The sequence below is a fragment of the Desulfarculaceae bacterium genome (assembly GCA_020444545.1).
In the GTDB taxonomy this organism is placed as follows: Bacteria; Desulfobacterota; Desulfarculia; order Desulfarculales; family Desulfarculaceae; genus Desulfoferula.
In genome coordinates this window covers 903,688-961,358 of the sequence record JAHLKT010000001.1, presented here as the reverse complement: position 1 = coordinate 961,358, position 57,671 = coordinate 903,688, and the positions used below count along the sequence as shown (strand labels likewise).

The window sequence follows — 57,671 nt, the reverse complement described above, 5'->3', positions numbered from 1 at the left end:
CAACGAGGCCCCGGAAGATGCCTCGGCCCCGGCCCAACTCCCCGCCGGGCCCGAGCCGGCCAGCTCCCTGCAGAGCGAGGGCGGGCTGAGCCTGCTGCCCGGCTGGCCCAAGGGGCGGGAATCGGTGGACATAGGCGCCTGCTCGGTGGTGGTCAACGACGACGCGGCCCGTTTAACGCGGCTTTTGGTGTGCGACTCCGAAGGGAGGCCCTGCACGGAGTTCGAGCAGGGCCAGGTGGCCCATTTCTTCTGGGAGGCCGAGCTCCGGCGCGAGGTGGGAGTGCTAATTGGGTCGCTGACCCTGCTGACCGCCAACAACATCCCGCTCTATTGCCGCAACACCGCCCAGGCCGAAACCGACCTCCAGGTCCGCCCCGAGGCCGGGACGCGGGTATTGTTCCAGGCCGCCGTGCGTCTGGATGTGGCCATCGGGCGTTATGTGTTCCAGGTCAACCTGGGAAGCTGGGCCCCGGACGCCTTTGAGAGGCGGCGGGAGCTTTCGGCGGCGGCCTTTGCCAGCGCCTCGACTCCCCTGCTGCACGCCATCGGGAGCGCCAACCTGTCGGTTCGGGAGCGCTCCGTGGGCATCCCCAACCACACTTTCGGCTTCTGCGCCCTGCCCGACAAATTTTCCATCCACCTGGGCGGGGAGTGAGCCCCCGTGGCGGCCCCATGGGCGCTGACGCCGACCGCATCACGGCGTTGCCGAACTCACTTCGCCCGGCCCGGGCGCCATGTTGATTAGGAAGGTCATAACGTGACACGCATCATGAACAAGGACCGATTGGCCGCGCTGAGCAAGGACGAGCTGGCGGACCTGCGTAAATCCGGCGACCTGCTGGTGGTTCCCCTGGAGGAGGCCCCGGACGACTTTCTGGCCTATGTGGCCGACCATGCCGCCGCCTGGCTGGGAGAGGAGAGGGGCAAGACCCTGGACGCCCGCCGCCTGGTGGATGGCAACAAGTGGAAAGTGCCGGTCATCACCTCCGAGGTTTTGCCCAAGGCGCTGCTCCTGGCTACTTCCCGGTGGGGGGCGGAGGAGTTTGCCGCCCAAGCCCCCCATCTGGGCCTGGACCAGTTTTATCAATGGCCTGCGGTGAACCTGGACTATCACGCCACCTTTGAGCTGGTGTTCAGCTTCTCCGGGCACTACCACGGGACCATGGTCAGCGTCACCGACCACTGCAACTTGCGCTGCCGGGGTTGCTCCTACCATGGCGACGACCCCCGCTACAGTTTCGCGGCCACCCGCAACCAGAGGCCCCGCCAGGAGATTTCCGACGAGCATTACTACAAGTTCTTGAATGAGCTTCCCGAGGGCACGGACCTGCTCTTTTGCGGCTCGGGAGAGCTTTTCGTCTCGCGCAAGGCAATGCCCTACATCCGCGAGGCGGCCGCGCGCAAGCTTTACCTGCGCATCCTGACCAACGGCATGCTCCTGACCCCGGAGATGTCCGACGAGCTTTTGGATTTGGACGTCGGGGCCATCATCTTCAGCATCGACGGCCACACCAAGGAGATGGTGGAGGCCATCCGCATAGGCATCGACTTCGACCTGGTGCGCCAGAACCTGCGCTACCTCATAGAGCGGCGCGACCAGCGGGACTCGGGCATGAGCATCGGCATCCACTGCGGCCTGTTCGAGGAGGTTATCCCCCACCAGGACGAGGTGCTGAACTACTGGAAAGAGTTCGGGGTGGATTTCGTGGCCTTTTTCAAGGAAAAGACCGACTGGCACACCAGTGTGCTGCCCAGCGAGCGGGAAGGCCTGCCCGCTTCCAATCTGCCCTGCTTCAACGCGCTGACCTCGCCGATCCTGCTGACCAACGGCCTGGTCGCCCCTTGCCCCCCCACCTTCCAGGCGGAGTGGTCCTCCGAGCCCATGGATTGGCTCAAGTCCATAGCCGACGAGTCCTTGGATGACATCGTGCGCTATTACCGCAAACTGCGCATGGACCCCAAAAGCCCCTACCGCAAGCGCTGCGCCATCTGCACCGGCAAATACGGCAACTACACCACCGACTCCTATGACAACGTGTCGGTGGAGGCGGTGCGTTTCACCGACCGCCGGACCAAGTGCGAGGCCGCCTACATCAGGCCCGCCGAGGACACCGTCCGGCCGGCCCCCAAGGAGACGGCGGCCGCCGCGGCCGAAGCAACGCCCAAGACAGGTCCTTTGCAGAGGCTTATGCGCAAGGTGTTCGGTTCCTGAGGATGGAGGCAAACCGCTTTTAGGCTTGACTCACCGATGGGGAGACCGAACAATGGCTCAAGATGAATGATTCCGAAGTAGAAATTATTTCCGCCTACCAAAAGAATCCATGACAACAGGCGCTCGACAGAATTTATCCCGGATTCGATTCCAATATGAGGGGGCCACTTTCTCGCCATGACATCTGCGATAAAAATCCTGCATCTGTCCACCTCGGACCGTGAAGGCGGGGCGGCAATAGCGGCTTATAGGCTGCACCAAAAGCTTCTGGGCATGGGCCATGAGTCTTCCATGGGCCTGCTCTACCGCACCATAGACGACCAAACCACCTCCACCCTGGGCGGCAAGCTTCCCCTGTTCATCCACCCGCTAAAAATTAAGCTGGACGCTTTTCCCCTGCGACTTTACCGGCGCCGTTTGGGGCAGTCCCTTTTCAGCCCCATGTGGATTCCCTCCAGCAAGCACAAAAGCGCGGCGGCCATGCGGCCGGACATAACCCATCTGCACTGGGTTGGGCACACCTTTTTGCCAGTTTACGCTCTGCGGCGCCTGGCCGGTCCCATGGTTTGGACCCTGCATGATGCCTGGCCCTTCACCGGCGGGTGCCACCTCACCGGTGATTGCCAGAACTACCTCACCGGCTGCGGCCATTGCGAGCAGCTCAACAGCCGGAGCAATTGGGACCTTTCCCGCTACTGCTTCAGGCGCAAACAAAAGTTTTTGGACTCCAAGGACATAGTTTTCGTCTCTCCCAGCGAAAAGCACCGGCAAAAGGCTGAGCGCAGCCGCCTGATGCAAGGCAAGCGCATAGAGGTCATTGAGCACGGAGTGGACACTTCAATGTTCCGGCCCCTGGACAAGGGCTTTGCGCGTGACCTGCTGGGCCTGCCTCAGGAAAGCCGGGTTTTGCTTTTCGGCGCCTTCTCGGCCACCACGGATAAAAACAAGGGCTATGATGTTCTCCGCGCCGCCCTGGCCCGCCTGCCCCAGGTCCAGGTGCCCACCATCTGCCTGGTCTTCGGCGCGCCCAACGGCGACACCGAGGATGTTTCCTTTCCGGTAAGGTTTTTGGGCCGCCTGCACGAAGACATGAGCATGGCCGTGGCCTATTCCGCCTCGGACGTGTTCATCTCGGCCTCCCGCGAGGAGAGCTTCTCCCTGACCGCGCTGGAAGCCACGGCCTGCGGTACGCCGGTGGTGTCGTTTCCCACCGGGGCCATCCCGCAGATGGTGGCCCACCGCGAGAGCGGCTACATCGCCGAGCCCAACAACGCCCGCGATCTAGCCGAAGGAATCGCCTGGGTCTCCGAGGACCCGGAGCGGCACCGGCGCCTGAGCGCGGCCGCCCGCCAAAGGGCGGTGGAGCGCTTCGACCAGGAGGCCGCCACCGCCAAGTACGTTGAGCTCTACCGCGAGTTGCTGCAAGCCAAACGCGTTTGAGCTCCCGCCGGGCAGGCGGGGCGCGGTAATTCCCGGGAAATAAATTATTAAAGAGAGCCCTGGGGGCTGGGGTCACTTGGCCTGGGAATGGAACAGCACGGCGGCCCGGTGGGAAACCTCGGCCAGTCCCCGGTTTATGTGGTCCAGCCTTTCCCTGAGCTGGCTTGCTTTCCCCCCGAGCTGGTCCAGGTTCGCGTGTTGCATTCCCACTTGGGCGGCTTTGCGCGCCGCCAGGCACAGGCTGTCCATTTGGTTGTGGCACAGCAGGGTTCCCAGCTTCTCGGTGACTTCGGGCCGAAACTCGCGAGGTGGCGATTGGCTTTCCGCCACCGCGAGATACTGGGGAATGACCGCTTGGTCGGCAAACCTTTCCGCCGCGAACTTGTGCGCTTTCTTGCGCATTCGTTTCAGCCGGCCGCGACGCTTAATGGCCTGCATCATGGCCAGCATCAAAGCCTGGGGAGACTTTTCCGCCACCAGGAAGCCGGAGGAGTCCGGCAGGAAGGCCTCCCGATTGCCTCCCACGTCAAAAGCGACGACTGGAGTGCCGCAACATTGCGCCTCGCACAAAGTGTTGGGGAGGTTGTCCAGCAGGGAAGGGTGCACGAAAAGATCGGCCATGGCGTACCAGTCGGCCAGCTTTTCCTGCGAGGTGATGTAGCCCAGGTGACGGTGAGAGAGCCCCTTTATGCTCACCTCTCCCTGTCCGAAGGTAATTACGGTGGGCATGGTCTTGGGCCTGGCCTCGGCCAGCAGTTCCAAGGCCTTGACCAGTCCTTGGCTGTTTTTGGTTTTGTTCTGGAAGTGCTCCATCCCCGCTAGGATCACTAAGTCAGCGGGTAAAATCCCGTGCTCCTGGCGCAGGGCCTTGCGCTCCATGGGATGGAAGATTTCCAAATCGTGGATATTGGGAACCACGGATATGGGGAAGTCCTTGAGCAGGGCGCTGGCCGCCGCATTGTCGGCCAGCCATTGGCTGGGGGTTACGATGCGAAGATCGAGTTGGTTATAAAGCTCCCGCTTGAACTCGACCGCTTTTCGGGTCAAATCGTCCGCGCCGGGTTGGGCCAGCAGGGGGCAGTTGCCGCAGCCGGTTTCGAAGTTGCGGCAAGTCAGGTGATAGTGGCACCCTCCGGTGAAGGCGTTCATGTCGTGCAGAGTCCAAATCACCTTCTTATCGCGCAGCAGGTCGAAAAACCCAGGCGCGAACAGGGTGCCCGGCATCCAATGCACGTGAATCAGATCCGCCGTTTTTATCTCTTCGGCCCGGGGCGATAGGCAAGCGATACCGCTCAGGGTGTCGGAAAACAAGGGGCAGCCCCCCAGACTCATCTTGTCTTGGTCGGCCAGGTTGCCCCAGTGCTCGAAAAGCCAGGGCGTCCAGAAAAGCTGAGTGGTGTCAAAGCTGGATGGCAAGGCCAGAGGCAAATACGCACTGTCCTGCCCAGGTTCCAGCACGTAAAAGCTGCTCTGGTAACCGGCCCGCAAATAGCCCTGGTGCACCCGCAAGGCGGCAATGCCGGCCCCGCCTGTGGCGATAGTGCTTATCACGGCTATTTTGGTCGCCTTGTCCATAGCTCGCTTCCGGTAGATGTGAACCAAGATGGTCCTGAAAGTGTACGTCGTCAAAGCGTTTGGGACAAGATTCGGTTTTTGCTAATGGACACATTCCCTGTAGACCTCGGGCCTGATCACCTCTAGGGGCCTCAGCCCCTGTTGAGATGGAGGTGCTTGGGAAAAATTAAAGGTGCTTAGCACACAGTTGACCAATTTATTCAGACTTAGCCTTGAACCCTGCACAATCAATCGTTAATCAGGTTCTTATCCTCTTTGACCAACAACAACTTGGCGCCGTTTCTGGATGTAGTGCAACGGCGGCGCCCCGAAACGGGGCGGTACTCGCGGCTGAACTGAGGAAGGCTTTCAAAGCCCACCTCGAACGCTGCCGCCGTGGCGTTTTAGATCGGCATAAAAAGACCTGCCCTGATCCATTGGTCACTTTTTGTTTTCCGACAGAAAAAGGAGGGAAGGCCAAAACGCCATGCAGGAAATACCCGGCCGGGACGAAAGGGGTAGGCCGTATGGTTTCGTCCCAGCCGGGGAAAGCAGTTTAGTAGAGTCCGCCCAAGTTGGTGGCGGTGTGCACCACGCTGTTCAGGAACATGATGCGGCCCGCCGCCTCGCCCAAAAGAAGCAGGATGGGCAGCCAGGCCGGTATTTTTTTCCAGGCGCCCAGCACGGCCAGGGGCACCACGAACTCGCCGGCGATGCGCAGCCAGTAGAGCCAGGAGCCGTAGAAGTTGGCCCCGGTCATGCGGGCCACGGTGCCGCCGGATAGCCAGATGGAGGGCAGGATCAGATTGACCACTAGCCCCACCACCAGGCTGGTGGCGAGCACCTTGACCAACAGCCCCTGCCGCTCGGCGCCCACGAAGTAGGCCCCAAAGGCCGAGCCCAGGATAAAGGCGGTGAGCAGGAAGAACAGCACGGGCACGCCGTTGTTCAGCGCCGGGAAGCTGGGAGGCGCGTAAACCATGCCCGAGACCAGCAGGGCGGCCAAACCCACCGCCGCGGTGAGCCTGATCAACAGCGAACTGCCCCCGCTGTTTTTCCAGAGGGTTAAAAAGGCCAGCACCAGCACCCCGCCGAAGCAACCAAAGGCCAGTATTTCCCGTGACAGCCAGGAGGTGCTCAGGTGCACCAGGGCCCTGGGGCTGCCCGAGGGGTGCCCCAGGTGGAACATGCTGGCCATTAAGGCGGCGGCCAGGATCAAACCGGCGGTCACCCATTCCACCTTCAGTTTGACTTCGCCGCTCTCACCGGCGGCTCGCGGTTGCAGGGCGGCCATTACCGTGAGCCCCACGGCCAACTGGGCCAGGGTGGAGAACACTACCAGGGAAAAATCCGTGAACACCATCTGGCTTATCTCCTTACCTCGCGCGGCTCTCGGGGAGGCCGGAAGCGGACCGAAGGGTTGAGTTCGGGGAAGCGCGGGAACCCGGCGAGGTATTGCACCTTGCCCGACTGGTCGAACGAGGCCATGTCCTCAATGAACTGCAAGGCGTAGGTGGGGCAGCCCTGCACGCAGGCCGGCTTGAGGCCCGCATCCAGCCGCTGGTAGCACATGCTGCATTTCTCCGCCTGGTGTCGGGCCGGGTTGAAGCGGGGCGCGCCGTAGGGGCAGGAGCGGATGCAGTTTTGGCAACCGATGCACTTTTCCTGCTCGTGGACCACCACCCCGTCCTTTTCCCGCTTGTAATAGGCCTCCACCGGGCAGACCTCTAGGCAGGTTGGATGCTCGCAGTGGTTGCAGGCCAGGGACATCCAGGCCCGCTCGCGGTGGGGATATATCTCCTCCTTGAGGGGATAGACATAGCGCCAATGCACCCCCGGCTCCTGGTGGTACTGGTTTTTACAGGCCATGGCGCAGGAGTAGCATCCGATGCAGCGTTGCGCGTCGATATAAAAACCGGCTTGTTTCTTACTCATCAGGCCACCTCCCTACGCCGGGTTGACGTCGCAAAATTGGTCATGAATAGCCACCCCCGGTGCGCCGGTTTTCCACTTGCCCATGTCGGCGGAGGTGTCGTCCACCATGTTTTGCACGTTATAAGGGTTTTTGTTGAACCAACCCTCGTACATCAGCAGGGTGTCCGGGGCCACGTTGTCGGTGAGCTTTGCCTTGATCTGCATCTCACCCACCTTGCTGGAGAGCTTGACCAACGATCCATCGGCGATGCCCTTTTTCGCCGCCAGCTTGGGGTTGATGTAAACAAAGGGCTCGGGGTTGAACTCGGCCATCCAGTCCAGGTTCTGGAACTGGGAGTGGATGTTGAACTTGGAATGGGGGGTCAGCAGCCGGTAGGGCGCATAGGGTTTGCGGTTGGCCAGGTACTCGGGCAGGGCCTGGTGGCCATGCTCCTTGCACAGATCGCTCTTGAACTCGTACTTGCCCGAAGGGGTCTTGAACTTGTAGTCGTGCCAGGCGGCCGAGCTGGCCAGCTTGGCCTTGACCGGGCCCTTGCGTAGATCCTGCCAGCTCTTGATGCCGAACAGGTCGTAGATGCCCTTGTTGAACTCCATCTCCATCCACTTCTTGCTGTTCAGCTTGGGGGAGAAGGTGCAGGAGCCGGGCGAGAGCTGATTCATCTTGGCCGAGAGCAGGGCCGCTATCTCGATGTTGCTCTTGGACTCGAACATGGGCTTGATGGCCTGTTCGTTCAAGGACATCCAGTAGTGCCAGTAGCTGACGTTTTGGGTCCATTCCTCGAGCAAGGTGGTCACCGGCAGCACGATGTCGGCCTGCTCCACGGTTTGGTTGTAGAACTGGTCCACCACCACCACCATCTCCAGCTTTTTGAAGGCCTTCTTGAGCATGGTCAGGTCAAAGTCTTGGCTGAAGGGGTTCTTGCAGGAGACCCAGAGCATGCGCACCGGCGGGTCATTGGTTTCCAAAATCATGCGGGCGGTTTGGTTGATGTTCACCGCGCGGTCGCTGTACTTGGCCGCCTTGGCTCCCTGGCCGGTGTCGAACTCGCCCATGGGGCCGGTGGCTCCCACGTAGCCCTTGGAGCCCTCCGGTTGCTTTTGGATCAGGGCGTGGTAGTTGAAGCCCCAAGTGTACAGATGGCCGTAGCGGGCTCCGCCGCCCACCTTGCCCACGTTGCCGGTCATGGCCACCAGGGCGTCGATGGCCCGCACCATGGCCCCGCCGTTGACGTGGCGTTGCAGGCCGTAGCCGATCCAGATGGTGGCCGGTTTGGCGGTGGCGAACTCTTCGGCCACCTTGGCAATGTCCTGGGCCGGGATGCCGCTCTTTTGGGCGGCCCACTCAACCGTGACTTCGCGGCGCAGATACTCGGCGAACTCCTCGAAACCCACCGCGTGTTGGGTGACGAACTCTTTGTCGTACATCCCCTTGTCCAGGATGTGACGGCACATGCCCAAGGCCAGGGCGCCGTCCTGGCCGGTATTGGGCCGCCAATACTCGTCCGCCTTGGCCGCGGTTTGGCTGAAGACCGGGTCGACCACCACCAGCTTGGCGCCGCGCTCCTGGGCCTCGTAGATGAACTTCATGGTGTGCACCGAGCACCAGGCCGGGTTGGCCCCCCAGAGGATGGCGTAGCGGGCGTGGACAAAATCCTCGGGGTCGTTGCACCACATGTTGCCCAGGTCGTAGTTTTGGGCGTCGATGCCCGCCGGCCAGCAGGGAGTGCCCACGAAACGGGTAGTGTAGCCCAGGGAGGACATCATGCCCTCCACCCCGTAGTTGGTTATGCCGAAGTTGCCCGAGTACTTGGTGAGCCCCAGGCCCAAGAGGGAGTCGTCCTTCTTTTTGATCTCCAGGATCTTCTTGGCGATCCTGGTCATGGCCTCGTCCCAGCTCACCCGCTTCCAGTTGCCGCTGCCCCTTCCCTGCTGCACCATGGGGTACTTAATGCGGTCCGGGCTGTAGGCGCGGCGCCAATAGGAGAAGCCCTTTACGCACAGGGCGCCCGCGGTGAAGGTGGATTCCGGAGCCCCCTCGATGAACTGCACCACCCCGTCCTTGACATAGGTCTTGATGCTGCAGGTGTCGTAGCAGTTGCGGGGGCAGGCGTTGCGGAAAACCTGATATTTACCCTCGTAGGTTATGCCCGCCTCGCTGGTCACCGCCTTGAGCAACCCGCCGGGCATGGAAGCCAATGCGCCGCTCACCAGGAGCCCTTGCAGGAATTTGCGGCGGGTTACCGGCGAGGCCAGGGCCCGTTCGATAAATTTGCGATCAATGGGGGCCATGGTTCATGAACCTCCTGTCCAATGGTTGCAATCAATTCGAAGAAGCCGCCTGCGAAGACCAGCCGGGGCTCAACCAAGCCATTTCCGCTTGCAGCCAGTTGTTAAGCTCATCCACCGCCCAGACCATGATCGGGGCCACGCCCGGTGCTTCCCGCACTCGGCGGCTGAACAAGGGCAGCCAGCCAGCCATATGCTGGGTCAGGAAGTAGGCGTAGATTTCGGTCAAATCCGAAGACGCCCCTGCCAGGGCGGCCTGGCGTATGCGCAAACAGGCGTCCAACTCCAGACTCAGGTGGTCGTCGGGCAGGGTGTCCTGCCAAGGGCTGACCAGGCCCACCATCTGGTAGAGGTGGCGGGCCTGCAAGGTGCTGGTCCCCATGAGCCTGGGCTCTGTCTCCAGATAAACCGAAGCAAAGGGAGGCGCTTGGGGAGCCATGGGGCCCACGAACAGGCGATTGAAGGCGTACTCCGCTTCATCCCAATCGGCCACGGGGCAAGAACTCCCCCCGGCCTGGGCCAGCCGCTCGGCCGCGCTTTGTAAGGCGGCCGCCTCCGGCCCCAAGAAGAAGTCCCGCAGGGCGGCCAATAGTTCGGTGGATCGGTCCAAGCCGGGCATGGATCACCTCGCCTTCGTGGGCCGCCTGCCCCTTCATGGCGGGCACGGCCCGGAAAATACCATCTGTTTTATTATTCAGGGGCGCAGGTTATCGGCAAAGGTGAGCTAGCGGGGATTTATTGGGTAGGTTCGGCTAACCATTAGTCCCTGTCGAGGGGCTTGGCCGAGAGATAACTGAAAAGACTGACCTCGTGACCGCGCAGATCCAGCTTGCGCCTGATGTTCTTGCGGTGGGAATGCACCGTGTCCAGGGCCAGATTAAGGCTCTCGGCGATCTCCTTGGAGGAGCTGCCGGCCTGGATGAGCTGGCAAACCAACATTTCGGTGCGGGTGAGGGTGAGCAAGCGGGGGTCGAGCTCCCGGGAAAATCCCTTGGTCAGGCCGACCAGCTGATCGCGGATCAGGTTCAAGTAGGAGGCCCTGATGTCCCGGGAAGGCTCATCCTTGATCTTGTCCAGAGCGGTAAGTAGAAAATTTTCAATGTTTTGAGTGATGGCCTGTTCCAACTCCTGCTTTTCTTTGCCTATGTTTTTCATGACGTTGCGCAGGGTGACGTTCATCTCCTCCAACTGGACCTTATCCCGGCGCAGGCTTTCCTCCAAGGCCTTGCGGGGAGTGATGTCGCGCACCACCACATGGAACAGGGTGCGCTCGGCCAGGTCCACCCGGTTGACCGTCACCTCCATGGGAAACTCTTCGCCGGTGTTGCCCACCCCCGCCATCTCGCCCACCCATATCTCCTCCTCGTCCAGCCCCCGAATCACCCGGTTGAGGGTTTCCCGGGCGTTGGGAGCGGTGAGCAACAGGACATCCTGCCTGAAGAATTGTTCCGGAGGCATGCCGAAGATGTCGCAGGCCCGGTGGTTCACCTCCACGATACGGAAGTTGGTGTCCACCAGGAGGATGCCCTCGCCGGCGGCCTTGAACAGCGAACGGAAGAGCTTGCCCGATTCCTCCAGATCCCTGGTGCGTTGCTGGACGCGTTTTTCCAACTGCTCCCGTTGATCCACCACGCAGCTCACATTATTGAGCAACACCATGTAACCATCAGAGGCCAGGGACACCTCGGAAAGGGGGATGATCTTGAGCACGAAGTAAGCCGCCTCACCGAACAGGGAGATTTCATGCGCGTGTCCGGCGGGATAGTAGCGCGTTACCTCGGCCAGTTTGCGTCCCTCCAGGCCCAGCAGCTGCCAGAACGGCTCCCCCAGCACCTCGTCTTGCTCATAATAGGCGCGCGCCGCGGCGTTTATCTCCTGGATAAGGCCCTCGCCATCGGTCAGCAACACCAGGTCGCGGGTGGACTCCAGGATGTTTTGATACTTGTTTTTCTCCAGGGTGAGGCGGCGGTTGGTTTCATCCAGGTGATTATCCGCCTCCCTTTGGCTCATGGTGGTCCAGTCGCCTATGAAGACCGTTTCCACCGCGTCCAGATAGTTGCGCAGCAGCCTCAGGGCGTCCGCCTTGTCCCGCCAGGGGTAGTCCATCTCGTGGATGAGCCCTTCCAGGCAATGGACCAGGGTCTTGAAACAACCCAGGTACATCTCGGCGGTTATGCCCCGGAAACGGTGACGGCGGGCCTCGGTGACCGCGAATAGGGCGTAGGCGCGCTCGTTCAGGATCAGTTGTGAAAAATCAGGAGATTGCGACTCTTCCAAAAAGACGAACAACGGATCCAGCACCCCCCAAAAGGCCTGGGCGCAGTCTTCGCGTTTGGCCGTGGTGTGCTCCAGGTATCCGGCCGCCTTCATGTGCACCGGCCACATGGCCAAAAACATTTCTTCCCGCTCACGCAGGGCGAGAATCACCGCATGGGCCGCGGCTCGGCTGAAAAACCCGACTGCCGGCTTGGTGTATTCGCTCATACGGGCATGCTACCGTAAAGTGGTTAGCCTGACCAATGACGCTGTTCCACTACATGGTATTATAGCAATGAGTCCCAGTAAAAATTTGGTATATCTTAAATTCATCAACCGGGATTGATGATCGTGAAGCAAGGTAAATTAATACTGTTTTTCAGCTTTATTCTTCTGGCTTTGGCCGGTTTCTCCTCCAATGCGGCGCCGCCTCCTTCGAGCGAAGTCTGTCCTCTCGCCTCCAACGACATCAAGGCCCGCGTAGCCACCAACCAGGTGGGGGGAATAGTGGGCCTGCCGGTTTTGCTCAAGGTGCTCATGAACCCCACGGAGCCGCCGTCCGGATTCTACTATTCCGCCCTGGTGGATGTGCTCCAGGCCCCCCGCGGGCCGGAGCCCGAGGTGCTTACCGGAGTGCCGGAGACGTCGATCAGGTGCTTCACCCCCGGCAAGTACCTGCTGCAAGTGCGGGTGAACCTGATCGCCAAAAGCAGTTGCGGAGGGGCCAAGGCCACGATTTTAATTGATGAAAAAGTTACACTGAATATAAAAGCCAAAGCCGGTTCTTAGGTTCCTACGCAGGCCATAAGATACTTAGCAAGCATTCTCGATTTATCAAACCGAGATACTTGCCGCCAGAATGCCCAACCTTGACGCTTGTAAGCCCTATTTAAAATAATCGCAGAGCGACATCATAAAACTGAATCGGCTAAACCTGTCACCTAACCTATGCCCGCAACGGGTGAAGGCAGGTTTTGTAAGGTGAGGTCAGTTTGGGCGGACCCGTTGATCACCCTGCTTAGCACAAGTGTTGCCTGGCTTTAGATTTTGCCCAATGTATCTTGCTTGACCTCTCTTTTATTCACCGCCGATTTATCGCCCTGGCCATCAATCACCCGGCAAATGCCGAGTTTCTAAATCCGATCCTGCTCGGCTTCCATTTGAACTCAAGGTGTCCTGTCTGCGGATGGATTGATTAATCCTTCCGGTTCTCATCATTTTCTCATCAGAGACTCTTTATCCTTGCCCTTAGCCTTGGGAGACGCTCCCCAGGTATTGGTGTTAACGTAAAAAAGGAGAGAATCATGAAAAAGGTCATGATTGCTTGTTTGGCGGCCCTGATAGCCCTCGGCGGTTCGGCCATCCTGGCCCGGGCCGGCAGAGACCAAGAGGCCCATAACCTGCGGATGAGCCAGGTGCCGCCCGCGGTGCAAAAGGTCATCAAGCAGGAGTCGGCCAAGCATCCCCTGGTGTCCCTGACCATGGGAGATGACGACGGTGCCAAGGTGTACGAGGGCAAATTCCGTGGCGGGCTCCAGCAGGTCGAGCTGAAAATCGCCGCCGACGGGCGGGTGGTTTCGCGGGAGCTGGAGTACAAACACCGGGAGGATCGGGAAGAAAAGGACGATTAGGCGTAATGCGCGCCCATTGCAGTTATAACCCTGGGGGCCCGGCACCTAAAGCAGGCAAGGCCTCGGCGCCGGGCCCCCTTTTGGCAAGCTGAAGGACAAAGATGCGTTTGTTGGTTATCGAGGACTATGCTCCCTTGCGCAAGGCCGTGGTGCGCGCCCTGCGGGAAGCGGGCTACGCGGTGGATGCCACCGACGAGGGCCAAGAGGGCCTTTGGTACGCCAAATCCAACGATTATGACCTGATCGTGCTGGATCTCATGCTGCCCGGCCTGGACGGCTGGAGCATCCTGCGCAGCCTGCGCGAGGAGGGCCTACAGACCCACGTCATTATCCTGACCGCCCGCGACGCGGTGGAGGACCGGGTGGAGGGTCTCGACCTGGGGGCGGACGACTACATGGTCAAGCCCTTTGCCCTGGATGAGCTGCTGGCCAGAGTCCGCGCCCTCCTGCGGCGCCAATACCAAAGCAAAAGCCCGCTGATCAAGGTGGCTGACCTGGAATTGGACCAGGCCACCCGACAGGTGCGGCGGGCCGGCCGGGAAATAAACCTGACCAAGCGCGAGTACGCCCTGCTGGATTATTTGGCCTTGCGGGCTGGCGAGGTGGTGAGTCGAAGCGATCTCTGGGAGCATCTTTATGAATTCAACTCAGACGCCCAAAGCAATGTGGTGGACGTGTACATCGGTTATCTGCGCAAAAAACTGGACCGTCCGGGGATGGTGCCCCTGATCCACACCAAACGTGGCCAAGGCTACTGGCTGGGGGAGGAAGATTCATGACCGCCGGCCGCTCCTTGCGCTTTCGTTTGCTGACAGCGGTCATCACGGCCAGCGCCGTGGTGCTTTTGGCGGCCGGGGTGGCGCTCTATCTCCTGGTGCGAAGCAGTCTGTTGCAGGAGCTGGATTCCGCCTTGGCGCAGCAGGCCCAGGTCATGACCTCGGTGTTCGAATACAAGGACGGCCGGGTGGACCTGGAGCTGGGGAAAATGGCCGAACCGCGGCAAACCGCGCCGGGCGATCACCGCTACTTTGAGGTCTGGCAGGAGGGGCTGGGCCTGCTGGTCAGATCGTCCAGCCTGGCCGGGCAGCCCATGCCCCGACCCGAGGGCGTATCTTCCTCGCCGCGCCTCGGCTTCGCAAAACTGCCCGATGGACGCCTGGTGCGGCTGTTGGCCGTAACCGTGCGCCCCCGCCGGGAAGGCGCTGACGGGCACTCGGCGCGGGTGGACAAAGGCGTCGTGCCCCGAGTGACCCTGCTCTTGGCCGGCGACCTGGGCAGATTCGAGACATCCCTGACTCAGTTGGCTTACCTGCTGGCCGCGGTGGGCCTGGCCGCCATTTTGGCCACCGCCGGGGGGGCCTGGTGGGCGGTTGGCTTTGGACTGAGGCCCATGCGGGCCTTGGCCCGGCGCATAGAAGATCTGGGCGGGGAGGATCTCGGCCAGCGGGTGGAGTTGCCCGCCGCCCCCACCGAGTTGCTGTCGGTGGTGGAGCGCCTCAACCAACTTTTGGCGCGGCTTGAAGCGGCTTTTGAGCGCGAGAAGTCCCTGTTGGCCAACCTGGCCCACGAGCTGCGCACTCCCCTGGCCGGCCTGAGCTTCACACTGGAAGTGTCGCTCTCGCGGCCGCGCAGCTCCCGGGAATACGTGGAGGATATGAGCCAGTGCCTGGCCATAAGCCGTCAGATGCAGGGCATGGTGGATAACCTGCTGACCCTGGCCCGCCTGGATGCCGGCCAGAAGCAGTCGCAAGGCGCCGGCTACGTGGACTTGGTCGCGGCCCTGGAGCATGTCTGGCCCCCACTTGCGGATGAGGCCTTGCGGAAAGGCCTTTCAGTCCAATGGGAGCCCACCCCGGGCATGAGTGCCTGGGCCGACCCCAGTGGCTTGCGGGTCATCATGCGCAATCTGTTGGCTAATGCCGTGGATTACTCCGACCAGGGCGGCAGCCTGGCGGTACGCACCCGCTCGGCCGGAGGACAAGTCGCAATCAGCATTGCCAACACCGCCAGCCGTCTGTCCTCTCAAGACACGGACCGGATATTCGAGCGATTCTGGCGCGGTGACCAATCCCGGAGTGGCGACCAGGCCCATGCCGGGTTGGGCCTGTCACTATCTCGCCAGTTGGCCGAGACCATGCATGGCAGCCTGGAAGCCGGCCGCGATGCTCAAGGCCGCTTTTTGATAACCCTCAGCCTGCCGAGTGCCCCAGCCACGGAGAGCTTGGAAGAATGAAGCATGATCAGCGGTGCGGCTGTCGCGCGATTACTGGTGGGCCAACGGCTATGAGCCCCACTGATTCCACGAGTGGTGACGGCCATCCGTACCGTGCGCGGCGCTTGCAAAGCTTATGGAGGCCACGGTGAATAAGACAATTTCCCTAAGGGAATCCGTTAGCAAGGTTCCGGAAGTCACTCTACTGTTCTGGATGATAAAGATTGCGGCAACCACCCTGGGTGAAACGGGCGGGGACGCGGTGTCCATGTCCATGCATCTGGGCTATCTGGCAGGGACCGGCATCTTCGCGGTCATTTTCCTGGCCGCGGTGATAGCCCAAATCAAGGCCAAGCGTTTTTCCCCGGTGCTGTATTGGACCACAATCATTGCCACCACCACCGTTGGGACTACCCTGGCCGACTTCGCCGACCGCTCATTGGGCATCGGTTACGCGGGGGGCACCACCCTGCTGGCAGCCCTGCTGTTGGCCTCCTTGGCGGCCTGGTATTTCACCCTGGGCTCGGTGTCGGTCGATAGCATCAGCTCACCCAAGGCGGAACTGTTCTATTGGGTCACCATCATGTTTTCCCAGACGCTGGGGACCGCCCTGGGAGACTGGAGCGCGGACACCGCCGGCCTGGGCTATGCCGGAGGCGCCTTGGTCTTCTCGGGGCTGCTCGCCTTGGTGGCGGGTGCGTATTACTGGACCAAGATTTCCAGGACCATGCTGTTTTGGGCGGCCTTCGTCCTGACCAGGCCCCTGGGCGCGGTGGTGGGCGATTTCCTCGACAAGCCGCTCAGCGCTGGTGGCCTGGATTTGAGCAGGTTCGCGGCTTCCGCGGTTCTTCTCGCCTTTATCGCGGCTTGCATTTACATATTTCCCCAGAAGGCCAGCCAAAGGGCGCATTGATCACGAACTATGACCACTTGGGGCCCCATATAGATGGGGCTCCAAGGGCACTGAACCGCAATCCACCATCACGTGACAAGTAACATATTTTAGAAAATATTGAGACCTAGCTCACGAGCCACGGGTGAGCCAGAGTATAAATCCTACCTTGGATTTTGGTTGGTAATATCCGTTTATCTTTTCGGCTATACCTGTCACCGAATCCATCCCGCTATAGATGAAGGTAGGTTTTGTAAGTTAAAGGCTGCCTGGGCGGGCCCGTAGCTTACGTTGCTTAGCACACTATACAAGGTCTGTGTTTAGGGCAATTGAGCAACCCGTACCACCTACTTACAGCCTTTATTCGCGCCCGTGGACCGAGGGGGGCTCCGGGGTCGGCGGTTGCAGGGCGCGGCTCTCAACCAGGCGGCCTTGCTCCATGACCGCTAAATGGGTGCACAGGCGGCGCACCAGGGCCGGGTCGTGGGAGATGAACAGCAGGCTGAGTTCCAGGTCGCTGCGCAAGCGGCTCAGCAGCTCCAGGATGCGCACCTGCTGCACCAGGTCCAGGTTAACCAGGGCCTCGTCGCAGATGAGCAGGGATGGCTCCAGGCTCAGGGCCCGGGCCAGGGACACCCGCTGGCACTGGCCGCCGCTGAGCTCGCCGGGCCGGCGGTAGGCCAAGCCGGGGGAAAGGCCCACCATGGCCATCAACTCCCGGGCCCGTTGCCGGGCCTGCCGCCGCGAGCAAAGGCCAAAGGCCTCCAGGGGCTCGGCGATGGCAACCAGGGCAGTGGTGAAGGGGTTCAAATAGACGGTAGGGTCCTGCCAAACCATCTGCAGGGAGATGAGCAGGCGGCGCTTCTCCCGGCGGCCCATGGCCGCCAGGTCGCGGCCCTGGAAGAGCACCCGACCCTGGTCGCAGCTTTCCAAACCCAGGGCCAAGCGGGCCAGGGTGCTCTTGCCCGCGCCGCTGGGACCCACCAGGCCCCAGGCCTCGCCAGCTTGGATGCACAGGTTCACATCCATCACCGCCGGGGCCGGGCGCTGGCCACCGCGGGCATAGGCCTTGCCCACCTGGCTCAGCTCCAGCAGAGGCGCGCTCACGGTCTCGCCTCCAGATACTCTTTGGCCCGCACCAACTCCTGGGTGTGCCAATGCTGGGGCGCGGCCAGCACCCGGTCCAGGGGACCGCTCTCCACCAGACGGCCCCGATGCAGCACGGCTAGGTCCTGGGCCATGGCGGCCAGCACCCTGAGGTCGTGGGAGATGAGGCACAGGGCGGTGCCTTGGGAAACCCGCAGCTCGCGCAGCAGGGCCAGGATTTGCTCTTGCTTGGCCTGGTCCAGGCCGGTGGTGGGCTCGTCGGCGATGAGCAGGCGGGGCCGCAGACCAAAGGCGATGGCCAGGAGCACCCGCTGGCGCTGTCCCCCGCTGAGCTCAAAGGGATAGGCCCTGGCGCGCTCCGGCTCCAGGCCCACCCTGGCCAGAAGCTCCCGCACCGCCTGTTTGGCCTGCCGCCGATCCAGGCCCCGCACCTGGCGCAGGGCCTCTGCTATCTGGGGCCCGATGCGGGCGCTGGGGTCCAGGGAGCCGGCCGGGCTCTGGAACATCAGAAAGACCTCGCGCCCCCGCCGTCCCCGCAGGGCCTTGGCGTCGCCCAGGTCCAAGGGCTGGCCCATCAGTCGCACCTCTCCGGCCAGCACGGCCAAGGGCGGGGGCAGCAGGCCGCTCAGGGCGCAGCCGGTCAGGCTTTTGCCCGAGCCGCTCTGGCCGGTCAGTCCCAGGCAGCCGCCCGCCGCGATGGCCAGCGAGATGTCGCTGACCAACACCGTAGGCTCCGGCCGGCGCAGGCCGATGTGCAATCCTCGCACCTCCAGCACGCTCATTTAGTACTCCCTCAGCCGGGGGCCGCCCGTCTGCTGCAGGCCCTCGCCCAGCAGGGTGCAGGCGGCCACGGTCAGGGTGATGGCCGCGCCCGGGGCCAGCATGAGCCAGGGGGCCTGGGTGAGGTACAAGCGCGACTCCTGCAGCATGCCGCCCCACTCCGGGGCCGGGGGCTGGGCGCCCAGGCCCAGATAGCTCAGGCCGGAGATGGCCAGGATGATCCATCCGGTCTTCAGGGCCGCGGCGGCGAGCACCGGCTCGCGCAGCTGGGGGAAGATGTAGCGAGTGAGTAGGCGCGTCCCGCGCACCCCCACTGCGCGGCCGGCCAGCACGTACTCCTTGTGGGCGGCGCCAAGGGCCAGGCTCCGGACCAGGCGGGCCCACCAGGCCCAGGAGGCCCCGGCGAGCCCCAGCACCAGGCTGGGCAGGGAAGGCCCCAGCATGCCGGTGAGCACCAGGGCCAGCATCAGGCCGGGCAGGGCCAAGGCCGCGTCGATGAACAGGTTGAGGCAGGCGTCGGCCCGGCGTCCCCCCAGGCCGGCGGCCAAACCCAGGCAGGCCCCCCAGGCCAGGGCCAGGAGCGAGGCGGCCAGGGCCGCGCCCAGGGATAGGCGGCCTCCCCACAGTAGGCGGGAGAACACGCAGCGCCCCAACTGGTCGGTGCCCAGGGGATAGTGCCAGGAAGGCTCCTGCAGCCGCCGGACCAGGTCCGTGGCCAGGGGGTCGTGGGGGGCCAGCCAGGGGGCCAGCATGGCCGCGGCCAACATGGTCAGCAGCAGGGCTCCGCCCCAGCCCACGGCCCAGCGCCCCTGGGCCGGCCCGGCCCTAAACATGGGCGCCCATCCTGGGGTCCAGGCGGCGGTTGATCCAATCCACCGCCTGGTTAATCACCACAAAGGCCGCGGCAACCAGCAGGATGATGCCCTGAACCACCGGCACGTCGCGGCCCAGCACGGCCTGCACGGTGAGCTGGCCCAGGCCGGGCCAAGCGAAGATGGTCTCCACGATCATGGCCCCGCCCAGAAGCTGGCCCAGGGACACCCCCCACATGGTCACCAGGGGCGGCAGGGCGTTTTTGAACATGTGCCGCCAAAAGACCTCGCTCGGTCGCAGGCCTTTGGCATGGGCGAAGCGGATGTAGTCCATGCCCATGATCTGCAGCAGGGTGGCCCGGAGCACCCTGCCTTGCAGCATGGCCACCGAGGCGCCCAGGGTCAGGCAGGGCAGCACCAGGTGCTCCAGCCCTCCCCGGCCCATCACCGGCAGCCAGTGGGCCTTGAGGGACAAAAAATAGATCAAGAGCAGGCCCAGCCAGTAGTTGGGCAAGGAGATCAAGAGCACGGTCCAGGCCCGGATGCCCCGGTCCAGGGCGCGCCCCTGTTTTAGGGCGGCCAAACTGCCGCTGAGGCTGGAGAGCAGCAGCACCACCACCAGGGAGGCCAGGGCCAGCTCCAGGGTGGCGGGCAGGCGGCGGGCGATCTCCATGGCCACCGTCTCGCCGCTGCGCCAGGAGCGGCCCAGGTCGCCTTGCAGCACCCGGCCCATCCACAGGCCGTAGCGCACCGGCCAAGAGCGGTCCAAGCCCATCTGGGAGCGCAGGGCCTGTATCTGTTCCTGGCTGGGGGCCTCGTGGCGGTCGCGCAGGATTATCTCGGCCGGATCGCCCGGGGCCATGGCGAACAGGGCGAAGCTGCCCAGGGAGATGAGCCAGAGCACCAGCAACAGGTGCAGGGGCCGGGCCAGGGCGAAGCGGCGGGACATGCTCAGTCCCGGCCCGGCCCGGCGGGCGAGGGCGAAGGCCACCACAGGGCGGCCAGGCTGAACTCTCCCTCCAGGCGCACCCGGCCCTGGCTGAGGTGAGGCTCCAGCACCGAGGCCAAGGCCCGTTCCACCCGGGTCCCCTCCTGGCCGAAAATGGCGAAGTAGCGGGTGAAGTAAAAGCGCACCTGCTCTTCGGACAGGTCCAGGCGGGTGGGCCAGGCCAGGCGCTTCAGGCGGGGGGCACGGCCCGCGGCCAGCAGGTAGTTGAAGGCGCAGGTGAGATGGAAGCTCTGGTCCTGGGGAGGGTGGTCCATTACCTGGAGCCAGATCTGGCGGCGCAGGGGAAAGGTCTCGCGGCCGTCGCCCAGCAGCAGCAGGCACCCTCCCCGGCTGAAGCTCTCCAAACGGCGCAGACCGTCGGGCTTGAAGGCCTGGGGAAAAAAGCAGGCCAGGGCCAGGCTGTAGCGGGAGCGCGGCTGGAACTGGCCCCAATCCGCATGCACCGCTGTGAGTTGATCCTTGAGCTCCGGTCCCGCCTTGTCTTGCAAACGGGCCAGCATGGCCCGCGAGGAGTCCAGGGCGGTAACCTTTATTCCCTGGGCGGCCAGGGCCCGGGCCAGGGCCCCGGTGCCGCAGCCCACCTCCAAGACCTGCTGCCCCGGGGCGGCCCAGCCCTGCTGCACGACCGCATGGGCCATGCGGCGATGGTTTTCCTCTCCCTGGCCGGACATGGCGTCCCAGACCGGGGCCACCTGATCGTAGAACTGAGTCCAGCGTCCGGGATGGCTGCGCTGGCTGTCCTTGAGAAACGAGCCCTGCCGGGAGCGCTGCCATACCTCCTCCCAGAAGGCCACGCTGGTCGGGTCTGATGGGGGACCGGGGCTCATGGGGCTGCCTTGGGCCGCGCCTGGATCAGCAGCGGCCGGAAGTTGTGGTCCATGATGAAAGAGGCCACCGAGGGCCCGTGGGCGTAGAGGCTCACGTCGTGGTACAGGGGCAAGAGGGGGAGCTGATGGTTGAATTGGCGGGCCAGCTCCTGGTAAATCTCTCGCCGCCGCGCGGGGTCCATGGCCTCGCGACCCTCGGCTATGAGCCGGTCCATGGCCGGGCTGCCGCAGCCGCAGTCGCGGGGGCCGCCGGTGGCCACGTAATAGGCATAGAAAAAATCGGGCTCCCCGGTCATCAGGGTGTTGGGCTGCAAGGCCAGGTCAAAGCGCCCCTGCTTGAGGTCCTCATAGTAAGCGCCCGGCTCGCGCACCACGATGCGGGCGCTGAAGCCCTGACCCCGCAGGCGCTGCTGGATGACCTGGGCCATGTCCCGGTAAGGCCAGCGTTCCAGGGTGGCCGCGTGCAGCAGGATGACCAGAGGCCTGCCAGGCGGGCCGGGCCGCGCCCCGGGGCCGGGATGCAAAAGGCCGAAGGCCCAGCGCCGGGCCAGGGGCGAAAAGGGGTCCTGGGCCAAATTGCCGGCCCCCTTGGCCAAGACCGCCACCATCTCCCCCCGGTCCAGCAGGCCGGCCAGCCAGTGGCGGGCCGAGCGGGCGGCAAAGGGCGACCGCCGGCAATTGAAAATCAGGTAATGGGTGGTGGCCACCTCCACCTTCTTGAGCACCATGCCCGGGGCGGCCTGAATCTCCCCGGCCTGCTGGGGCAGGATGGCCCCCACGTCGGCCACCGCGTCCACTTCCCCGGCCAGCAGGGCCATGGCCCGGGTCTGGGCGTCCAGGATGGTGCGGAAGATCACTCTCTGATAAGCGGGCTTGGGCCCCCAGTACTCTGGAAAGGCCTCCAAAGTGATGCTCTGGCCCGGCTCCACCTCCTTCAGGCGAAAAGGCCCCGTGGCCACCAGGGTGTGCAGACGGCCCCGCTCCCCGAAGACCGAAGGCTTGATTATGGGGCTGGAATAATAGGCCACCAGGTTGGGCAGGTGGGGACAGGGCCGCTTAAGGCGCAGCACCACCTGGCGCTCCCCCTGGGTCTCGATGGCTTCCAAGTTGCGGTACACCCCGGCCGGATCGTATTTGGGCCGCGCGGCGATGCGCTCCACCGCGGCCTTGACGTCTTGGGCTCTCAGAGGCGTGCCGTCATGGAAGCGCACCCCCGGGCGCAGCTTGAACACCCAGGTGCGGCCGCCGTCCAGGCACTGCCAGGACTCGGCCAGCCAGGGCCGGGCCTGGAGGTCCGGGCCCAGATAGGTCAGAGCCTCCCAGGTGTTGGTGGAACCGTGCAGATAGGCCCGGCTGTCCGGACCGTCGTACAGGTCGCGCCCCACCCCGATGGTCAGGGTGGAGACCTGTGCCCGGACCGCGCCCGCGCCAGAAAACAGCAGCAAAACGCAGAGCGCCAGGCAAAGGACCGGGAGGGGCAGGCGCCCCTCCCGGACGTGTATGAGTTTGATCTTTTTCATCAGAACAGGTAGCGCACTCCCACCATGCCCTCTACGTAGAGGCCAGGGTTAACATACACGATCTCGGTGGCGTACTTCTCGTCGAAGAGGTTAACCGCCGAGAGCGAGGTGGTCAGCACCCAGTCCTTGGCCAGCTTCCAGTCGCGCCATACCTTGGCGTCCACGGTCTGGTAGGACTCCATGTGGAAATAGGGCAGCTCCACGTTGTCGTCGTCGTAGTAGCGGTCGTCCGAGAAACGGAAGAGCACCTCCCAGTTGACGATCCGGGGGTTCATGTAGCGCAGGCCCAGGCTGCCGAAGTAGTCGGGCGAGTTGCGCAACTGGTTGCCCACGTTGCCCGGATTGGTCTGGTCCTCGGTGATGCGCGAGCGGTTCAGGGTCAGCGAACCGGTGAAGGCCAGGTGCTCGGTGATGGGCTGGCGCAGGTAGAGCTCCAGGCCGTAGATCTCGGCCTTGCCGATGTTGCGGGTCTTGATCAGGGTGGTGTTGGGCACCGTGGGGTGCTCCTCGTAGGTGTAGGCCATGATGTTCTTGATCTCGCCGTAGTACACCGTGGCTTTCAAGAGGGTGCCCCAGGCGGCGATGGTCACGTCGCCGCCGAAATCGGCCATCCAGGTCTCCTCGGGCTCCAGGTCCGGGTTGGCTTCGCGCCAGGTGGCCCCGGTGTTGAGGTTCTGGAAGAACCACTTGGGGTTGCCCGGCCAATAGGCGGTGCCGATGTTGCCCCGCAGGCTGAGCGTGTCGTTGAACTTGAACTTGGCCCCGCCGCGATAGGTGACGTGGTCCTTGGTCACCGCGTCGGGCTCCTTGTTGCTCGATCCCGAGTCGTAGATGTCGTGATAGCGCCAGTAGTCGTAGCGGATGCCGCCCAGGAGGCTCAGGCGCTCGTTGAAGAAGAAGGCCTGGTCCTGCAGATAAAAAGCGGCCATGTCCGTGGTCAGCTTGTACTTGTAGGTCTGGAGGCTGGTGGTGCCCTTATAGGTGTCGTCGGTCTCCTTCTCCTGGGCCAGGGAGATGCCCGCGGTCAGCACGTTGGAATCGCCCAAATAGAAGTCGCCCTGCATCTCCAGGGGCACCCGGTGGCGGTCCCATTTGGAGTGCGAGGTGATGGTGTCATTGACGATCACCTTGCCGTTGACGTAGCTGGCCCCGGTGGTTTCCTGGTCCGGAATGGACTGGTATTGGTAGCCGGTGGTGGCGCTGAAGCGCCCGATGCTGCCCAGGTTGGTGGCGAAGCGTAGGCTGGAGACCACGGTGTTGCCGCCGTCGTTGATGATGTAGTTGGGCTGGCCGCCGGAGAGGTAGCGGTACTGATAGTTCATGGCCAGAGTAAGGCTGGTGCCGTTTTGGTTGTCCCAGCCGAACTTGCCGGTGAGCCATTGGAAGTTGTAGTCATTGTCATTCACGCTGGCCTGGCGCACGTACTGGGTCTTGCCCTTCTTGTAAAGGTCCACCATGCCGTCGATGGGCTTCATCTGATAGCCGTCGGAAATGTCGCCGCTGTAGGACATGTAGTAATTGAAGTTGTTGTCCACCCCGCCCACCGAGGCATAGGGCCGGAAGGTGTTGTTGGAGCCATAGGCCAGGCGGGCGGTGGCCCCCTCGCCGGGCTTGCCGCTACGGGTGATGATGTTCACCGCGCCGCCGGCCGCGCTGGCCCCGTACAGGGCCGAGGAGGGCCCCAACACCACGTCCACCCGCTCGATGTCATTGGGGTTGATGGCCGGGGACAGGAAGGCGTGAGCCGGCACGCCGTCGATCAGATACACGGTGCGCTGCAAAAAATGGCCCGTGCCGCGCAAATGCACCCAGGGCGGGCCCCAGGGGTAATACTGGGCCACGTGCACGCCCGGGATGTCCCGGATGAACTCGCCGAAGTTGTTCATGTAGTAGTTGGGCTGGGCCTCTATGTCCTGGCGGTCCACCACGTAGGCGTCCACCGGCGACAGGGCTGGGTCCACCTCGGTGCGGGTGGCGGTGACGGTTATTTTCTCCAGGACGGCCTTTTCTTTCTTGGCCTCCTCGGCCGCCTGGCTGGTTGCCGTGCCGGCGCTTTTGGCGTCGGCGCTGGAGGTGGCCTCGGCCGCCCCGGCCGGCGTCCCGGCACAGGCCCAGATTACAAAAATCAGGCAGAAAAACAGTTTGGCATTTACGAGCCGCAACATGAATGGACCTCCCCAAATGAAAATACCCAGGTGAAACCGCTTCCGCGATTCCCCAGGTTTTCTTCACCTAGGATTGCCCTGGATTGATTGGCAGTTACGCGAGGTTGGGGGCAGGCATCATCGTTAAGCCCACTTCTTGAGGGCCTTTTCGTGAAGTACTGTTAGATGATTTGTAAAAAGTTGTCAAGCTTGCATCGTCATCGCGGAACCAAGCTCCCCGTGGTTATAAATCGCGGAGCCCATGGGAGTTGATACCAGCGCCGCGAAGGCTACGTTAGAAGCATAAGCCGGTCTGGTTTGCCGGGGCGGGGTGGGCAATGGCCTCGCCGCTTCCCCGCGCACCGCATCAGAGGCCATCAAGGCTTGACTAGGGTGGGTTTTGATATAAATTAATAATCGAGCGTGGGTGGCATACTCATTCTAGGAAAGGATGGCCGCCGCCCCACTGCCCATAAAATCAGGTAGGTGTAGGAAGAGACCGTCAACGGTCCCTGGTCGCCAGAAGGCGCGGGACGTGGGCGGTTTTTGTTTTGGGGCGTGGGGAAAGGCGAAGAGGTTGCCATGGTCGTGGCGGTGGTGGACGGACAAGGTGGCGGAATCGGCAGCGCGATCATCCAGGTCATGCGCCGGCGCTTGGGCCCTGACATCGAAGTTTGGGCCCTGGGCACCAATGCCGTGGCCACTGCCCAGATGATGCGGGCGGGAGCCAACAAGGGCGCCACTGGCGAGCAGGCGGTCATTCGCGGCGTGGCCAGGGCCCAGGTGATCCTGGGGCCTATCAGCATCGTGCTGGCCCGCTCCTTCATGGGAGAGGTCACCCCAGCCACGGCCGCGGCGGTGGCCGGTTCGTTCGCCCGCAAGCTGCTGCTGCCTCTGACCCAGGAGAACGTGGAGGTGGTGGGAGTGCAAAAGCAGCCGCTGCCCCACCACGTTGAGGCATTGATGGATAAATTACAGGAGGTGCAGGCCAATGTGTGAAGCGGACGCTTACATGGTGAGCAACGGCCAAGAGGACATGATCATGCCAGCCGTGGACTTGGTTAAGCCCGAGGGCGAGGACCAGTGGCATCTGGTGAGCATCTACGGCGAGCAAAAGACCCTGCGGGCTCGTTTGCATAGTTTGCCCCTGGGCCAGCATAAGCTGCTGTTCGCCCCGATTGACTGAGAGCGGCCCTGGGTCCCGGCCTCGTTGGGCCTAGTCCACGGCATGGGGCTGAGGAACTCGCCCTTTGGCGGGTGCGGCCAGATGTGCCCGAAATTGGATTCAGGAGCACCAGCGGACCCATGGCAGACGACCAAATTGTATTAATGGTGCGGGGTTTCCATTAAAAGCCTGACAAAGGCTTCGGTGAAAATTGTCGGCTAAAAGTTGAACTTGGGCCGCCCACCAAGGATTTGCTCTTGCAAGTCCTCTCATAACTCTTCCGACACCGGTGTACCGTCTGAGTAAGGCGGTAGGTGGGTTCGATTCCCATGCACTTCCGCCACAATGATTTCAGCATGTTACGCGAGTAGCATCGATAAGGCCCGCTCCCGAAAGGGGGCGGGCTTTGTTATGGGGCGGGTCGTACCCCACGTGTACCCCACAGCCGGGAGGATGGAAGGGCCTTGGCGGTCGGGGGATCTACCCTCCCAGGATTGATCAGGTCGGGTTGCCGTCAAATCATCCCAAGATGACAGGTGAATAGGAAACAGCCTGATATCGCCAAGTAAAACATGGATATTTAATAAAAATGCTTGGTTGATCGACGAGGTTTAAATAAGAGGGTATGTTTACTATAACGAGGATATTAAGATGCTTAGCGCGTTTTCAATGAATACGCCCATTATAATTAGGTTATTACGCTCTGCGAACGTCTTCGGGCTGGCGATAGGACAAACGGCTTTAGGCCACCTGGTTGGCCCCCTGTCTTTCCGGGTCGGATCAAGTCTGAACCGGTAAATGATTCAAAATTCATTACTACAAATATTGGAAGCAGTGCCCGAAGGCATAACGGTGGTTAACCGTGACGGCAAGATATTGTATTACAACCAGGCGGCACGGAAGGTCACGGGGATGCTGGAAGAGGATTTGATCGGCCGCCAAATTGCCGACATCGATCCCGAGGCCTGGAAAGGCACCCGCCAGATAATTAATTCCGGCCGGGCCCTTTTGAATCAAAAGGTGTTGTTTGGCGAGAACACCTTCATTGTCAGTAGATCGCCTGTTTGCCAAGACGGGGAGGTGGCAAGCGTTGTCAGTGTGTTCCGGGACATGTCGGAATATGAAAATATGGCCCGGGAACTGACTGCCTACAAAGAGCTCTCCGAACAGCTCGACGTGATCATCGAGTCCTCGCACGATGGCCTGTGGATCACCGATGCCAACGGCATAGTGGTCAAGGTCAACGCCGCCTCGGCCAAACGGCTTGGCCTGCCGGCCGAGTCCCTGGTGGGCTGCGATGTGCAACGGCTGGTGGATGAGGGGTATTTTGACCGCTCCGCCACCTTGGAGGTGCTAAAAAACCATTCGTCCATCACCTTCACCCAGAACATGCGCGACGGGGGGCAATGTCTGGTCACCGGTAATCCGGTTTTCAATGAAAAAGGCGAGCTGCGGTTAGTGGTGATAAACGACCGGGATCTGACCGCGATCAAAAAGCTTCAGGATGAGTTGGAGGAAAGCCGGGCCTACACCCAACACTACCGCTACGAACTGGTCCGCTCGCAGATCACCCGGGAGTTGGATTCTCAGCTGGTGGTGCGCAGCGCCCCCATGCGGCGGGTCCTGGAAACAGCCATGCGGGTAGCCCGCACTGAATCCAGCGTGCTAATCCAGGGCGAATCCGGGGTGGGCAAGGGGTTGGTAGCCAAGGTGATCCATGAGGCGTCCGCGCGGCGCAAGGAGCCCATGGTCCGGGTGGATTGCGGCGCCATCCCCCCCTCGCTAATCGAGGCCGAGCTCTTTGGTTATGAGGGGGGCGCTTTCACCGGGGCCTTGGATGCGGGTAAGCCCGGCTACTTTGAAATAGCACGGGGTGGGACCCTGTTTCTGGACGAAGTGGGGGAGCTGCCCCTGAATGTCCAGGCCAAACTGCTGCGTTTTTTGGATGATAAAGAGGTGGTGCGGGTGGGCTCCACCAAGCCCCTCATCGTGGACGTGCGCGTACTGGCCGCCACCCACCGCAACCTCCAGGAAATGGTGGCCGAGGGATCCTTCCGTAAAGACCTTTTTTTCCGCCTGAGCGTGGTGCCTCTTTCAATTCCTCCCCTGCGGGAAAGGGCGGACGACGTCCCTCCGCTGGTCACCTTTTTCTTGCGCCGTCTGGAAAAACAAAACGCCACCCCCAAAACCATGGCCCCGGCTGTGCTGGAACGCCTGCGGCACTACAGTTTCCCCGGCAATATACGTGAGCTGGCCAATCTGGTGGAGCAGTTGGTGGTTCTGAATCCGGACCCCGTGATCGAGCTGCATCATTTGCCCGAGGCCATCCGCGACTCTGAGTTCATCCCCACGGATTCCGGGCCGCTTGAGGACAACTTGAACCTGGCTCAGGCTGTGAAAAATGTTGAAATGCAGCTTATCAAAAGGGCCCTAAAGGTCTATGGCAGCCAGCGCAGGGCCGCCAAGCATCTGGGGGTCAGCCATGCGACCATAAGCCGTAAAATCTCTCAATTTAATATGATCGTTACAGAACGGTAACTGCGTTACACTATTTGACCACATACATATCGTCCCTGTATTTTTGCAATTTATCCGCTATGTTACAAATTTGTTTGCCCTGTGTTGCGTATGTGTAACGCTCGCTTCCCCGCCCGCTTATTTTGTCCAGTCATTTCCATACGTTAATCTTGGCACCGAATTTGCTTAGTTTGCGGTAAAAGTTTGGCTGGAATCTATCCTCCAAGACTTAGCAACGGGCAAGCGCGTTGCAGAGGGCTAAAACCCCAACGCGTGCCATGCCGCATTTGGAGCGGGTTGCCCGGCGTGCCGTGTCGGCGGCGAACCATTTGTCGTTCTGGGATAGGTTAACTGTCTAATTTACATAAAGAAATGCATGAATTGCATACTAGGCAGTCATAAAAAACGTGTGGACAACTAAACCTTGCATTAAGGAGTGAGCTAAGCAATGAAGCTGCGAAAATCGATGTGTCTGTTGGTATTGGTGGGCCTGGTTGCGATGGGCCTGAGTATTGCCCCGCCCGCCCTCGCGAAAACCAGGATGATGTTCGCCACCGGGCCCTCCACCGGTGGCTGGTATCCCACCGGCGCCAGGATCGCCGAAGTGATCATGAAGGGAAACCCCAACCTGGACGTCACCGTGGTGGAAGGTGGCGCCACGGGCAACCTGCGTGATGTGAACAGCAACCAAGCCCAGATTGGCTATACCTTCTCAAGCAGCTTTGAGCAGGCCCTTCGAGGCATGAAGCCCTTCAGAGGCAAATTGACGAAAGTTGCCGGCTTCCTCACTCTGTACAAGAGCCATTATCAGGCTTTCACCAAAGCCTCCTCCTCGATTAAATCCTTCGCCGGCCTCGACGGTAAAAGCATCGCTCCCGGCGTCAGAAACTGGGGGGGCGAGTTGCTCACCAGAGCCGTGCTGGCCGCCTATGGCTTGAACTACGACAAAATCAAGGACGATGGCGGCAAGGTCAATTTCGTGGGCTATTCCGACATGGCCATGCTCATGCGCGACAACCACGTTGCCGCCTGCATGATTTTGAGCGCCGCGCCCTCGGCCATGCTCATGGACCTCATGGCCACCCACGAAATCCGCTTCCTGCAGATCGACAAGAAGCACGCCGAAGAGATCATGGCCAAGAATCCCGGCTTCACCTACGACCAGATTCCGGCCAATACCTACAAGCAGCAGGACAAACCGGTTGATACCCTGGCCGTGTACACCATCACCATGGTCAACAAGGACCTGCCGGTGGAAACGGTTTACGGCATGACCAAGGCGGTCATGGAAAACCTGGACGAGGTGCACAAGGCTCACCCGGTGGTGCGTTACCTGACCAAGGAAACCGCCTTGGAGGGCTTTGACCTTAAAAACGTGCACCCCGGAGTCATTAAATACTTTAAAGAAATCGGCGTGATCAAATAATCCATGATCCAAGCTTGGAGGCCGGTCCCGCCGGCCTCCAAGCTTCTTCGCTCAGTATCATGCGGCACGGAATAACCACGTAGCACCACCATCTACCTTAAGAAAGTAACCGAAGTGGACGCCGACATTAAACCCCAGGATGCAAAACCGAAGCTTCCAAGCAGCATTGAAAAAGTCATCTTAGACAAGGACCTGTCCATCAAGGACAGGCTACGCCTTGGGCTTCCCGCCATTGTGGCGATCGCCTGGGCGTTTTTCCATGTTTACACATCCTATTTCGGGATCCTTGAGGCTTGGCTCCACCGGGCGATCACTTTCACTTTCTGCGCCACCCTGGCCTTTCTGTATTTTCCGACCAAGGGAAGAAATTCAAACTCCCCCAAAAAATGGATTCTGCTCGTCTACGACAATATTTGGCTGGTGGCCACCCTGGCCCTGGGCGGCTACATGTACTTCGCTTATGAAGGCATTATCGACCGCCTGGGCATTCCCGACCTAAACGACCAGATCTTCGGTTGGATAGCCATAATCGTCACCCTTGAGATAACCCGGCGCACCGTGGGCAACGGGATGGCGATTCTGGCTTTGTGCTTTTTGCTATATGTGATATTCGGCCATTACATCCCGGGCCCCATGGGCATCCCCAAGATCAGTGAGATCAAGATCATCGACACCATGTTCAACTCCACCTTCGGAGTGTTCAGCATCATCCTGGGGGTGATGTCCACTTTCATCATGATTTTCGTAATCTTCGGCGCGTTCCTGATGCGTTCCGAGGCGGGCAAATTTTTCATCAACATTTCCTACGCGCTCACCGGCCACCGCATCGGCGGCCCCGCCAAGGTGTCGGTGGTGGCCAGCGGCTTCATGGGCATGGTCTCCGGCGCCGCTGCCTCCAACGTGGTGACCACCGGAACCTTCACCATCCCCCTGATGAAAAAGGTGGGCTACAGCCCGGAGTTCGCGGGGGCCGTGGAATCCGGCGCGTCCATGGGGGGGCAGTTCATGCCTCCCATCATGGGCACCGCCGCCTTTCTGATCGCCGAACACCTGCGTATGCCCTACATTGACCTGTGTCTTTACGCCCTCACCCCGGCTCTGCTGCACTTTTTGGCCATCGGAGTCATGGTCCACTTTGAGGCCCAGCGCCATCACATGGCGGTCATTCCCCGGGATCAGTTGGAAAACCCCTGGGACATTGTCAAAAGGCAAGGCCATTTGATCTTGCCGGTGTTCGTGATCATCTTCTTCCTGGTTTCCGGTTACACGCCTCAAAAAGCCGGTTTCTGGGCCATCCTCTCGGTGTTGGTGCTGACCGCGACAAAAAAACAAACCAGGATGAAGTGGACCACCATCCTCGCGGCCTTGGAGACCGGTGCCCGCAACGCCATCGGGATCACCGCGGTGTGCGCCTGCTCGGGCATAATCGTGGGCTCGGTGGTCATGACCGGCCTGGGCCTCAAACTCTCGCGCCTGGTGCTGGAGGCCTCGGCGGGCAATATCATGCTGGGGCTGTTCTTCATCATGATCGCCTCCATGATCCTGGGCATGGGCATGACTACCATTTCGGCCTATGTCATTTTGGGCGTGCTCGGGGTGCCGGCCCTGGAGCAGATGGGGGTGCATCCCCTGGCCGCCCACTTGTTCGTGTTCTACTTCGCCATCTTCTCCAACGTCACTCCTCCGGTTGCGGTGACCGCCTATGCCGCGGCCAGCGTATCGGGAGGCGATCCCTTAAAAACCGCATTGACCGGCTTCAAAGTGTGCATGGCCACGTTGTTGATACCCTACATGTTCGTCTTTTCCACCGGCATCTTGTTACAGGGCTCGCTGTGGGAAATAACCACCTCCATTTCCTTTGCCGTTGTGAGCGTCATCGCCCTTGCCTCCACCCTGCAGGGCTGGATCGTAGTGCGCCTGAACTTGATGACGCGCCTGATGGCCGGCGCCAGCGCGGTTATGTTGGTGGTGCCGTATTTCGCGGTGCAAGTGATCGGCTTGCTCCTGTTCGGATGCGTTTTGTTCATACAGCGCGCCAAAGGCCGCACCCCGCAACCCGGCAACCCGGCTCCGCAGGCCGGTTAATCGCAACTCACGAGGTTTGAAGCCATGCAATTCAACTACGACTTTATGCGCCGGCGCGAAGCTTTCGCCCAACGTTCGGTGACCATGGCCCCCAAGGCCATGGTGGCCTCCTCCCAGCAGCTCGCGACCCTGGCCGGCTACAAGATATTGGCCAAGGGGGGCAACGCGGTCGACGCTGCCGTGGCCATGGTGGCCACCCTCAACGTGGTGGAGCCCCACTCGGTGGGTATTGGGGGCGATGCCTTCGCCCTGATCAAACTGGCCGGGGAAGACAAGGTGATCGGCATGAACGCCAGCGGCCGGGCTCCGGCCAAGGCGGACATCGCCTGGTTCCGCAAGCAGGGCATGACCGAGATGCCCGGCAACGGCATCCTCACGGTGACCGTGCCGGGAGCCCTCATGGGCTGGGCCGAGGCCGTGGAGAAATACGGCCGCCTGAGCCTGGGAGAGGTGTTCGCCGACGCCATTCATTACGCCCGCGACGGCTTCCCGGTCACCGAGGTGATCTCAGGGGAGTGGCGCAACGCCCAGGCCAAGCTGGAGACCCAGCCCTCGGCGGCGGCCTACCTGGTGGACGGCAAGGCGCCCATGCCGGGCGAGGTTTTCAAAAATCCCGGCCTGGCCCGCACCTTTGAGACCATCGCCGAGCAGGGGGTGGGCGCCTTTTACGGCGGCAGCATCGGTCAGGCCATCGCGTCCTTCGCCAAAGACAACGGCGGCCTGTTGACCGTGGAAGACCTGGAGCGGCACACCACCTCGTGGGTTGAGCCCATTGCCAGCGATTACCGCGGATACACCGTGGTGGAGCTGCCCCCCAACGGCCAGGGCCTGGTGGCCCTGGAGATGCTCAACATCATGGAAGGCTACGATGTGAGGGGCATGGGGCACAACAGCCCGGAGTACATCCACCGGCTCATGGAGGCCAAGAAGATCGCCTTCAGGGACCGGGCCCGCTATATCACCGACCCCCAGTTCTCCGACATACCGGTTGAGCACCTGCTGTCCCCGGAATACGCCGAGGAGTGCCGCGGCCTGATCGATCCGGAGCGGGCCAAGCCCTTGAGCGCGCAGCCCCCGCTGCCCCAGGGCTCGGAAACGGTTTATGTGTGCGCCGTGGATCAGGACCGCAACGCCGTCTCCTTCATCAGCAGCATCTACGAGCATTTCGGCTCGGTGATGGTGGTGCCGGAAACGGGCATCGTCCTGCAAAACCGGGGATGCTCCTTCTCCCTGGACCCCAGCCATCCCAACCGCATCGAGCCGGGCAAGCGCACCATGCACACCATCATCCCGGCCATGCTGTTCAAGGAAGACCGCTTCCTGATGAGCTTCGGGGTCATGGGCGGCGACATGCAGCCCCAAGGCCACACCCAATTCCTGGTGAACCTGATCGACTTTGATATGAATCTCCAGGAAGCCGTGGACGCTCCGCGGGCCAGGCACATGAAGGATATGGAGATCTACTTGGAAGACGGCATCACCCAGGAAACCGCCGAGGTCCTGAGCGGCATGGGCCATCAGGTGACCCGGCAGGCCGCGGTCAACGCCGTGGGCGGGGGCCAGGCCATATTCCTGGACCGGGAGCAAGATACCTTGCTGGGGGCCTCGGACCGCAGAAAAGACGGCATGGCCCTGGGCTACTGATAAGCCTTTCCCATTGCTCGCGCCTCGGCCCCATGGGGCCGAGGCGTTTTTGTTGCGGGCGCGATTTGGCGGGGGCCCAAAGAACCGGGCGGGGGAGTCAGGCTCCTATCTGGTCGCTGATCAGCTTTTCGATGAACCGCAGGTGATCGGTCATGGCCTGAACGGCCTCCGAGGGGGAATGGCCTTTTATGGCCTTGACCAGGGCGGCGTGCCCCTTGGCCGAATGGCGCAGGCGGTCACGGCTTAGATAAACATCTTCCCGGCATACCTCCAAAATATCGTCGAACGCCGCCACCACCTTGATCAGCACGCTGTTGCCCGTGGCCTGGGCCACGAGCCGGTGGAAGCGCGCGTCCAGCTCTCCCCAACGGCTTGCGTCGTTCTTGAGGGCTCGTGCCCTTTGCTCGGCGACGATGCTCTCCAGCGCCTCTATGTCCTCCGCCGTGGCGTTTTGGGCGGCCAGGGAGGCGATCTGCGGCTCCACCAGGCGGCGGAATTCGAATATCTCGGCCAGCTTGCCCCGTTCTCCAGCGATGAAGCCGGCCAGCACCTCGCTTAGGGCCTGCTCCTCCCCCAGGACAACGTAAGTGCCGCTGCCCACCCGGCTGCGCAGTATTTTCTTCTCTTCCAGGGTCCGGATGGCCTCGCGCACCGTGTGGCGGGAGACCTTGAACACCTCGGCCAGCTCCCGCTCGGTGGGCAGGCGGTCTCCGGCCTTGAGCTTGCCCCCGTCGATCAGCCCTTGGATCTGCTGGACGATCAACTCATGCAGGCTCTTTTTCTTGACCGCCTTCAGTTCGTTGATGGCGTCGCGTCCCTGGACCATGGCGCCGACCTCCCAGGCTTTAGTCCGAAAACAATATGGCGGCCATTCCCAGGCAAAGCACCCCCAGCATCGCGTACATGGCCGGGTTCCAGGCGTGTTGGGCGGCCAGGTAGGCGCCAAAGGGAGCGGCCAGGATGGCCAGCAGGGACCATCCCTGCACCGTGCTTTTATGCTGCTTCAAGAAGCTCATAGCCCAATCTCTTTCGCTTAAGATACTAGCTGAACAGAGCACAAGCCAAGACGGTGAGCAAACCGAATATGGCGGTGATGATCAATCCATACATGATGGTGGCCTTCAGAACCGGGGCCTCTTTTCCGGCCAGGCCCACGGTGGAGCAGCCCACCAGTATCTTGGCCGGGGCGATCATGCTGCCCAAGGCGCCGCCGGTGGTCTGGGCGGCCAGGATGACCGCCACGTTGAGCCCGGCCAAGACGGCGGTCTGCTGTTGCAGCACCGCGAACACCACGTTGGAGTTGGTGTTGCTGCCGGTCATGAAGGCCCCCAGCAGCCCTATCCAAGGGGCGAAGAAGGGGAAAGCCCCGCCGAATACCAGGCTGATGCCTTCGGCCAGCAGGTAGATCATGCCGCATTGGTCCATGATGATGGCGAAACCCACCATGGATACGATGCCCAGACTGGTGGGCACCCCGCTCTTTACGGTTTGCTTGATGATTCGTTTAAAGGCGCCGTCGGTGTAGAACCCCCGCGAGCTGGAAAGCAGGAAGCTGATTATGGAGGCGTAAACCAACAGCGCCCCCCCATGGCCGAAGAGGCTTATCTTTTTACCGAAGCCCGCTTCCACCACCCAGCCGGCCGCGCTCTGCAGCTCGGGGAAGCTCATGACCAGCTTTACCTGATTGGCCAGGGAATGCAGCGGGCCGACCAGCTGCACCGCCAACACCACCACGATGAGGATGAAATAGGCCGACAAGGCCCAGCCCAGCCCCATCCCGGCCGCTTGCTCCGCCCCGCTATCGCCGTTGGAGCGGTAAAAAGGCAGGCGGGCCACCAGCAGGCAGGCCCCCAGGCCGGCGAGGCTGCCCCCAAAACCGCCCATGGTCCACATGTCGTTGGTGGCCAGGAGATACTGCACCCCGGCCATTACGGTGCCGATGATCAGCACCGCGGTCAGGCCGCGCAGGAGCGAGCGCCATCCTCCGTACACGTGGATGGAGGCCAGGCCGCAGAGATAGGCGGCCACGCCCAGGTACAGCGCGGACCAGGGAGCCAGGGCATCGACCCCCAGGCCGGTGACCGAGACCAGGGCCTGGAAGGAGGCGCCCATGGAGCCGAAGGTGACCGACCAACTGTGGGCAATGGCCGGCACCGCCACCGCCACCACCGGGGTGAAGCCCATGCCCGCCAGCAAGGGGGCCACCACGGCTATGGGTATGCCATAACCGGCCACCCCCTGAAGAAAGGAGCCGAAGACCCAACCGAATAAAAGCAGTTGCAGCACCTTGTCGCTGCTGAAGCGATGAATGCTGTTGCCTATCGCGCTGATGGCCCCGGTTTCCTTGACCACGTTGTAGAGCAGCAAAGCGGCCCAGATTATGTAGAGGACGTTTAGAGAGAGCAAAACGCTCTTCATCTGGGCATAGGCGATGATGCGCGGGCTGGCCCCAAAGGCCAGCAAGGAGACGACGAGCGCGGTGAACCAGCCGGCCACGCCGGCCTTTCCGCCGCCCCAATTGCGCCAGATCATCAGCACCAAAACCACCCCAATGGGTGAGAAAGCCAAGAGCCAAGTGATTAGTGTCGGTTTCATGTTGCCTGCGTTTTTTGATGAAAGGCCGCCAGGCCAATTATGATTGGTTGGACCAATTGTAATTGGGCGGGGGGGCCGTGTCAATCCTCGAGGTGCACGACGGCAGGGTGTCGCCTGCCCGGTGTGATCCGGCCCAGGTTTGCTTGGCACCCGGCCAAATCAGTAAATTGCTAAGGCGAATCCTCTCCGGCCTCAGCAACTTAGGTTTTGCCAAATCCTAGCCCCACGGGTAGACCTTGATTCAGGAAGGACGTCACTGCTGCTGCGACCCCCGGGGAGGGTGCTGTTGTGATTGATGAAGAGCTGATGCCGCCCGACTTTAGGGAGGTCTACCATCGGTATTACCAGCCGGTGCGTTCCTTCATCGCGGCCATGGTCCGCGACCAGTGGGCCGCCGACGACCTGGCCCAGGAGACCTTTCTCAGTGCCGAGCAGAACCTGGCCTCCCTCAAGGAGCCGGGCAAGCTGAAGCCCTGGCTCTACCGCATCGCCCGCAACAAGAGCCTGGATCACTTCCGCCGGGTGGCGGCCTCCCGCGAGCAGGCCGACGAGCGGGCCGGGGAGGGGGCCGACCCCGAGCAGCACCTGGTCCAGCTCCAGCTGGAGCGCGGCGAGATGAGCTCCTGCGTGCGGGAGAAGATCGACAAGCTGCCCGAGGCCTACCGCACGGTGCTGATCCTATTCGACCTGGCCGGCATGAGCCACCAGGAGGTGGCCGAGGTGCTGGAGGAAAAGGAGGGCACGGTCAAGGTGCGCCTGCACCGCGCCCGCAAGGCGCTCAAGGAAATCCTGGCGCGGGAGTGCGCCTTTGAGATGGACGAAAGGAACGTCCTGGTGTGCCTTCCCGTGGAGGACGACGCCTAGCCCAGCCCCAAAGCCGCTTCCCGCGCCTAACCTAATATGAGCAGCGATCATCGGCCTTCCGTGGGAATCGGCATGCAAAAATGCCCCAAGGCTCATAGCAGGTCGACAGGGCGATGGGCAGTACAGCGCAGATCGGCACGACCCCGTGAGCCTGGCACTGGGCGTATACGAAAGACACCATCATTTCGGTCGGCGGTGGAGCTCCGCCTGGGCGAAATATGCCGATGACTTGCGTAGTGTCTCGCTGGCCCGCCGAAGCTTCCAGTTTTCCCGCTCCAGCGGTTTGAGGCGCTCCCATGCACTTCAGACCCAATGATTACAAGTGGTTAGGCAAGATGTCTGGGCCCTTATGCTTTGGGGAAAGGCTGGGATAAACCCGGTTGAATGGGCCAGGACGCATTTGTAAAGAGTCCCGAAACGCAGGTATCAAGGGACCGTGTCTTGGAGGTACGGTCCCTAGGGGGTTGGGGTAGGATCAAATGAAGGCGTGAGCACTGATCGCTTTGTGCGGGGATGGCGTTATGACACAGCGGCTACGCCTTTGCGTAGGGAGCCGTTTAACACCAAAGCGTATCTTGGAAATGAATTTCTCATGCTGAAAAATGGGCAGATTGGTTCTAAGCTTATAAATTAACTTGGTAATTATGCTGTTGCGTGCTATGTTAAAAGCTTATAAGCACATTATCGTTCAGTGGCGGAGATATCCCGATGAATAAAGGGTCTTTTGTACCGTTGCATTTTCAACTGTTTAAGGAAATCAAGGACCAGATTGTTTCCGGCAAATTTGAGGCGGGAGATTTTTTAGGCACTGAAAAGTCGCTGATGGAGGAATATGGAGTCAGCTGCACGACTTTGAGGCGAGCCATGCAAAGCTTGGTGCAGTCTGGATACGTCTATCGAAAAGCGGGAAAAGGAACTTTTATACGGCGGGTAAATGCAGATGAAAACAGCAGCCCGCTGTACAGCTTTATAGAGGAAATGGAACTGCTTGGATTGAAGCCGAAGACCCACGTCCTGGCTATCAACACCATGAAGGCCAACGAACTGATCGCCCAGAAGCTGGAAGTATCCAAGTCAAGCACCGTCTATACTGTCAAAAAACTTTTGGAGACAAATTCAAGACCAATAGGCGTATGGGAAAGTTATTGGCAATACGATATTGGCGAGCGTTTGGCTAAGTATGATTTGAATCACAATTTATTTGATACGGTGGAAAATAAATTAAGAATTAGCTTGGGCGAAGCCGAGGCTGATTTCAAAGCAGCGCTTGCGACCCAAGAAGAAGCAAAATTGATTGGGATTGAAGAAAACAGCCCCATGCTAATAATGCTCAGAACCAACTATTCGGTCAGCGGACGTCCCATCCTTTTTGGCCGCACCGCCTACCGGGGAGACATATATAGTTTCCGCCTCAGAATGGTTCGCAGTGGCGGGATGTGGACCACCGGTATCAGAGAGTCTGGAAGCTAGGGTAGATCTGCTTCGATTGGTGTGGCGCCTATACACTGCTCTGCTGCTTAGGCCAGCCAAAGGCCTCCGACCGGACTCCCGGGACGAATCCATCTGGAGCGTGCCCACCAACCCCGGTGGACGTGTACGCTCGTGTCTCCCGGGACGCCTTGGAGATAAGTCCGTGCCCTTCCCAAGGCAGGAGAAACCCAATAGTGGCAGCGATCCCTGGAGCGGCCTCTTCAGTATTCACCATGGTAACCCGCTAAAACTGCTCCCCTAATCCCGAGAGAGTTGCAAATCAGGAGCAAAATATCTTGAGCCGTCAATGTGCTCCGGCAAGGCACTGGTTCAACCGGCTCCCGTTGGTTCTACATGTGGGCAAGGGGAAGCCGACAACTGATCCGCCATAATCTCGACAGGGTGTTTTCCAAACGCCTTCCGGTGCTCCCGCCAGGCAGCGTGCACCACCGATAACCCATTGTAATTTAATTTTAATTATAAACGACCGTATTGATTCAATTGGCTGGCTGCAAGCTTACTTCCTCTCGGCCTTCCGCTGGTGGGACGGGGGGCACGCGAGCCCATGCTGCTTGGGCCAAGCTGCCCCTTGCTTTGGGTCTCAGTGCGTAATTTATATGCATTGACATAAAAGCGCCGTGCGTGCTACTAGTGCCAAAAGTGCTTAAGTGCACTTAAACAAAACAGGGCGATTCCGGCGGGCGAAAGCTGTCTGTCTGAAAACCGCGTCTTTCTCTTGGCATCGTTTGGCTGAATTGCCGGGGGTCGGCGGAAGAGGGTCCGCGGAGCGGTGAGCCTGAAATAGCAACTGGAGGGTTAGGGATGAAAAAGACTGTCAGGGGTGTTGCGGTACTGCTGTGCGCTTTCGCCTTGGCGATGGTCTCGTCGACCATGGTTCAAGCCAGGAGCTCGCGAGTCATCGAGCTCAATTTTTCCAACTTCTACAGCTCGACCCACCTGGTTACCAAGGTGTTCGAAAAGTGGGCCGCCGAGGTTGCCAAGCGCACCAATGGCAAAGTCAAGATTACCTTCTTCAACGGCTCCAGCCTGGCCAAGATGCCCGAGGTCTACAACATGGTCAGGACCGGCTCGGCTGATATCGGCTCCTTTATCCCCACCTATCAGGCGGCGGTCTTCCCGGTGAGCTCGGCGGTGAACATCCCCTTCATGTTCCAAGGGCCGCGCCAAGGTGGCGCCGCCGTGTGGAGCTTTTATCAGAGCTCCCCGGAAATGAAGGCCGAGTACGCCAAAGTGAAACCCATAATGATGTTCACTGGTGACATCAAGAACATCCATACCACCGACAAACCGGTTAAAACCCTCAAGGACCTGGATGGGCTGCGTATCGGGTGCGGCGCCGGCCTGGACGTGAAGGTGCTGCAGGACCTGGGCGCGACCCCGGTGCAGAACGCCAGCCTTTCCAACACCTATCTCGCCTTGGAAAAGGGCACGGTGGATGGGGTCTACTATCCCTGGGCTATCCTCAAGTCTCTCAAAATGACGGATCTTCTTTCCTGCCATACCATCGCCAACATGGCCGTGGTGCCCGTTGCCGTCATCATGAACCTCAATACGTGGAAATCCCTTCCCCCCGAAGTTCAGAAGGTTTTTGAGGAGCTGGCGCACTCCGCTTCCGCGCTTTGCGGCGTCTCCTTGGAAAACTACAGCCAACGCATAGCCGAGGAGGAAGCGGCCCGCAACGAAGAGATTTACGTCCTGCCGCCTGCCGAACGGGCAAAATGGATCAATGCAGTCCAGCCCATTGCCAAAGATTGGCGGGAAATGGTCGCCAAGAAGGGGCTGAACGGCGACAAGATCATCGCCGAACTCAAGAAGGCGACCGCGAAGTACGAGAAGGCTGATTATCCTGCCGCTTCTTGGTGGAACAACTAGGGAAAATACAAATGCTCAACCACGTAGCGCACCTGCTCGAAAAGGGTGTCTACCCTTTGGCCACCGTCATCAATCGCATTGGGGCGGGACTGATACTGCTGTTCGTCGGCATCATCGCTACCGATGTTTGCATGCGGTACCTTCTGAACTACCCGATACCCGGTACCGTCGAGCTCACGGAATTCGTCTTACCTCTGGTGGTTTTCCTCTCGGTGGCCTATGCGGCCGTTGAACAGCGCCACGTGGGTATCGATCTCTTCTACGAACATCTCGGACCCCGTGCCCGCGCCATCGTCAACGTCTTCACCTCCACCTTGAGCGTATACATACTCAGCGTCATCACCTGGCGGCTGTTTGTCTACGGCATGGAGCAGTATGCCTCCGGCGAGGCTGGAGACATCCTGGGGCTGCCTCACTGGCCGGCCATAATGATCGGCGTGTTGGGGTGCGTGATCCTGGTTCTGGTGCTTATTACCCAAGCCTTAAGAGCCGTCGGCGAAGCGTTGCAATTCGGTCATGTCTGCCGCTACTGGACCGTGGTGGCAGGCGTGGCCGCATTGTTTTTCATTATGCTTCCTTGGCTCATGGATTCTTTTGAGCTGTATCTTTCCAACCTGGCCACGGGCCTGCTTTTCGTGGGCCTTATGTTGCTGCTCATGTTTCTGCGGATGCCGATTGCCTACTGCATGGCCATTACCGGCCTGCAGGGCCTTTGGTATCTGAAGGGAATTGCGAGCACCCTCCCGCTGGTGGGAATGGGCCCCTGGATGGCGGCCAGCGAATGGAATTTCGCCGTCATACCCGCCTTTATCCTAATGGGCATGTTCGCCTTCTATTCCGGGATCAGCAAGGACTTGTTCGATTCGGGATACAAGTGGCTCGGCCACCAGCCGGGAGGGTTGGCCCTGACCACCATCACCGCCTGTGGCGGGTTCGCGGCCATCTGCGGCTGCAGCACCACCACGGCCGCGACCATGTCCACCATTGCCCTGCCGGAAATGCGCAGGTTCAACTATAAGGACTCCCTGAGCGCCAGCACCATAGCGGCCGGCGGCACCTTGGGCATCCTTATACCTCCCAGCATCGGCTTTATGATCTACGGGGTCATGACCGAGCAATCCATCGGTGAGCTCTTTATGGCGGGCTTCATCCCCGGCTTGCTCCTCATGGCCCTTTTCCTCTCCTCCATATACGTCCGCTGCAAGATAAACCCGGCGCTGGGGCCCTGCGGCCCCGCCTTCAACCTCAAGCAGAAGATCCGCGGCCTGCGCAACACCTGGCAGATGTTGCTCCTGTTCATGGTGGTGATCGGCGGGTTGTACTTCGGGGTGTTCGGCCCCAACGAGGCGGGAGCCGTGGGAGCTATCGGCGCTCTTTTCATCGGTCTGATGTCGCGGCGGTTGTCCTGGGAAAAAATCAAGCTGTCATTGCTGGCCACGGGCGAACTGACGGCAATGATTTTCATGATTCTGATGTGCGTGAAGGTCTTGTCCTACTTTATCGCCCTGACCAAGATACCTTTCCTGCTGCCCAACCTAATCGTATCCTACAGTCTTTCTCCCTACTGGATCCTTCTCCTCATTCTCGTCCTTTACCTGATCCTGGGATGTTTGATGAACATCATCCCCATGATGATTCTCACCCTTCCGATCATTTATCCGGCGGTTATCCAGGCGGGTTTCGACCCCATCTGGTTCGGCGTGATGATGGTGATAATGATGGAAATGGGACAGATAACCCCGCCCGTGGGGATCAACGTTTTCGTCATATCAGGTTGTGCTCCAGACATTCCCATGGTGAAGATTTTCAAGGGAGTCATACCCTTCATATTGATGCAAATATTCATGATGATCGTTTTGACCATCTTCCCGCAAATCGCGACTTTCTTGCCGAACCTTATGAAGTGAAAGACGTGAAAGCCGATGCGCCTGGCCGCTGGCCGGGACACTTGGCGCTAGCCGGATCTTTCAACCACGAGCAAGAGATCGCTTGGCGGCAAACATCTGAGACCGACCAAGACTCGTTAATACATCCTGTTGGATGAGAAGGGATAGTCATGGAAAGAAAAGCCCTGACTGAAAAAGTAATAGTTCTTGGCGTGGACGGGTTTGACCCCAGGTTCGCCAAAAAGATGATGGACAAGGGTGATATGCCCGCCCTGAAAGAATTTACCGTCAGGGGCGCGGCCAGAGAGGATCTGGTCATGTTGGGCGGTGTCCCGACGGTTACGCCCCCGATGTGGACCACCTTGGCCACGGGCGCCAACCCCGGGACCCACGGCATCACCTGCTTTTTCGCTTCAGACCCGGTGAAGCTGGATGTCCTGCACTACAACTTGGATTCCCGGAAATCCAAAGCCGAACCGCTTTGGAATGTCTTCGCCGAAGAGGCCGACAAAAAAACTTTGGTCTGGCACTGGCCCGGCTCTTCCTGGCCGCCGACTTCCGATAGTCCCAACCTCCATGTGGTCGACGGCACCCAGCCTTCGGGCATCAACAACGGCATCCCCTTTCTAGATATCCTCAAGGTGGTGACCGGCTCGGAGAAATTCGCCAAAAGCGAGTACCTGCCCAACACCTCCCATGTGGCTCCGGGGCAAGGCTGCATCATCGACAACACCGAAGAGTTGATGGAAGACGCCGGCGGGGGGGCTGAAACCTCGGAGTTCCGCAAGGCCATTGCGGCGGGCGACAAGTCCACCGGCTTCTCTTTCTCCATCATGGAGGACAACGAGTGCGAGATCGAAGCCCTGGGCAATATGATCTGCGACACCTGCAAGGCGGCGATCAAACCGGCCGACGGCTGGGCTGAGGCGCCCGAGGATGCCAAGGAGTTTGTCTTCATCGTCTCCAATGGGTTGGAACGGCGTCCGGGCCTCATCTTGAAAAACCAAGACGGCGTCTATGACACCGTGCAGTTCTATAAATCCAAAAAGGACGCATCCCCCTATCTCACCTTGCAAAAGGGTGAGATCAGGTTCGACGTCAGCGACACCGTCAAGGACAACGAGGGCGAAAACATCCCCTGCAACCGCAACTACCATTTGCTGGAGTTGGCCGAGGACGGTTCCAACCTCACCATAATCATCAACAACGCCTCGCCGGTGGGCCGCGATGATTATTTCCACCCCAAGAGCCTCTACAAAGAGGTGGTGGAAAATATCGGCAACATTCCGGTGAACTTCCGGGTCAACGGCGCCAACGCCACCCTGGTGCGCGAGACCATGATTCCCTCCTGGGATCATTACTGCGATTGGCAGGCCAACTGCCTGACCTATTTCATGGAGAACAATAAGTACGACATTATTTTCTCCCATCTGCACAACCTCGACGGGGTGGGCCATTACTACTGGCATTACGCCTGCAACCAGGACGACTGGAAGGAAAACGACGAGGTCGAGTACCAGGGCTTCCAGGAAGAGGCCTACCGCCAGACGGACCGCTACTTGGCCAAGTTCCTGCCCTTCCTGGACCAAGGCTGGACCATCATCATCACCTCGGACCACGGCCTCATCACCCAGGAGTACCACGGGGTAATCCTCGGCGAGATCCACGGGGTCAACGTGCCGGTAATGGCCCAGCTGGGCTACACCGTCATGGTCAAGGACGAGAATGGCAACGACACCAAGGAAATCGACTGGAGCAAGACCCGGGCGGTGGCGGTGCGTGGTGATCACATCTATGTGAACCTGAAGGGCCGCAATCCCCACGGCATCGTGGACCCCGAGGACCAGTACGAGTTGGAGCTTCAGATCATCTCCGACCTGTACAACTACCGCGATCCCAAGACCGGCCGCAGGGTGATCTCCATCGCCATGCGCAACAAGGATGCCGTGGTCCTGGGCATGAACGGTCCTGAATGCGGTGACATCATCTATTTCACCGAAGAGGGCTTCAACAAGATTCACGCCGACTCGCTCGCCACCCAATGTGGCTACGCCGACACTTCGGTTTCGCCCATATTCGTGGCCGCCGGCCCGGGTATCAAGGAACACTGCGTCACCGAACGGGTCATCAGAGAGGTGGACGTGGCTCCCACCATCGCGACCCTTACCGGCGTCAGGATGCCCGCCCAGTGCGAGGGCGCGCCGGTTTACCAGATCATCGAGGATTGATCATCAGCCGGGGAACTGCCTGCCGGGGCACGGCAAGCAGTTCCCCGGATATCGGATTGGTATCGCACCAATAGCGAACCAGCATAGGAAGATCGGACAATGGCGCTACAGAAACTCAACGATGATTCTTTTGAAGAGGTGGTCTATGACAACGGCGAACCTTGCCTGGTCATATTCTCCCGCAAGGGATGCCACGTCTGCCGCCAGGTGGTTCCGCTCCTAGAAGAACTACAGCCCAACTATCAAGGCAAATTCGGGTTCTATTACGTGGATGTGGAAGAAGACCCGCAGCTGCAACAGCGGTTTTCCCTGAAGGGGGTTCCCCAGATTCTCTACTTCAACGAGGGCGACTTCCGCGGCAAACAGGTGGGCAACCTGGACGACGACCAGATCGAAGAGAAAATAGCCGGCGTTCTGGCCGCGTAGGCAGGGCGAAGAGGATCGACATGGCGGCACTCAACCAGGCTTACGACTTGATCATCATCGGCGGCGGACCTGCCGGCCTTGCCGCCGCGATTTACGGCGGCAGGGCCAAGCTCAAGACCCTGGTCATCAACAAGGGCGTGCTCGGAGGCACGGTGGATGCCACCCAAGAGCTGGTCAACTACCCCGGATACATCAGGACCAGCGGCCCGGAGCTGATGGCTGACTTCATAAGCCATGCCGAAAGCTTTGGCGTCGAGTTCCTAAGGGGTGAAGTCGTTGCCACCGATTTTGCCGGAGAAATAAAAAGGCTTACCACCAAGAAAAATAGAGAGTTGTCGGCAAAGGCGGTGATTATAGCCGTCGGCAGCGAACCAAGGGTTCTCAATATCCCGGGCGAAGAAGAACTCCGGGGCAGCGGGGTTTCCTACTGCGCCACCTGCGACGCGGAGTCTTATGAAGGGGACCACGTGGTGGTGGTGGGCAGCGGCGACCAGGCCATTGAAGAGGGCATGGTTATCGCCAAATACGCCAGCCAGGTCACGGTGATCGTGCTCCACGACGAGGGCGTTCTGGACTGCAACAAGGTGAGCCGGGAGCGCGCCCTGCGCCACGAGAAAATGAAGTTCGTGTGGAACTCCACCGTGGAAGAAGTGGTGGGCGACCAGGCGGTCAGCGCGGTGAAGATAAAGAATTTGAAGACCGGCGAGTCCACCCTTTGCGACTGCCAGGGCGTGTTCTTCTTTGTGGGGATGGTGCCCTGCACCCGCTGGCTGACGGACAGTGGGCTGAAAATGGATTCGCGGGGCTATATCGCCACCAACGAAATGATGGAAACCAATCTGGAAGGCGTGTACGCCGCGGGGGACAGCCGGATCAAATATTTGCGGCAGGTGGTCACGGCGGCGGGTGACGGCGCCACCGCGGCGGTTGCCGCCGAGAGGTATATCGACGAGCTGCACACCTTCAACACCCAGGTCTTGCAAAGCGAAAAACAGGTCCTGCTCCTTTTCTTGGATGCCATGGATAATAAGAGCTTGGCCTTCGGCACCCTCCTGGAAGAGGTGAACCACAGCCTCGCGGACAGGTATCAAATTTTAACCGTCGACATAGCCACCCGGAAAAACCTCGCCCAGAGATACGACGTGGGCCGCGTGCCTTCCGTGCTGGTCCTGGACAAGGGGCGGGAGCTGCGACGCCTGGACTGCGCGGTGGACAGGGAGGGCCTCATGTCGCAACTGAGCGATGCGTGACCTGACCCGATATCGCCACACGGCGGATTAACGCCCGGGAGCACCCAGCCGAAATTATCAGGCCTTGGCAAATGCCAGGCCGCGATCAACGGCCCTTAGTCACAAACCGGCAACTGGGTTCCGGCCGGCTGGAACGGCCTGGCCCCATACCAATAAATCAATCCCCTGACCCACCGCCGCCGGAAAACGGCGGGCTGGTCAGAGGTCCGGAGGAGTAGTTTCATGACCATCCTGATTACCGGCGGCACCGGCTTCATAGGATCGCAGGTGGCCCGGCTGGCCCTGGCCGAGGGGCATCGCCCCGTGCTGTTGGACCCGGCCCCTCCCGGCCCCTCCCTGGCCGATATCGCGGGCAAGTATGCCTACGTCCGTTCCTCCATGCTGAGCCTCTCGGCGCTGGTGGAGAACATGCGCAGCCATGAGGTGGATACGGTGTTCCACCTGGGGGGCATGCTCTCGGTCCCTTCGGAGGAAGACCCCTGGAGCGCCTTTGAGGTGAACATCCACGGCACTTACCGCTTGCTGGAGGCGGCCCGCCTGAGCGGGGTGAAGCAATTCGTGCTGGCCAGCAGCATCGCGGTCTACGGCGAGGATATCCCCGACGGACCGGTGACCGAGGCCACCGTGGAGCACCCGGCCAGCATGTACGGCGTGTGCAAGATTTTCGGCGAGCAGATGGGCAAGCACTACCAGCGCCGCTTCGGTCTGGATTTCAGGGCGCTGCGCCTGTCTTCGGTGGTGGGCCCCGGCTCCAAGGTGGCGCATATGTCCATCTACAACTGCTGGGCCATCGAGAAGCCTCTGCTGGGCCAGCCCTACCAAATTCTGGTGGAGCCCCAGACCCGCTGCCCGGTGATTTATTACCGGGACGCGGCCCAGGCCATGTTGCAGCTATCGCAAGCGCCCGAGAGCGCCATCAAGACCAGAGTCTACAACGTCAATGGGGTTCACCCGCCTTACTCGGCCGAGGAGCTGGTCGAACAGGTGCGCGGAGCCGTCCCCGGCGCCCAGCTCAGTTTTACGCCGGACGCCCGGATCAACCGCATGATAAGCGGGGTGGCCAGGCTGGATCTGGACGATTCGAACGCCGGCGACGAATGGGGCTGGCGGCCGCCGTGCGACCTGCCGGGCATGGTGCGCCAGTTCATGGCCGATTTCAAGGCAATACAAGCAAGCTAAGCAATGATCAGAAGGAAACCTGTCATGTCGGATATACCCAAGAACAAGGCCATCATAACCGCGGCCGTGACCGGCTCGGTGCATACTCCCACCATGTCGCCCCATCTGCCGGTCACCGCCCAGCAGATTATCGACGACATCATGACCGCCTACGAAGCCGGCGCCGCGGTGGCCCACGTGCACGTGCGCGAGGAGAATACCGGCCGGCCCAACGCGGACCAGGATATCTACCGCCGCATCCTCGGCGAGGTGAAAAAGCGCTGCGACATAGTGCTCTGCCCCACCACCGGCGGCCGCTTGGGAGAGCCCGTGGAGAACCGCTCCAAGGTGGTGACCAACCTGCGGCCCGAGCTGGCCTCGCTCAACGCCGGCTCCCTGAACTTCGTCCTGTCGCACGTGGCCGATAATTATCATGAGTGGCGGCACGATTGGGAGGAAGACTACCTGCGCGGCACCGAGGATTTCATCTTCCCCAACACCTTCTACACCATCCGCAAGTTCGTCGAGGTCATGGCCCAGCATGAAACCAGGCCCGAGTTCGAGGTGTACGACGTGGGCATGATCAACAACCTAGCCCAGTTGATCCACGACGGACACATCAAGACCCCGGTGTATCTGCAATTCGTGCTGGGCATCATGGGCGGCATACCCGCCACGGTTGAGCACCTGATCCACTTGTTGGATACCGCCCGCCGCCAGTTGGGCGAATTCCATTGGTCGGTCTGCGCCGCGGGACGTTTCCAGTTCCCCCTGACCACTCACGCCCTGCTCCTGGGCGGCAACGCCCGGGTAGGCCTGGAGGACAACCTCTACTTGGAAAAAGGGGTCCTGGCCAAAAACAGCGGCGAGCAAGTGGCCAAAATCATACGCATCGCCCGCGAGCTGGGCATCGAACCGGCCACCCCGGCCGAGGCCCGCGAGATATTGGGCCTGAAGGGCCTGGGCAAGGTCGGCTACTAGACTACCTCCCTGGGCCGGGCCGGTCCCCATGGTGTCTCCCCTTTTATCCATTGGGGACCGGCCACGCCCCTATCGCCCCGGCTCTGAGGCAACTGAGTAGCAGCTAGCTGTGCGATGGCAATATATCGAGTGCGAAGGTGCCAAAATGCAAAGTGGATTTACGGAAAAGGTCATGGATCAACTAGTAAAAGGTGAACCCCCAACATGTGTGACGCATGGAGAGGGGCCGCTTTTTACAGATCCCGACCCTGACGCGGCCAGGACATTTTTCGCAAATAAGTCCCGCGGCGGGGCGGACAAGCGCATGAGTGCCAAGGAGGCGGTGGAGCGATTCATCCCCGACGGCAGCTACCTGGCCATCGGCGGCTTCGGGGCCAACCGCATCCCCACCGCGGTGCTCCACGAAATCCTGCGGGCCAGGCGCAAGGACATGGCCTTTTTGGGGCACACCTCCACCCACGACTTCCAGCTCTTGTGCGCGGGCCACTGCCTGGACCGAGTGGACGCCGCCTATATCGTGGGCCTGGAGGCCAGGGGGCTTTCGGCCAACGCCCGCCGGGTGGTGCAGTCCGGCGAAGTGGAGCTTTGCGAGTGGACCAACCACGCCCTGTCGGTGCGCCTGTCGGCCGCGGCAGCGGGGCTGTCCTACGGCCTGGTGCGCTCCATGCTGGGCACCGACACCTTTGCCCGCTCGGCGGCCAAGGTGGTGACCTGCCCCTTCACCGGCAAGAAATACGCAGCCCTGCCGGCCCTCTGGCCGGATGTCTCGGTCATCCACGTGCACGAAGCCGATATCTTCGGCAACGCCCGTATAAAGGGCATCTCCATCGCCGACCTGGAGTTGGCCCGCGCCTCCAAGCGGCTGATCATCACCGCCGAGCGCCTAGTGGACAACTTGGCCATCCGTCAGGACCCCGACCGCACCGCCATTCCCTATTACCTGGTGGACGCGGTGGTGCACACTCCCTTCGGCAGCTACCCGGGCAACATGCCCTATGAATATTTCTCTGATGAGGATCACCTGCGCGAGTGGCTGACTGCCGAGAAGGACCCCGAGGAGTTCGCGCGCTTTTTGGACAAGTACATCTACCAGGTGGCCGACTTCAACGAGTACCTGCAACTGTGCGGCGGGTTGGACCGCCTGCGCGAGCTGCGCGAAATGGAGTGCCTGGCGGACTAACCGAGCCGCCCGGCAACTTTTCGGCCTGCTTTTTCCTCAAGGGAGCCCGTGATGAGCGCCTCGTACAACATGATGGAAATGATGATCTGCGCCGCCGCGCGCATTTTGCAAGACGGCAAGACCGTGGCCGTGGGCACCGGCGCGCCCTGCGCGGCGGCCATGCTGGCCCAGAAGACCCACGCCCCCAACCTGGTGATCGCCTTCGAGGCCGGCGGCCTGGCCCCCCGCCTACGCAAAATGCCCATATCCGTGGGCGACTCGCGCACCTTTTTCCAGGCCAACTGCGCCGCCGGCATGGCCGAGATGATGACCACCTGCGCCCGGGGCATGGTCGATTACGCCTTTTTGGGCGGCGCCCAGATAGACAAATACGGCAACCTCAACTCCACCTCGGTGGGCGATTATAATAAGCCCAAGGTGCGCTTTCCCGGCAGCGGCGGGGCCAATGACTTCGCCTCCCTTTGCTGGCGCACCATGATCATGACCATGCACAACCGCTCGCGTTTCGTGGAAAAGGTGGAGTTCCTCACTTCGCCCGGCTACCTGGACGGGGCCGGGGCGCGCGAGGAGGCGGGCCTGCCGCCGAACACCGGACCTTACAAGATCATCACCGACCTGGCCATCCTGGGATTCGACCCCGAAAGCAAGGCCATGCGGGTGGAGTCGGTGCACCCTGGGGTGACCCTGGAAACGGTGCGCGAGAACACCGGCTTCGAGCTGCTGGAGGCGCCGGAGATAACTCAGACCTCCCCACCCCAAACGGATGCGCTCGAGGTGCTCCGCCGCGAGGTGGACCCAGAGGGCTATATAATCAAGAGAGCTTAAAACGTAAGGTGCCACTCGTTTTAGGCTTAGGCGGGATACGCGATTCTTAGGCTTGCATCATTACCACGGCTTCTCCGGGCCGCCGTACCTCCCCGTCAAGGGGTTCAGCCCTCCAGAACCTGGGCCATACGCTCCAGACAGTCGGCCAGAATACTTCTGGGGCAGGCGGCGTTGATCCGCTCGAAGCCTTCGCCCTCGGGACCGAAGATGTAGCCCTGGTCCAGAGCAATGTTGGCCTGCCGGAGGATCCTGTCCTCCAACTCGGCCCCTGGCAGCCCGTAGCCGCGCAGATCGACCCAGGGCAGGTAGGTTCCCTGCGGAATGGCAAAGGAAGCCTTGGGCAAGCGCTTGGCAATGAACTCGGCCATGAACCGCAGGTTGGCGTCCAGGTAAGCGAGGACCTGCTCCAGCCAGTCCTCCCCATGGTTGTAGGCCGCCTGAGTGGCCGCTATGCCCATGGCGTTACCGCCGGACAGTCCCATGCGGCCCCGCTGCTCAGCCTGCCACTCTTGCCTGATCTTTTCGCTGGCCACAATGCAGTTGCAGTTGTGAAGCCCGGCCAGGTTGAAGCTCTTGCTGGCCGAGGTGCAAGTGATGATCTTGTCGTTTTCGCTCAGCAGTCTTGTCGGGGTGTGGGTCACGCCCCGGCGTACTAGGTCGCAATGAATCTCATCGGAGACCAGCACCACGTTGTGCTTTTGACAAATCTCGGCCGTCCGGGTCAACTCCTCCGGAGTCCATACCCTGCCAACCGGGTTGTGGGGGCTGCACAGGATCATCATGGTGTTGGCCGTATCAGCCGCCTTGGCCTCCAGGTCAACGAAGTCCATGGCGTAGTGGCCGTCAGTCAGAGACAGCGGATTGTTGACCACCCGGCGGCCGTTGGCCGTGATCATGTGGGTGAAGGGGTAGTAGACCGGCCGCTGGATGATAACTCCCTCGCCGGGTTGGGTCAGGATGCGAAGCAGGATGCCGATGGCCGGGACCACCCCGGGGGCTACGACAAGGTGCTCCGGATCGATAAGCCAGTTAAACCTTCGTTCAAACCAGTTGGTCACGGCGGATAAGTATTCAACGGTGTAGGGGTCGCTGTAGCCGAAAATGAGGCGATCCGCCCGGGCATGGAGGGCATCGATGATCGGCTGGGCGCAAGGGAAATCCATGTCCGCCACCCAGAGCGGCAGGGCGTCGTCTCTGGCTCCGGCCACATGGCGTCCCACAAACTCCCACTTGACCGAATTCGTCTGGTTTCGGTCTATTATCTTGTCGAAATCATAGATCATTGAGCTAGCCCTCGTCCGGATTAGAGCCGTTCCCGACGCGCACTTGAGGTAAAGCAAATCGAGTTCGGTTACACGGGCCTATAAAATATCAGATTATGAGGCGTTCGCCGCGCTCCTGTCGTTGGGCGCGTGCGATGCCATAAAAAGGGGCTGGATCAGTTTTAAAGGGGCAACCCATCCAGGTCAGAGGATTTCGCCAAAGGCCTCCAAGCGGGTGAGGAGGTTTTGGCTGTCCTCCTTGGCGAAGTCCGTCTCGATCCTTAGAAACTTGTACCCGTGTTGCTTCAGAGTTTCGCCCATGGTGACGCTTTCAATGTCACAGGGGTGGCAGCCCTTGAGCACGTGGTACACCACGCCCTGGATATCGTTTTGCCGGCAGGTGTTGAGGATACTGTTCACCCGGCGCTCATTATCGGCAAAAGTGGGGCAGATGCATCCCCGGTGATAGCGTTCGGACAAGGCCCGCAACAGGCCGTGCTCCGAGGGGTCGTCGTAACAGACCGCGCCGGGCAACACCCGCTCCGAGGTGCACAGGTCATCCGCGCATACATCCATGCCCGCCTCTTCTATCAGGTGGGGCAACTTGTAGTTGGGAAAGGCGATGGGCGACCCGGCCAGAAAAATGCCCCGGCCCGTGGCGGCCGCCCGGCGCGAGGCTGCCTCTTCCAGCAGTTGGCCCAGGTGCTCGGTCCAGGGCTCTACCGCGTCGAGCATAAAGCTGTTGGCCACCACCATGAAAAAGATGCCGGGAATCAGGCGGCGCCTGCGAAGATCAGCCAGCTCCTGGAGCGCCCGCCAGGCCCGCATGAAGGCCTCGATGGAGGCCAGCAGGCGCTGCCGCTTGAGCTTCTTGCCGGTCTTTTTTTCCAGCAAGGCCGCGAAGCCGTATATCTCTTCCAGCCAGCGTTGCTGGCCTTTTTCGGACTGGCGCGAGTGGGGCAGCTCCAGGAAATGGGTCTCCCGACCGTCCTGCCGCGCCATTTCCGGGTACTTGACCACCCAGTCGCAGGAGGTGGGCACCACCCGGACGGCCCCCTCTTCCCCGGCTTGGCCGTGCAGCCGTTGCATGCCCAGGTTGGATTTCATCACCGGGCACATGAGCACCGGATTGCCGGAGGCGACCAGACGTTGCACTGAATTGCACCCGCAGCCCATGCGCACGGGATGCACCCCAAAGGCGTGAAACAGCTCATATGGGGCCAGGTTGCACAGCTGCTCCATGACCGGCCGGCCAATCGCGGCGCGCATCTTTTCCAAAGACAGGGGCCGCGCCAGCAGATCGAGGAAGTAATCCAGGGCCGGGATGTAGTCGGATCGTTGGCGCAGGGCGTCCGCCTGGGCCTGGTGCTCGGCCAGCACCTGGGCCCTGACCTGATCCAAGAGGTGTTGCCCCGCCTGATTGGGCGGATTATTCGTCTGAGGCATGAGCTCTCTTTTTCATGGGGAAATGGCGCGCCACGTATTTGCGCGACGAGGCAAACAGGGGCCATTGCAAAAACTTGAGTCTGAGCACCTTGTCTTGGGGGCAGGACTCGACGCAGGTCAGGCACAGCATGCAATCCTCGCTCAGCACGTCTTTCTTGGTCTTTTGCTCCTGCACATCCCGGATGTCCACCGGGCACATACGGTGGCAGTTGCCGCAGCCCAGGCAACCATCGACCTCTTTTTCAAAGCGGATGGGGCTGATTTTTTTCAGCACGTGGATCAGGATCAACATGGGGCAGAAGATGCAGAAGAAACGCTCCTTGTAAAACATGCCCACCAGCATGCCCCCGGCGATGCCCACCGACAGAATGGAAAACACCAGGGTGATGGTGTTGGTTAGGTCCAGGGCCAGGTGGTGGGTGATGCCGGCGAACAGAGGCATGATGGGCTTGGCCGGGCAAATTTGGCAAAACGGCAGGCCGAAATCGCCGGAAAGGCCGGCATGGGCGATCAGCAGGGGCACCACCACCAGATAGGCCAGCAGGATATACTTGACCGGCTTGAGCCGCTCCCGGTTGCGCCAGGAAAGCCGCGCCTCGCGGATGCCCAGCTTTTTGCGCAGCATGGTCAGCCAGTCCTGAATCAGGCCGAAGGGACAGATCCAGCCGCACCAGAGCTTGTTGAACAAGGCGGCCAGCAGGACGAAGATCCCCAGGTAATAAAGCGCCTCCAGGCCCTGGGCCGAGACCATGTCCCCCAGGGGCATGGCCAGGCCCCACACCCCGCTCTGCAGGGCCATCAGATAGCAGTAGCCTCCGCAGCCGGACACATAGGGGCAGGAAAGGCAGGGCAAGGCGCTGCCCAGGCTGATGCCCAGGCGCCCGCCATAGGTCAGCACCAGGAACATGGTGTGTTGGGTGATCAAACGAAGCGCCTTGACCGTCAAAACAAGGGCCTCCTTCTCCTGCGGAGCACGCCGCAAAGCACCACAAGCCCCACCAAGGCGAACAGGGCCAGCCCGGGCAGCATCTGGTGCCGGCCATAGCGCGAGCGGTGCAGCAGCAGGGTGAAGGTGGAGGCGACCATGCCCTGGGGCGTGGCGTCGTTGACCAGCAGCACGGTCTGTTTAAAGGCGCTGGGTTCGGCGCGGTCCAGCTCGGGGTCGTGAGGCGGAATGTAGCTGAAGGCGCCCTGGGGATCGATCGCGAGGGAGCCCTCGGTCCGCTGGTTTTCCATGACCCGGGCCACGCCCGGGACCTTGGCGCTCCCCTGATACACGAAACGAAAGGTTTGACCGGTCTGCATCCAGTAGTGCCCCCGATTGGGCCGCAGATGGATGGAGGGCTGGGGGGGCCGCAGGCCGGGCGAGGGCGGCAGGGGGTTGGTGGTTTCCTTTTTTGATTTGCCGAACATAAAGATGACCGTGGCCGCCCGGTAGCGCCGCTTGCCGCAGGTGGCGGACACATGGAGCTCTATGCGGGAAAACCGGCCGGTGTTGATATCCACGCAAGGCGCGCCGGCTTGGTATTTGATGGCCAGCGGCCGGGCGAAGCGCGGTCCCTTGGCCCTGGCGCGGCGGGACAGGTAAAAGGCCGACAGCTTCATTTTCTTGGCGCGCGGCCCGGTCAGGCAGCCGTTTGGGACCTGGATGTAAAAACGCTGGGTCAGGGAGCCGTCCTTTTCCTTGATCCTCGGGCCGTAGGCAATACAAATATAAGCAGGGCACAAGGAATCGGCGGGCTGGCCGCACCAGGACGGGCCTGGATAAAGCGCCCCGGCCAGGACGGCGAAGGCTGCAAGGATTTTGCATATGTCCCGACGAAGTTGAATCACCGGCTTCCTTGTCTTTGCTCGCTAGCCGCGCAAGCCCACAAAAAAACCCCAGCCCAAAACGGGCTGGGGGAATGCACCCTGGTTTACTTCTTCGCCCCAGGCCGGACCACCAAAGAGCGATGCGAAACATCCCTTGCCGCAATCCGCGGCGGCTGGTGGGGTCCGTATTTGGCCGGCAGGTCTTCTGACTCCCGGGTCGTCCTCGGGCCGCGCCTTCCCGCCCTATGGGGCAGTGGCAAAACTGCGGCCTTTGTCACCGGTTACAGCGGCGGGTCCGTGACGGCCTTTCACCGTCTTCCCTATTAAGCCCAATGGGCGCCGGTAGCTGGGCCATTAAAGGGCACCCCGGGGTTGGTGTCAAGCATTGAAGCCGCGGGATTCTAGGCGAACCCCCTAATTTGTTCTTCTCGCGTTTCAGGGAAATTACCCATGTCAGAGCCCTGTTCTTTTGATCATCGCTCCTCCGCGCGCCCGGCGCGATGGGGCTCTGGGGAGGGCGGCCGGTAGGGGCGATGAAAAGGGGGCCTAAAAAGAGGCAGCCGACCCGAGGGCCGGCTGCCGCGATAGATTCGGTGGTTACGCGATGACGGGGTCGCCCCCCTGGCTAGACCCCTCCGCCCATCTCCAGCAGGGCGCGCGCGTCGTAGTCCTTCTCGGCCGGATCGTCGATCAGGTACACGTCGGGCATGCCCACCGGCGGCTCGTCCTTCAGGGAGACGCAGAGCTCAAAGGCCTGGTCCACCTTGTCCGCGTCGCCCTCGATGGCCAGGTGCACCGAGCCTTCCGAGCCCGCCACGCCGCCGGCCCCGATTTGATAGGCCTTCACCCCGCACAGGATGCCCAGGGCCTCGATCTCGGTGATGGCCTTGGCCTCGGGCAGCATGACGATCTTGGCGGGCATGCCGGTGGACTTGTCGAAGTGATAGACCCCGCTGTGCTGGGCCGCGGTCATCACGCAGGGCACCATCTTCTCCAGGCTCACCGGCACGATGAACTCGCCGCCCCGGGGGGTGACATAGGGCCACATGGCGCCCATGGTGCCGCACTTCAGGGAAGAGGCGTAGGTGCCGGTCAGGCCGGTGTGGTCGATGGCGTTGGCTCCCTTGACCACCACGTCGCCCTGGCGGAACTTGGCCACCTCGGCGTTGGAGTCGGCGTCTTCGAGCACCTTGCCCTTCTCGATGACGTGCCAGGTGCAGGGCGGGGGAGTGCGCGCGTTGTTGGTGCCCCCGTCGCAAACCAGGCCCACGGTCTGGTTGGCCTTGTTGGCGATGGAGATGTCGAACAGCTCCTCGCACACGTAGGCGTTGGTGATGCCCCGGCCGATGATGACCATGCCGTCCTGGTAGGCCTTCTGGAAGATGGGGCTGGCCACCGCTCCCTTGGCCACCAGGCGGCGGGACTGGGAGGGGCTCAACACCACCATGGCGGCGGCTTGCTTCTTGTCCGGGCTGGGGCCGGGCACTTCCACGGGGTAGAACATGCTTGGGATCTCCCTTCCGCTTGCGCTGGCAAGCGTTCGGTGGGGTCTATTAAGTCGTTCTTGCAGCCGGGCCACGGGCCCGCGCCGGGCCGGAGAGTACGCCGGTCCCGGCCGCTTTTGGCCGCGGGGGAATCTACTCTATTGTATGAACCCCAGCGCCCTGGGGACAGCCAGGGAAAGCTCCGGGATGAAAACCAGGAGCAGCAGCACCAGCACGTCCAGGGCGAAGAAGGGCCACAGCTCGGCCACCAGGTCCTCGAAGGGCACCTTGCCCACGCCCACCGCGGCGAACAGCGCCACCCCCAGGGGCGGGGTGATCAGGCCCACGTTGAGCGCCACCACCATCACCACCGCGAAGTGCACCGGATGCACCCCCACCTGCACCATGACCGGCGAGAGGATGGGGGCCAGGATGATGCAGCTGGCGGTGATCTCCAGCCAGGTGCCCACGAACAGCAGCAGGACCAGCACCAACAGCAGCAGGATGGTGGGGTTGCTGCTCAGGGTGAGCATGAACTTGGCGATGGTTTCGGGAAGCTGCACCCTGGCGATGATCCAGCCCAGGATGTTGGCGAAGCCGATGATGAAAAAGAGCATGGCCGAGGTGCGCATGGCGTTGCGGGCCGACTGCAGCACGTTGCGCACCGTGACGGTGTGGTAGACCACCAGGCCCACCAGCAGGGCGTAGAACACGGCCACCGCCGCGGCCTCGGTGGGGGTGAACGCCCCGGAGAAGATGCCCCCGATGATGATCACGGGCATGATCAGGGCCAGGATGGAGTCCTTGAAGCACACCACGAAGGCCTTCATCTCGAAGGGCTCCTCGATCTTGGGGAATTTGCGCTTGCGGGCGATGATCGCCACGAAGGCGCTCATGCTCAAGCCCACGATGACGCCCGGAATCATGCAGGCCGCGAAAAGAGTGCCCACCGAAAGCCCGGTCACCGCGCCGTATACCACCACGATGATGCTGGGCGGAATGATCGGCCCGATGATGGAGCTGGCCGCGGTGATCATGGCCGAGAACTTACGGGTGTAGCCCTGCTTTTCCATGGCCGGGATGAAGATCGATCCCAGGGCCGAAACGTCGGCCACCGCCGCGCCGGTGATGCCCGCGAACAAAAGACTGCTGTAGATGTTGGCCTGGGCCAGACCGCCCCGCACCCGCCCGATCATAAAATCCACGAACTTGATCAGGCGGTCGGTGATGCCGCAGCGGTTCATGATCTCCCCGGCCAGGCAGAAGAAGGGGATGGCCATGAGCACGAACATGTCGATCCCCGCGTACATGCGCGAGGCGACCATCTGGATGGAGCTGCCGGCCGACATCACCCAGGCGGTGGAGACCACCCCCAGCATGATGGCCACGGGCAGTCCGGCCAGGAGCAGGAACACCATGATGCTGAACATGATTATGGCGGTCATCGGGCCAACTCC

At 61.2% G+C, this 57,671-nt stretch carries 48 protein-coding genes, 1 riboswitch and 1 other annotated feature (2 of these 50 only partly in view); of the genes, 25 read left to right on the top strand and 23 right to left on the bottom strand.

Annotation, left to right across the window (positions count from 1 at the left end):
- The 3 genes from KQH53_04495 to KQH53_04485 form a co-directional block, all read left to right on the top strand.
- Nucleotides 1-655, top strand: the 3' end of a protein-coding gene (locus KQH53_04495; protein ID MCB2225917.1) for an ATP-binding cassette domain-containing protein. Its footprint begins 764 nt before the window's first position; only the last 655 of its 1,419 coding nucleotides appear in the window; its start codon lies off the left edge, out of view; it ends in the stop codon at nucleotides 653-655.
- 102 nt (nucleotides 656-757) lie between these two features.
- Nucleotides 758-2,212, top strand: a complete 1,455-nt coding sequence (locus KQH53_04490; protein MCB2225916.1) for a radical SAM protein — start codon at nucleotides 758-760, stop codon at nucleotides 2,210-2,212.
- Between the two features lie 177 nt (nucleotides 2,213-2,389).
- Nucleotides 2,390-3,652 carry a glycosyltransferase gene (locus KQH53_04485; protein MCB2225915.1) on the top strand — a complete coding sequence of 421 codons (1,263 nt, stop codon included), beginning with the start codon at nucleotides 2,390-2,392 and terminating at the stop codon, nucleotides 3,650-3,652.
- Between the two features lie 72 nt (nucleotides 3,653-3,724).
- Here KQH53_04485 and KQH53_04480 read toward each other — a convergent pair whose 3' ends face one another.
- From KQH53_04480 to KQH53_04455, 6 genes are all read right to left on the bottom strand, one after another.
- A complete protein-coding gene (locus KQH53_04480; protein ID MCB2225914.1) occupies nucleotides 3,725-5,227 on the bottom strand; it encodes a glycosyltransferase in 1,503 nt (500 codons plus the stop codon).
- A 535-nt stretch (nucleotides 5,228-5,762) separates the two neighbouring features.
- Nucleotides 5,763-6,569, bottom strand: coding sequence for a dimethyl sulfoxide reductase anchor subunit (locus KQH53_04475; GenBank protein MCB2225913.1), 807 nt, complete (start codon nucleotides 6,567-6,569; stop codon nucleotides 5,763-5,765).
- A gap of 5 nt (nucleotides 6,570-6,574) precedes the next feature.
- A complete protein-coding gene (locus KQH53_04470; GenBank protein MCB2225912.1) occupies nucleotides 6,575-7,141 on the bottom strand; it encodes a 4Fe-4S dicluster domain-containing protein in 567 nt (188 codons plus the stop codon).
- Between the two features lie 12 nt (nucleotides 7,142-7,153).
- Nucleotides 7,154-9,430 (bottom strand): molybdopterin-dependent oxidoreductase, encoded by a 2,277-nt coding sequence (locus KQH53_04465; GenBank protein MCB2225911.1) that lies wholly within the window; start codon nucleotides 9,428-9,430, stop codon nucleotides 7,154-7,156.
- Between the two features lie 31 nt (nucleotides 9,431-9,461).
- Nucleotides 9,462-10,046, bottom strand: coding sequence for a molecular chaperone TorD family protein (locus tag KQH53_04460; GenBank protein ID MCB2225910.1), 585 nt, complete (start codon nucleotides 10,044-10,046; stop codon nucleotides 9,462-9,464).
- Between the two features lie 140 nt (nucleotides 10,047-10,186).
- Nucleotides 10,187-11,911 carry a PAS domain S-box protein gene (locus KQH53_04455; protein ID MCB2225909.1) on the bottom strand — a complete coding sequence of 575 codons (1,725 nt, stop codon included), beginning with the start codon at nucleotides 11,909-11,911 and terminating at the stop codon, nucleotides 10,187-10,189.
- A 117-nt stretch (nucleotides 11,912-12,028) separates the two neighbouring features.
- Between KQH53_04455 and KQH53_04450 the strand changes: the two genes are divergently transcribed.
- The 5 genes from KQH53_04450 (at nucleotide 12,029) to KQH53_04430 (ending at nucleotide 16,439) form a co-directional block, all read left to right on the top strand.
- A complete protein-coding gene (locus KQH53_04450) occupies nucleotides 12,029-12,472 on the top strand; it encodes a hypothetical protein (protein ID MCB2225908.1) in 444 nt (147 codons plus the stop codon).
- A 515-nt stretch (nucleotides 12,473-12,987) separates the two neighbouring features.
- A complete protein-coding gene (locus KQH53_04445) occupies nucleotides 12,988-13,314 on the top strand; it encodes a hypothetical protein (protein ID MCB2225907.1) in 327 nt (108 codons plus the stop codon).
- A gap of 101 nt (nucleotides 13,315-13,415) precedes the next feature.
- Nucleotides 13,416-14,093, top strand: a complete 678-nt coding sequence (locus KQH53_04440; GenBank protein MCB2225906.1) for a response regulator transcription factor — start codon at nucleotides 13,416-13,418, stop codon at nucleotides 14,091-14,093.
- Nucleotides 14,090-15,547 (top strand): sensor histidine kinase N-terminal domain-containing protein, encoded by a 1,458-nt coding sequence (locus KQH53_04435; protein ID MCB2225905.1) that lies wholly within the window; start codon nucleotides 14,090-14,092, stop codon nucleotides 15,545-15,547. Before KQH53_04440 ends, KQH53_04435 begins: the two co-directional genes overlap by 4 nt.
- 127 nt (nucleotides 15,548-15,674) lie before the next feature.
- A complete protein-coding gene (locus tag KQH53_04430) occupies nucleotides 15,675-16,439 on the top strand; it encodes a hypothetical protein (GenBank protein ID MCB2225904.1) in 765 nt (254 codons plus the stop codon).
- Nucleotides 16,440-16,778: 339 nt separating this feature from the next.
- Here KQH53_04430 and KQH53_04425 read toward each other — a convergent pair whose 3' ends face one another.
- The 7 genes from KQH53_04425 to KQH53_04395 form a co-directional block, all read right to left on the bottom strand.
- Entirely contained in the window at nucleotides 16,779-17,525 is a 747-nt protein-coding gene (locus tag KQH53_04425; GenBank protein ID MCB2225903.1) for a dipeptide/oligopeptide/nickel ABC transporter ATP-binding protein, read from the bottom strand.
- Nucleotides 17,522-18,307 (bottom strand): ABC transporter ATP-binding protein, encoded by a 786-nt coding sequence (locus KQH53_04420; protein ID MCB2225902.1) that lies wholly within the window; start codon nucleotides 18,305-18,307, stop codon nucleotides 17,522-17,524. The genes KQH53_04425 and KQH53_04420 overlap by 4 nt, the downstream gene beginning before the upstream one ends.
- Nucleotides 18,308-19,138, bottom strand: coding sequence for an ABC transporter permease subunit (locus KQH53_04415; GenBank protein ID MCB2225901.1), 831 nt, complete (start codon nucleotides 19,136-19,138; stop codon nucleotides 18,308-18,310).
- Nucleotides 19,131-20,066: an ABC transporter permease gene (locus KQH53_04410; protein ID MCB2225900.1), complete on the bottom strand. Its 936-nt coding sequence runs from the start codon at nucleotides 20,064-20,066 to the stop codon at nucleotides 19,131-19,133. The genes KQH53_04415 and KQH53_04410 overlap by 8 nt, the downstream gene beginning before the upstream one ends.
- Nucleotides 20,067-20,068: 2 nt before the next feature.
- On the bottom strand, nucleotides 20,069-20,953 hold the full coding sequence (locus KQH53_04405; GenBank protein ID MCB2225899.1) for a methyltransferase domain-containing protein: 885 nt from the start codon (nucleotides 20,951-20,953) through the stop codon (nucleotides 20,069-20,071).
- Entirely contained in the window at nucleotides 20,950-22,398 is a 1,449-nt protein-coding gene (locus tag KQH53_04400; protein ID MCB2225898.1) for an ABC transporter substrate-binding protein, read from the bottom strand. The genes KQH53_04405 and KQH53_04400 overlap by 4 nt, the downstream gene beginning before the upstream one ends.
- Before the next feature lie 74 nt (nucleotides 22,399-22,472).
- Entirely contained in the window at nucleotides 22,473-24,638 is a 2,166-nt protein-coding gene (locus KQH53_04395) for a TonB-dependent receptor (protein ID MCB2225897.1), read from the bottom strand.
- A 561-nt stretch (nucleotides 24,639-25,199) separates the two neighbouring features.
- Between KQH53_04395 and KQH53_04390 the strand changes: the two genes are divergently transcribed.
- The 6 genes from KQH53_04390 (at nucleotide 25,200) to ggt (ending at nucleotide 33,454) form a co-directional block, all read left to right on the top strand.
- Entirely contained in the window at nucleotides 25,200-25,616 is a 417-nt protein-coding gene (locus KQH53_04390; protein ID MCB2225896.1) for a DUF3842 family protein, read from the top strand.
- Nucleotides 25,609-25,803: a CooT family nickel-binding protein gene (locus KQH53_04385; GenBank protein MCB2225895.1), complete on the top strand. Its 195-nt coding sequence runs from the start codon at nucleotides 25,609-25,611 to the stop codon at nucleotides 25,801-25,803. Before KQH53_04390 ends, KQH53_04385 begins: the two co-directional genes overlap by 8 nt.
- A gap of 813 nt (nucleotides 25,804-26,616) precedes the next feature.
- A complete protein-coding gene (locus KQH53_04380; GenBank protein MCB2225894.1) occupies nucleotides 26,617-28,320 on the top strand; it encodes a sigma 54-interacting transcriptional regulator in 1,704 nt (567 codons plus the stop codon).
- A gap of 427 nt (nucleotides 28,321-28,747) precedes the next feature.
- Nucleotides 28,748-29,725 (top strand): TAXI family TRAP transporter solute-binding subunit, encoded by a 978-nt coding sequence (locus KQH53_04375; GenBank protein MCB2225893.1) that lies wholly within the window; start codon nucleotides 28,748-28,750, stop codon nucleotides 29,723-29,725.
- A 234-nt stretch (nucleotides 29,726-29,959) separates the two neighbouring features.
- Complete coding sequence (locus KQH53_04370) at nucleotides 29,960-31,810, top strand: TRAP transporter permease (protein MCB2225892.1); 1,851 nt, start codon at nucleotides 29,960-29,962, stop codon at nucleotides 31,808-31,810.
- Between the two features lie 24 nt (nucleotides 31,811-31,834).
- Complete coding sequence (ggt, locus tag KQH53_04365) at nucleotides 31,835-33,454, top strand: gamma-glutamyltransferase (GenBank protein MCB2225891.1); 1,620 nt, start codon at nucleotides 31,835-31,837, stop codon at nucleotides 33,452-33,454.
- Nucleotides 33,455-33,551: 97 nt separating this feature from the next.
- On the opposite strand, the gene KQH53_04360 is transcribed toward ggt, so the two are convergent.
- Genes KQH53_04360 through KQH53_04350 form a run of 3 tightly spaced genes read right to left on the bottom strand, consistent with a single transcriptional unit; the run spans nucleotide 33,552 to nucleotide 36,049 of the window.
- Complete coding sequence (locus KQH53_04360) at nucleotides 33,552-34,280, bottom strand: FadR family transcriptional regulator (protein MCB2225890.1); 729 nt, start codon at nucleotides 34,278-34,280, stop codon at nucleotides 33,552-33,554.
- 19 nt (nucleotides 34,281-34,299) lie between these two features.
- Nucleotides 34,300-34,470, bottom strand: coding sequence for a hypothetical protein (locus KQH53_04355; protein MCB2225889.1), 171 nt, complete (start codon nucleotides 34,468-34,470; stop codon nucleotides 34,300-34,302).
- 25 nt (nucleotides 34,471-34,495) lie between these two features.
- Entirely contained in the window at nucleotides 34,496-36,049 is a 1,554-nt protein-coding gene (locus KQH53_04350; protein MCB2225888.1) for an L-lactate permease, read from the bottom strand.
- 288 nt (nucleotides 36,050-36,337) lie between these two features.
- Between KQH53_04350 and KQH53_04345 the strand changes: the two genes are divergently transcribed.
- The 11 genes from KQH53_04345 to KQH53_04295 all read left to right on the top strand — a co-directional run bounded on the left by KQH53_04345 (nucleotide 36,338) and on the right by KQH53_04295 (nucleotide 50,210).
- Nucleotides 36,338-36,913, top strand: a complete 576-nt coding sequence (locus KQH53_04345) for a sigma-70 family RNA polymerase sigma factor (protein MCB2225887.1) — start codon at nucleotides 36,338-36,340, stop codon at nucleotides 36,911-36,913.
- 106 nt (nucleotides 36,914-37,019) lie between these two features.
- Nucleotides 37,020-37,136: a sequence feature (AL1L pseudoknot), on the bottom strand.
- Between the two features lie 485 nt (nucleotides 37,137-37,621).
- The gene (locus tag KQH53_04340) at nucleotides 37,622-38,383 is read left to right on the top strand and encodes a GntR family transcriptional regulator (GenBank protein MCB2225886.1); all 762 of its coding nucleotides are present in this window, start codon (nucleotides 37,622-37,624) and stop codon (nucleotides 38,381-38,383) included.
- Between the two features lie 822 nt (nucleotides 38,384-39,205).
- On the top strand, nucleotides 39,206-40,276 hold the full coding sequence (locus KQH53_04335; GenBank protein MCB2225885.1) for a TRAP transporter substrate-binding protein: 1,071 nt from the start codon (nucleotides 39,206-39,208) through the stop codon (nucleotides 40,274-40,276).
- Between the two features lie 11 nt (nucleotides 40,277-40,287).
- Nucleotides 40,288-42,183, top strand: a complete 1,896-nt coding sequence (locus KQH53_04330) for a TRAP transporter large permease subunit (protein ID MCB2225884.1) — start codon at nucleotides 40,288-40,290, stop codon at nucleotides 42,181-42,183.
- 149 nt (nucleotides 42,184-42,332) lie between these two features.
- The gene (locus tag KQH53_04325; protein ID MCB2225883.1) at nucleotides 42,333-44,390 is read left to right on the top strand and encodes an alkaline phosphatase family protein; all 2,058 of its coding nucleotides are present in this window, start codon (nucleotides 42,333-42,335) and stop codon (nucleotides 44,388-44,390) included.
- Nucleotides 44,391-44,489: 99 nt separating this feature from the next.
- The gene (locus KQH53_04320; GenBank protein MCB2225882.1) at nucleotides 44,490-44,816 is read left to right on the top strand and encodes a thioredoxin family protein; all 327 of its coding nucleotides are present in this window, start codon (nucleotides 44,490-44,492) and stop codon (nucleotides 44,814-44,816) included.
- Between the two features lie 20 nt (nucleotides 44,817-44,836).
- On the top strand, nucleotides 44,837-46,066 hold the full coding sequence (locus KQH53_04315) for an FAD-dependent oxidoreductase (protein ID MCB2225881.1): 1,230 nt from the start codon (nucleotides 44,837-44,839) through the stop codon (nucleotides 46,064-46,066).
- A gap of 222 nt (nucleotides 46,067-46,288) precedes the next feature.
- Nucleotides 46,289-47,245, top strand: coding sequence for an NAD(P)-dependent oxidoreductase (locus KQH53_04310; GenBank protein MCB2225880.1), 957 nt, complete (start codon nucleotides 46,289-46,291; stop codon nucleotides 47,243-47,245).
- Between the two features lie 24 nt (nucleotides 47,246-47,269).
- Nucleotides 47,270-48,205: a 3-keto-5-aminohexanoate cleavage protein gene (locus KQH53_04305; GenBank protein ID MCB2225879.1), complete on the top strand. Its 936-nt coding sequence runs from the start codon at nucleotides 47,270-47,272 to the stop codon at nucleotides 48,203-48,205.
- A 304-nt stretch (nucleotides 48,206-48,509) separates the two neighbouring features.
- Nucleotides 48,510-49,385, top strand: a complete 876-nt coding sequence (locus KQH53_04300) for a hypothetical protein (GenBank protein ID MCB2225878.1) — start codon at nucleotides 48,510-48,512, stop codon at nucleotides 49,383-49,385.
- Between the two features lie 51 nt (nucleotides 49,386-49,436).
- On the top strand, nucleotides 49,437-50,210 hold the full coding sequence (locus tag KQH53_04295) for a hypothetical protein (GenBank protein MCB2225877.1): 774 nt from the start codon (nucleotides 49,437-49,439) through the stop codon (nucleotides 50,208-50,210).
- Between the two features lie 104 nt (nucleotides 50,211-50,314).
- On the opposite strand, the gene KQH53_04290 is transcribed toward KQH53_04295, so the two are convergent.
- From KQH53_04290 to KQH53_04260, 7 genes are all read right to left on the bottom strand, one after another.
- Nucleotides 50,315-51,493, bottom strand: a complete 1,179-nt coding sequence (locus KQH53_04290) for a pyridoxal phosphate-dependent aminotransferase (GenBank protein ID MCB2225876.1) — start codon at nucleotides 51,491-51,493, stop codon at nucleotides 50,315-50,317.
- 183 nt (nucleotides 51,494-51,676) lie between these two features.
- Complete coding sequence (locus KQH53_04285; GenBank protein MCB2225875.1) at nucleotides 51,677-52,918, bottom strand: 2-hydroxyacyl-CoA dehydratase family protein; 1,242 nt, start codon at nucleotides 52,916-52,918, stop codon at nucleotides 51,677-51,679.
- Entirely contained in the window at nucleotides 52,902-53,864 is a 963-nt protein-coding gene (locus KQH53_04280; protein MCB2225874.1) for a 4Fe-4S binding protein, read from the bottom strand. Before KQH53_04280 ends, KQH53_04285 begins: the two co-directional genes overlap by 17 nt.
- Nucleotides 53,861-54,523: a hypothetical protein gene (locus tag KQH53_04275; GenBank protein ID MCB2225873.1), complete on the bottom strand. Its 663-nt coding sequence runs from the start codon at nucleotides 54,521-54,523 to the stop codon at nucleotides 53,861-53,863. Before KQH53_04275 ends, KQH53_04280 begins: the two co-directional genes overlap by 4 nt.
- Nucleotides 54,524-54,907: 384 nt before the next feature.
- A riboswitch (cobalamin riboswitch) is annotated at nucleotides 54,908-55,089 on the bottom strand.
- A 266-nt stretch (nucleotides 55,090-55,355) separates the two neighbouring features.
- Nucleotides 55,356-56,234 carry a hypothetical protein gene (locus KQH53_04270; protein ID MCB2225872.1) on the bottom strand — a complete coding sequence of 293 codons (879 nt, stop codon included), beginning with the start codon at nucleotides 56,232-56,234 and terminating at the stop codon, nucleotides 55,356-55,358.
- Between the two features lie 138 nt (nucleotides 56,235-56,372).
- Nucleotides 56,373-57,659, bottom strand: coding sequence for a TRAP transporter large permease (locus KQH53_04265; protein MCB2225871.1), 1,287 nt, complete (start codon nucleotides 57,657-57,659; stop codon nucleotides 56,373-56,375).
- On the bottom strand, nucleotides 57,656-57,671 hold the end of the coding sequence (locus KQH53_04260) for a TRAP transporter small permease (protein ID MCB2225870.1). The gene runs 527 nt beyond the window's last position; 16 of the gene's 543 nt are visible here — the last part of the coding sequence; the start codon falls outside the window, past its right edge — the gene reads right to left on this strand; the stop codon is at nucleotides 57,656-57,658. Before KQH53_04260 ends, KQH53_04265 begins: the two co-directional genes overlap by 4 nt.

What these genes read in the sequence shown, in the direction of transcription:
- KQH53_04465 (MCB2225911.1), bottom strand. Translation starts at nt 9,430, where the DNA reads ATGGCCCCCATTGATCGCAAATTTATCGAACGGGCCCTGGCCTCGCCG.
- KQH53_04455 (MCB2225909.1), bottom strand. Translation starts at nt 11,911, where the DNA reads ATGAGCGAATACACCAAGCCGGCAGTCGGGTTTTTCAGCCGAGCCGCG.
- KQH53_04415 (MCB2225901.1), bottom strand. Translation starts at nt 19,138, where the DNA reads ATGTTTAGGGCCGGGCCGGCCCAGGGGCGCTGGGCCGTGGGCTGGGGC.
- KQH53_04325 (MCB2225883.1), top strand. Translation starts at nt 42,333, where the DNA reads ATGGAAAGAAAAGCCCTGACTGAAAAAGTAATAGTTCTTGGCGTGGAC.
- KQH53_04320 (MCB2225882.1), top strand. Translation starts at nt 44,490, where the DNA reads ATGGCGCTACAGAAACTCAACGATGATTCTTTTGAAGAGGTGGTCTAT.
- KQH53_04385 (MCB2225895.1), top strand. Translation starts at nt 25,609, where the DNA reads ATGTGTGAAGCGGACGCTTACATGGTGAGCAACGGCCAAGAGGACATG.
- KQH53_04390 (MCB2225896.1), top strand. Translation starts at nt 25,200, where the DNA reads ATGGTCGTGGCGGTGGTGGACGGACAAGGTGGCGGAATCGGCAGCGCG.
- KQH53_04275 (MCB2225873.1), bottom strand. Translation starts at nt 54,523, where the DNA reads ATGAAGCTGTCGGCCTTTTACCTGTCCCGCCGCGCCAGGGCCAAGGGA.
- KQH53_04290 (MCB2225876.1), bottom strand. Translation starts at nt 51,493, where the DNA reads ATGATCTATGATTTCGACAAGATAATAGACCGAAACCAGACGAATTCG.
- KQH53_04335 (MCB2225885.1), top strand. Translation starts at nt 39,206, where the DNA reads ATGAAAAAGACTGTCAGGGGTGTTGCGGTACTGCTGTGCGCTTTCGCC.
- KQH53_04405 (MCB2225899.1), bottom strand. Translation starts at nt 20,953, where the DNA reads ATGAGCCCCGGTCCCCCATCAGACCCGACCAGCGTGGCCTTCTGGGAG.
- KQH53_04330 (MCB2225884.1), top strand. Translation starts at nt 40,288, where the DNA reads ATGCTCAACCACGTAGCGCACCTGCTCGAAAAGGGTGTCTACCCTTTG.
- KQH53_04315 (MCB2225881.1), top strand. Translation starts at nt 44,837, where the DNA reads ATGGCGGCACTCAACCAGGCTTACGACTTGATCATCATCGGCGGCGGA.
- KQH53_04375 (MCB2225893.1), top strand. Translation starts at nt 28,748, where the DNA reads ATGAAGCTGCGAAAATCGATGTGTCTGTTGGTATTGGTGGGCCTGGTT.
- KQH53_04295 (MCB2225877.1), top strand. Translation starts at nt 49,437, where the DNA reads ATGAGCGCCTCGTACAACATGATGGAAATGATGATCTGCGCCGCCGCG.
- KQH53_04435 (MCB2225905.1), top strand. Translation starts at nt 14,090, where the DNA reads ATGACCGCCGGCCGCTCCTTGCGCTTTCGTTTGCTGACAGCGGTCATC.
- KQH53_04350 (MCB2225888.1), bottom strand. Translation starts at nt 36,049, where the DNA reads ATGAAACCGACACTAATCACTTGGCTCTTGGCTTTCTCACCCATTGGG.
- ggt (MCB2225891.1), top strand. Translation starts at nt 31,835, where the DNA reads ATGCAATTCAACTACGACTTTATGCGCCGGCGCGAAGCTTTCGCCCAA.
- KQH53_04270 (MCB2225872.1), bottom strand. Translation starts at nt 56,234, where the DNA reads ATGTTCTACCCCGTGGAAGTGCCCGGCCCCAGCCCGGACAAGAAGCAA.
- KQH53_04410 (MCB2225900.1), bottom strand. Translation starts at nt 20,066, where the DNA reads ATGTCCCGCCGCTTCGCCCTGGCCCGGCCCCTGCACCTGTTGCTGGTG.
- KQH53_04395 (MCB2225897.1), bottom strand. Translation starts at nt 24,638, where the DNA reads ATGTTGCGGCTCGTAAATGCCAAACTGTTTTTCTGCCTGATTTTTGTA.
- KQH53_04470 (MCB2225912.1), bottom strand. Translation starts at nt 7,141, where the DNA reads ATGAGTAAGAAACAAGCCGGTTTTTATATCGACGCGCAACGCTGCATC.
- KQH53_04445 (MCB2225907.1), top strand. Translation starts at nt 12,988, where the DNA reads ATGAAAAAGGTCATGATTGCTTGTTTGGCGGCCCTGATAGCCCTCGGC.
- KQH53_04340 (MCB2225886.1), top strand. Translation starts at nt 37,622, where the DNA reads ATGAATAAAGGGTCTTTTGTACCGTTGCATTTTCAACTGTTTAAGGAA.
- KQH53_04480 (MCB2225914.1), bottom strand. Translation starts at nt 5,227, where the DNA reads ATGGACAAGGCGACCAAAATAGCCGTGATAAGCACTATCGCCACAGGC.
- KQH53_04300 (MCB2225878.1), top strand. Translation starts at nt 48,510, where the DNA reads ATGAGTGCCAAGGAGGCGGTGGAGCGATTCATCCCCGACGGCAGCTAC.
- KQH53_04310 (MCB2225880.1), top strand. Translation starts at nt 46,289, where the DNA reads ATGACCATCCTGATTACCGGCGGCACCGGCTTCATAGGATCGCAGGTG.
- KQH53_04450 (MCB2225908.1), top strand. Translation starts at nt 12,029, where the DNA reads ATGATCGTGAAGCAAGGTAAATTAATACTGTTTTTCAGCTTTATTCTT.
- KQH53_04355 (MCB2225889.1), bottom strand. Translation starts at nt 34,470, where the DNA reads ATGAGCTTCTTGAAGCAGCATAAAAGCACGGTGCAGGGATGGTCCCTG.
- KQH53_04305 (MCB2225879.1), top strand. Translation starts at nt 47,270, where the DNA reads ATGTCGGATATACCCAAGAACAAGGCCATCATAACCGCGGCCGTGACC.
- KQH53_04360 (MCB2225890.1), bottom strand. Translation starts at nt 34,280, where the DNA reads ATGGTCCAGGGACGCGACGCCATCAACGAACTGAAGGCGGTCAAGAAA.
- KQH53_04285 (MCB2225875.1), bottom strand. Translation starts at nt 52,918, where the DNA reads ATGCCTCAGACGAATAATCCGCCCAATCAGGCGGGGCAACACCTCTTG.
- KQH53_04420 (MCB2225902.1), bottom strand. Translation starts at nt 18,307, where the DNA reads ATGAGCGTGCTGGAGGTGCGAGGATTGCACATCGGCCTGCGCCGGCCG.
- KQH53_04460 (MCB2225910.1), bottom strand. Translation starts at nt 10,046, where the DNA reads ATGCCCGGCTTGGACCGATCCACCGAACTATTGGCCGCCCTGCGGGAC.
- KQH53_04265 (MCB2225871.1), bottom strand. Translation starts at nt 57,659, where the DNA reads ATGACCGCCATAATCATGTTCAGCATCATGGTGTTCCTGCTCCTGGCC.
- KQH53_04485 (MCB2225915.1), top strand. Translation starts at nt 2,390, where the DNA reads ATGACATCTGCGATAAAAATCCTGCATCTGTCCACCTCGGACCGTGAA.
- KQH53_04440 (MCB2225906.1), top strand. Translation starts at nt 13,416, where the DNA reads ATGCGTTTGTTGGTTATCGAGGACTATGCTCCCTTGCGCAAGGCCGTG.
- KQH53_04475 (MCB2225913.1), bottom strand. Translation starts at nt 6,569, where the DNA reads ATGGTGTTCACGGATTTTTCCCTGGTAGTGTTCTCCACCCTGGCCCAG.